We start from the raw sequence: 57,671 nt of genomic DNA, 5'->3' as shown, positions 1-57,671 counted from the left end.
CTACTGATGTCCGCTATACTAGGAGACCCCCGCCCCACTAGAATTCGCTATCCTGAAGAAAATTTACTCGTGGGATAATTAGGAAGAGGAAGTAAGGATCGGCAAGTGGAGAGAAGAATAATTCTTGAAAACTGACTAATGACTAACAACTAAACTGATAAAATATACATTGGATGGCAAAAAATAAAATTTTTAATTAAAGCTGTATGAGCGTTTTTTGCCCTAAATACAGGGAGCCATAATAAGGATAACAACGGTGAATCTGTCATCATTAAGTTTTTTTCGCAGTTTACGTAAAGATAACCAGCAATTTGCTGTAATTGGGTTAGGTCGCTTTGGTCGATCTGTCTGTTTTACACTGCACAATTTTGGTTATCAAGTACTGGCAACAGATATTGATGAAAAACGAGTTTCAGAAGCATTGACTGAGGGAATAGTTGATCATGCTTTGCAACTAGACTCTACAGAACCAGCCGCACTCAAAGAAGCAGGAATTTTTGAATTTGATACTGTAATTGTAGCGATTGGCAACTACGTTCAGGAAAGCATTATAACCACCCTAAATGTGAAAGAGGCTGGTGTACCCCACGTAGTTGCCAAAGCTTCTAGTGAAGTTCATAGTAAACTGTTGCGGCGAGTCGGAGCAGATCATGTGGTTTTTCCGGAGTATGAAGCGGGTTGCGCCCTAGCACGTACCCTTACCAAACCTGCAATTCTAGATCGGTTTGACCTAGACCCAGATAACAGTATTGTAGAGGTGATTGTGCCTGATGAATTTCACGGCAAAACAATCACTGAGCTTCAACTTCGTAACCGCTATGGTTTAAATTTGTTAGCAGTGAGCCAGGATGGGAAATTTCAAATTAATCCTGATTCCACCAAACGTTTAGAGCGTGGTTCGGCAATGGTAGTTATTGGCTGCAACAAAGATATCAATCGTTTACCGATTTAAAAAAGTTAGGAGTTATTAACTATCAATAAAAATAAAAGCGCCAGTCGCTAGAATTTATGCTGAATTCTGACGACTGGCGGATGAGTAGAAAGTTTAATACCTCCGCCTCTACTGGCGTTCTACATTGAGGTAGCTGTGTAAAACTCTATTTCAACAATTTTGAGTCATGAATTCTGACTTCTAATTTCTTCTTTTATTCCTAACTGTGATTTTTTATTGTCCGGGACTCGTTGAAGTAGGCTGTGATTCAAATATTATAGGCACATCACCAGGGTTCGCGGGCGTTTTTGTAGAAGTTTCTGGTTGATTTGGTGTTTGTAATACATTCTTTGTAGAATCTGGAGTTTGGGCAGGAGTAGCTGTTTGACTGGCTTGAGGTTGCTGTTGCCCAGCTTTTTGAGCAATTTGCTGCATTAGCTGTTCAATTTTCTCGGTTTGCTCAATGTTCCCTTGCTCGCGATATTCGTTATGGGCACGTTTCAGTACTCCACTGGCTTTCTTGATGTCGCCCTGATTATATAAAGTTATTCCCAAGTTATAGTAAGCTGAGGCATTTTTAGGATTTAGGCGAATAGCTTGCCGATAAACAGAAATAGCTTCAGAACTTTGACCATGAATTGCTAGCAAATTTGCCATATTGTTGTAAGCTGTGGCATTTTTAGGATCTAGCTGCAAGACTTGGCGATAACTAGCGATCGCAGGTTCTATTTGACCTTGTTGTTGCAAGGCGATCGCTAAGTTAAAATAAGCATTGGTATTGCTGCTATCGAGATTAATTGCTTGCTGGTATGCTGCGATCGCTTCCTGTAGCTGTCCTTGTTCGTACAGCGCCAAACCCAGATTATACAGCGCTGTTACCCTTGTGGAATCTATCACAAGGCTCTGGCGATAAGCCGTAATCGCTCCATTTTTATCTCCTTGTCGGTGCAAGGCTAATCCTAAGTTGTAATAAGCTTCACTAAAATTGGGATTAATTTTTATCGCCTCTGTATATTCTTGTAAAGCTAGATCCAGGCGATTTTGCTCCATGAATATATTACCCAGATAATTCCGTGCTGCTCCAAGATTAGGATCTCGCTGCAAAGCTTGGCGAAAGGCATATTCTGCCCCCTGTAAGTCTTTGCGGTTATAGCGTGTGACTCCCTGCTGGAAAAAGCTCGCTGCTTCAAGATTTTGAGAAATTGCCGTTTCTGCCAGCAGTTTGCTTCCTGGGAAATTAGTAATTGTCGGTGCAGCCAAAACTAAAAACGCAGAGCAAGCAAACAGAAGTCCGAGCAGTGGCTCTTGCTGAACGGGGCTTCGGTGAAATGTCACCTTAAATAACCAATGCAACCACTGATGAGGTTGAGATTTTTTAGACATGAGTGGCATAGCTGTACTTGTTTATATGTTTATTAAGTAAGAGTACCCACCACAGCATAAAAAATTACAAATCAAAAAATTAAGAATTCCTCATTCCCAAAGCATCCCACTTTTGTAAAAACACCCCTGTCATTGTTCGCTTGGTCTGCGTACCTAAATTAGTGCGATATTCTAAAAATTACTCGGATTCGATATTGCAATTCTCTAAAAAAAGTAAAATTTGCTGCTGTTCGGCAAATTTAAACTAACTCAATTAGAATATACCCAAATCGGTAATCTCCTCATTTTCCTTGTTTCTCAAAGTTTATAGCTTTTCATGACAGTTCAAACTCCAGGAACATTTTTATAAAACCCACAAATAATTGCAGTAGACGGATTAAAACTTCAGTGGACTTTTATGGCTTCCGGCAAAATTAGCATGGCATCGCCGAATGAATAAAAACGATATCCAAAAGCGATCGCTTCGTTGTATATATTCAATAACCGTTGTCTGCCAATTAGCGCACTTACCAACATCAGCAAACTGGAACGTGGCAGGTGGAAATTGGTAATCAAACCATCCACCACCCGCCATTGGTAGCCGGGATAAATAAACAAGTCTGTTTTGCCACAAAATGCTTGTAAATTCCCAGATTGAGCCGCCCCTTCTAGAGCACGTACTGCCGTTGTTCCCACAGCAATAATCCGACCGCCAGCTGCTTTAGTGGCGCGGATTTGCTCGACTGTGGCGGCGGGAACTTCAATCCATTCTTCGTGCATCTGGTGGGTAGTTACGTCTTCCACTTCCACAGGGCGAAATGTACCTACACCTACGTGTAGCGTTACAAAAGCTTGATTGATTTGGCGATCGCGCAACTTTTGTAATAGTTCTGGGGTAAAATGCAATCCTGCCGTAGGAGCTGCGATCGCTCCTGGCTGTTTAGCATAAACTGTCTGATACTGCTCATCAGCAGCTTCTGAGGTAGTGATGTACGGTGGTAGCGGTACTTCACCAAATACCTCTAACAATTGCACCAAAGACTTTCCTTCTGGCATATCAAATTGCAACAAACGCCCCCCGGTTGCTGCGTCTGTTTCTAGAACCGTAGCGGTGAGATAAAGACTCTTTACTGGATAGGAATCTTCTCCATCTTTAATGCCCAATTGCCTTGCTTCAAAAACAATCTTCGATCCCGGTTTGAAGCGTTTTCCTGGCTTAACTAAAGCTAACCAACAGTTATATTGCCGTTCTTCCAACAGCAATACCTCGATTTCGGCACCAGTGGATTTATGGCCATAAAGCCGCGCTGGAATAACTTTTGTATTGTTCATAACTAATAAATCACCAGAGCGCAGTAATGCAGGCAAATCATGAAAAATCTGGTGCAGGGGCGCTATTTCGGTGCCTGTGGTGGGAGAATTAACCACGAGTAACCGCGAACTATCTCTGGGAACTGCTGGGTTTTGGGCAATGAGTTCTGGAGGTAGTTTGTAGTCATAGCCAGCTACCGAGCAATCTAATTCAAAATCTTTTTCTTGTGGGCGAGAGGTATCTTTCAAATTGGCTTGTCTAGTTTTTGCTTTATTTAGTATTTATACTCACCTTAAAAAGCTGCTTTGAGCTTTTCCTTCTAAAGGAACTTTAAGGCATCTTCGCTCAATTTTCTCGCTAGGCTATAAGATTGTTACTATTAAGTAACACGGAAAAATTAACATAAAAATTGGGTAAACCTCCCCATCTAAAAACGGGGGCTTCTACCCTACCGGGAACAGGCACTGATTGACGAATATAGATATGTAGGATTGGCTTTGATCCCAAGCACCAACAAACATGGAATACTTGTACTATCTGGCAAATGCCAGTCTAACCCTGAGGGTCGTTCAACACCTGCACGCTAGACCCCAGACACCAGTTTCGTTCGTCACCGTAATTCATCAAATTGATGGCTGGGTGGTTAGGATCAAACTCAGAGGTCAAGTTTCGCCTCAAGAAGATGGCGACTTTCGGGCTTTTCTAAATGAATTAGGAATTAGCTATGAGCCGCCAATGAGGGTGCAAATGGCACTTTGGAGTTTGGAAGCGGGACAGTGCCCTGTGGACGTGATGCGCCGCTATCAGGTTGCGATCGTCTCTCATGGTAGCCCAGAGAGAGACGAAATTGAAGCATTCCGGCAACAGTTTGTCCGGGGCTTAGGCTATTGTCCAGAAACTTTGGCGTGACACTATTTGGTTGTAACGCCACTACAAAATTATTGGTTATTGGTAATCAAGATATTTTATCTATTACCGATTAACCATTATCAATGTAAGAGTCGAAAGCTGCGGGAATATATTCTTGCAGCTTAAATTTGTGTCCGGCGGCTGATGAAGTAGCTAGAGCTTCCTGGGTTGCTGTAACCCCAGTGATAATTTTTGATATCCTTTGACAGTAGACAATAGCAACATCAAATCGACAAGAATAATCTGCCTTCTCAGGGCACTGAGCTAAGAATATTCCAGCCGTCCGCCAGATTTTTGCTTGTTTTTGTGGGGTAATTGCGCTTCTTCCCCCTGCATCCCAGCTGCCTGAACTGCGGGTTTTGACTTCCACAAATGCTAGTAATGAATGCTGAGTGCTGTTAGCGGTGGGGCCTTGAGCCAGTGAGAAATTCTTCCCCTGCTCCTTTGCTTCCCCAGATTCTCCACCATGTTGGGCGATGATATCGATTTCTCCCCAGCGGCTAGTAAAGCGACGATGGAGAATTATCCAACCAGTAGCTTGCAACCATTGGGCTACTAGGTCTTCTCCTAATTCACCAATATCTTGATAATGCATATAAACTTTAGTATTATCGGTTATTTAATTCAACAGGAAAATAATAGTTTCTAGCAGTTACCCGAAATCATCCTCCCATGATGTGCTTATTCTTCACTGGCTGGCGTAGCATTCCCAACAGTCAAATTGAAGTAAACATAATTGGGGTAAATATCCATAATTTGGCCATGTTCGACATATATGCCACCACCGCATTCCAGAAAGTTGATGAAAGGCTCATAAGGATCAGGAAGACCATTCGCCGGAACTGCACCAAATTCCCGTAGACGACACCAAAATAAATAATTACATACCCCTTGCACAACATGGACACTACCACGCCTAGTTGGTATCCGGTCGCTGTTGTATAACTCTTCCAGCCATTGCATTAGGGGAGACGGGAGTTCAATGTCAGGGCGAATCTGGAGAGCAAGATTTTGAAAAATATCCTTCTGTTCGCTGTGCAAAAACTTTACCCATTGTCTGACCCGCGACAGAAATTCTAACATCAGTTCTGTAAGTCTTTCGTCTTTCTCCCCCATTCCCAGCGTATCCCACTGAATAGCCTGAAGTCGTGCGAAGGCAATGTTCAAATCATCGTATGAATTTGAATTAGTATTCATAAAAATATTTTTAAAGGATTTTTGCGCTAACATCTCCGACTCAAGGATAATCAGATAGAGGAGGGTTCGCCATTGGCTAAAAATCGTATGAATTCTAAGTTAAGCGCCCGAATTTGGGCAACCATACTCAGCTTATTGCTGTGGGGAATAGTTGGTATCACCGCAACCGTGGGTTTTGCTCCAACAGCTTTGGCACTTGAATATAATAAAGAAATTTTGGTCGAAGCTGATTTCTCAGGGCGTGATTTAACAGATTCCAGCTTTACCAAAGCTAATCTTCGCCAGAGCAACTTCAGCCACGCTAATTTGCAGGGTGTCAGTTTCTTTGCAGCAAATTTGGAATCTGTGAATTTGGAGGGAGCTGACTTGAGAAATGCCACTTTAGACTCAGCTCGTTTAGTTAGAGCAAATTTGACAAATGCACTCTTGGAGGGTGCTTTTGCCGCTAACGCCAGATTTGATGCTGCAATCATTGATGGGGCAGATTTTACTGATACCCTGCTGCGTTCCGATGAGCAAAAAAAATTGTGCAAGCTTGCCAAAGGAACTAATCCCATTACAGGACGAGATACGCGTGACACGTTGTTTTGTCCTTAATAAGTAGAAGGCAGGAGGCCTCCTGCCTTCTTAATGAACGCCTACCAACCACGGGCACCAATCTTTTGACAAACAATTTTCATTCCTTTGCCTGGTGAAGAACTTGCTACAAAAGGGATTTCTCCTTTCTCTTCATCCTCTTCAAGTAGCTGTCCTTCTGGCCCGTAAATGGCAATGCGATTGCGAAAAAGCCGCGATTCTGTGCACGATGCATTGAAGGTAGTCTCGAAGATGCCATCTCCATACATCCCATAAAGCTTGTATGTTGTGCCCTTAATGGTTTCCGTATCCAAAGCTACACTGTTTCCCAATTTATCATGCCCTACAGTAATATATCTTTCTGCATCTTGGGCGAATACACTGCCACTGCTCAATAAAATAGCGATCGCTCCCACCATCCCGCCTATCTTAAAACACATACGCTTTAAAAATATAAGATTTCATATATTTTTATCCGCAATCAAATCGGTTCTAGCAGGGTAAAAGTACTGAAAATAAAAAATTGCACGGTATTGTACTAGTTAGACCGAGCAAGCAGAACAAAAAGCTATTTCTACACCTGAAGGTTCTCTTGAAAGAATAATCAGGCTCATTCTTGCCTGAAGTCCAACTACAGTCCCGTGTATCACTGTGCCGTCCTGAGCAATGTACCATCAACTGCATACACGGCATCAAAACCAATTCTTTCTCCCCAAAGTGCTGCATCGGTTTGCTTGGATCGTAATCGAAGACTCGTTTCGACTAAATCATCACCGATTTCGTAATCTCCTGTTTCAACATTAATCGAGATAATTTTGCCAATGTTCTCTTGTGTCTCAACTTTGGCACGGATACTTTTTTGATAGAGTTCTTTTCCACGTCGGGCGACCTTAGCTATTGAGCGTAGAGTGGGACATAAATAAATCCCTTGTTTACAGCTGCTCAATTCTTCACTTCATTGTAGAGCAGAAGATACAGAGGTTAGAGAGCAATGCTTGGTTTTGTAGGAGTTAGGAGAGCGATCGCCTCAAAGCAGCAGAGGAAAAAAATGCTTTGAAAAACTCTAAAGTAAGAAACTACCGCACAAAATTTCTTACTTTATTTAGCATAGACAAGCTATATCAATGGTTTTGAGCGCCATTCTCTAGCACAGCACCCTTCTTGCGCGGTCGAGGTTTATTAAATTTCTTAATGTACAATTTTCCCAATTCCGCACAGTGACACCTTACACAAAATTGTGGGAATTATAAGTTTGAAATACAAATTGTATTCATCCACAAAAACTTGCATTCCAAAAAAAGAGAATATTTATGGAGTATAAAGAGTATGAATCGTTCAATCTTGAGCAACTGAGAAAAAAAGATACTCACTTTTGCCCGAAGCCTCCCTTTCAGCATCAAGTCGAGGCGTTTAAAAAACTCAGTAGTACATTTAAGCTTGACAGTAAAGAACCGAGGAGTGGACTATTAGTACTTCCAACAGGTGCGGGCAAAACATTTACAGATGTTAAGTGGTCGTGTGACCATGTAATCCCTAAAAATATTAAAATACTTTGGTTAGCTCCTTCGTTTTATCTACTGGATCAAGCATTCTCTACTTTTTGTGAAAATGCCAGAGATATTTCACATTCTAAAAAAACATTGAATATTAGGCGCGTTTCCAGCAATCCTTCTCATGCCAACGCATCATCTATCAAAATAACCGATGATATTGTCATTATGACAATACAAACAGCTATCAGTAATTTACACCCTGATGCTCTAGACGGTTTGGGTAATAAAGCTAAGACAGCTTTTAGAAAATTTATTGAGGATTCTAAAGAAACAGGACTTTTTGTAATAGTTGATGAAGCTCACCATTCACCGGCTTATGGTTGCAGAAATTTATTGATTGGTGAAAAAGGACTTCGAGAGCTAGTACCCAATTCAAATATACTTGGTTTAACAGCTACACCAACTTATACAGATAAGTCTAAAAGAGGTTGGCTACGGAAAATATTTCAAAATGAAGATAATGGAGTTATTTATCAAGCTGATAAAGAAACTTTAATAGCACAAGGTATTTTAGCTAGACCTAATTACATTCAAGTGTCAACTGGCACGGAGATGGAAGTTGATGATAGATTATATGACCGATTAGTTAAACAACATAAAGACCTTCCTGAATCAATTATCGAAATTCTTGCAAAAGATAAACATAGAAACAATTTCATAGTAAATAGTTATGTATCTAAAAAAGATACTTATGGTAAAACTATTATCTTTGCTGACCGTTGGTTTCAATGTGAATATATAAAGAATAAACTTGTTGATGAAGGCATTAAAGCAGATGCAATTTATTCGCGTATAGATGCTGATCCAGATTCGGCAGATGCAAGAAATAAACGTAAAGAAGATGACAATAAAAGAATTTTAGATGATTTCAAAAGTGATAAACTTGATGTTTTAATCAATGTAAGAATGTTAACAGAAGGGGTTGATGTTCCCAATGTTAAAACTGTATTTATTACTCGCCAAACAACAAGCTCAATTCTAATGACTCAAATGATTGGTAGAGCTTTACGTGGGAAAAAAGCAGGAGGGAGCAGCAGTGAGGCAAATGTTATTTTATTCTTCGATGACTGGAAACGTTTAATTGATTGGGTTAACCCAGAAGATGGCGATACTAAACTTGATGATGAAAAGCCTGATAAAGGAGAATATTATCCACTTGAATATATATCAATTCGTCTAATCGAAGAATTATCGAAGTCAATTGTGAATAATGAAGTTCATCCAATAGAATACAAGAAAATATTTCCTATTGGATGGTATAAAACTGAAATTGTATATGCTAACTCTGATAATGACAATGACTCAATGGAGCCATTTACCGAATTTGTCATGGTCTATGAACATACACAATCCAAGTTTGAGGCTTTTATTAGCTCTATTACTGACCCAAAGCTACTAGATGAATGGTCTAAAGAGTATCTTGATGATAAATGGATGCAGCCTCAAGTTGAAGAATGGATAGATAACTATTTTGACGATGAAACTGATGACATTGGCAGAAGACTTAATTCAGATTTAATTAAGATCGTTCGTCACATCGCTCAAGATGATCTACATTCTAAACCCCCGTATCATTCCTTTGAAGAAAGAGAAATCTATGACTTAGATAAAATTGCTCATGAGCTAATTAATTTTTCAAATCCAGAACTAAACAACTATGTCAAGCAAGAGTTTTCAAAAGCTGGAATGTTGTGGGAAACTTTCTATAAAACACCAAATCGTCTTCTAACAGCCCTTCAGTTGGTTATCAATAAAATAATGACTGATGGAGATGGTAGTAAAGCACCTACATCTACATCTAAGCGTACACCTCAACCACCGAGGGAACTCACGGAAGAAGAAAAAGAACAAGTAAAAGAGCGAGACGGTTATGCTTGCCTATGTTGTGGAGTCAAGGCAGAAGGTAAATTACAAATCGACCATATTAAACCGTTTTCTATGGGTGGAGAAACATCTATAAAAAACTCACAAACTCTGTGTGTTATTTGCAATAGATGTAAAGGCAGGAATGAAATTGATTTTCAGTGCAAGACAACAAAATTGAGTATTGCCAAAAAACTGGATTTATCATTTAGAACAGAAAGTCAATATTCTGTGAGGACTCTAACAAGAGTAATTAATTTATTTTACCATTGCAAAGCAGTTGACAAAATAGAATGGGACAGATCCACTCGCGGCTACAGTATATATTTACACCCAGGCAATAATTGTAAATGGTTACTTAAACATAAAGTGGAACTTCTCAAATATGTTCAAGATAAGCTTGGTCGTCAGGCTTACAACATTGAAGTTACTACAAAGAAATAAATGTAGCGAAAGGAGCGATCGCACTCCACCAAATACAATGAGGAACTAGTTGTACCTCCAAATTTATCTCACGCTCCTAAACCACTCAGTAATTCCCTGAGCGATCGCATTTGCCGTTTTTTTCTGTTCCTCTGGGTTAACTATCTGCTCAAATTCATCGGGATTGCTCATAAAACCCAATTCCAGCAACACTGATGGTGCAGCAGTTGGACGTGTCAGCGCCAGGTTATCCCAAAACACACCGTATGAAGGTTTGCCAATTTTTTTGACTACATACTTTTGTAAATACATTGCCAGGTTATGGGCTTGGGGTTGATACCAAAAAGCGGCGAATCCTTTGGTTTTTTCGGCATCGCCATCATCGGGTAAGGAGTTGTGGTGTATGGAAATAGCGATCGCAGGTTCTTCTTGACTGATAATTGCCTGACGTTCTACTAGAGAAAGTTCGCGATCGTCCTCCCGCGTCATCACTACCGTTGCTCCTCGCTTCACCAACTCATCCCGCAGCAACTTGGATACCACCAAATTCACATCTTTTTCTAAATATCCAGTTGGGCCACTGGCACCAGTTTCTTTACCTCCATGCCCAGGATCTAGTACAATCTTGAGATTAGCTAAAGGCTTGCGTCTTGTGTTCCCGATCTTAGGCGGATGACGCAAAGCCAAAACCAGGGTTGTACCGTCGTATCTCAGCTTATATCCCCACTGTTGAGCTTTTTTGAGGTTAAAGGTGTATTTTACTTGTTCTGGAGCCTCTTGTTGCCAATCTAGGCGAGAAATTAGGGGGTCATCATCCAGGCGAATAATGTCCGTTTGGGCAGTGGTATTGTAGAGAGTGAGAGCGAAAGCACCCTCACTTTGTTGCACGCTCACAGGTACGGGGACTTGTAAGGGGAAAATTATCTCTGTAGCACCAGGGAGTTGACGGTATCCGACACTGCGAATTATTGTCTGTGGCGGAATTGCACCAGGGAGAATGCGGGTTTCTTTACTATTAATCCAAGCGCCATAGTCTAGACGCAACCATTCACCTTCCCTACCTGTTACTGTTGCGCGTGTGCCTTTGGGCAGTGGTGTAAGTCGAGAATAATCGGTGCTTGGGCCAGTGCGAGCCACGCCTGACTCTACTGTAACCTCAGAAACTGGCAACTCTGCTCTTGAAAGGATTTGAATTTTACCAGCCCCTGGTTGAGTTATCGTCTTGCCATTGAGCGTCAGTTGAAACTGAGGTTGTCCCAGATCGGCGGCTGTTGTCAGTGTGGTGCAACCTTTATAATTGCCTACGCTAGACTGGGCATAAGGCTGATTTTGCCCTGTCAGAGCTGCCAAATTACTTGGTAGTTGTGCCTGTTGAGGTTGGAGTGGAAGGGCAATAGTTTGATTAGCCAACTTGACAGATACGCTAGCGTTAGGGGGTGCGATCGCACTAAAACAAATTAGCTCTCCCGGTAGTCTGGCAATGTCAACTGCGGGAACCAGGGAATCTTTAGCAAAGGCTAACCCCTGTGGTAGCTCAGGATCGGTGGGAAGCCTTGTCACTTTAATCTGGAGTTCTTGATTGTCGTGACGCACAGTAAAAAGATTTTCCCCCAACTGCAAGGGGAAACTAGGCGAAAAATGACCAGCTTTGCTGCGGGTAATTGGCTTACTATTGATCAAAACCTGACCATCTGGTGGTGCAGTCCCCAGAAAGAAGATTTTTTGGGAACTCGTCTGGTAGCTTGTTTTGGGAAAAACGACTATAAGAGATGGCTCTGCCAATGCTACGGAGGAAGTAAGAATACAGCCTAATATTACTAATCCTAAAAGATTTTTCACAAGCTCGATCGCAGAAGATTACACCACAACAACTGTGGCACAATGACGGGATGTATTTTTAGAAGTTGTTAGAAATTCAAACTAGTATGACTAAGTTTATTTTTGTAACTGGGGGCGTAGTTTCCAGTATTGGTAAGGGCATTGTAGCAGCAAGTCTAGGGCGTTTGCTCAAGTCGCGCGAATATTCCGTGTCGATTCTCAAACTTGACCCTTATATCAATATCGATCCTGGCACAATGAGTCCCTTTCAGCATGGGGAAGTATTCGTTACCCAGGATGGTGCGGAGACAGATTTGGACTTGGGGCATTACGAACGCTTTACCGATACCTCAATGTCGCGTTTGAATTGTGTAACGACTGGCTCGATTTACCAAGCAGTTATCAATAAAGAGCGACGCGGAGACTACAATGGCGGCACAGTGCAAGTCATTCCTCATATTACCAATGAAATTAAAGAACGGATTCTGCGAGTTGCTAAAAGTACAAATCCATCTGTAGTAATTACAGAAATCGGCGGTACGGTGGGAGATATTGAATCACTACCGTTTTTGGAAGCAATTCGCCAGTTCCGCAAAGAGGTGGGACGGCAGAATGTGCTGTATATGCACGTAACGCTGGTACCGTGGATTGCCTCTGCGGGTGAGATGAAAACTAAGCCAACACAGCATTCAGTTAAGGAACTGAGATCCATTGGCATTCAACCAGATATTTTAGTTTGTCGGAGCGATCGCCCCTTACCCAAGGGATTAAAACAGAAATTGTCTGGATCTTGCGATGTGCCCGAAGAATGCGTCATCACTTCTCAAGATGCCAAAAGTATCTATGAAGTACCCCTGAATCTGGAACGGGAAGGAATGGCAGAACAAGTGCTGAACTTGCTGCAAATGGAACAACGCAAACCAGATTTGACGCAGTGGCAAACCTTGGTACAACGGTTACATACTCCCAAGCACGAGCTAGAAATTGCCATTGTCGGTAAATATGTGCAGTTAAGTGATGCTTATCTATCTGTAGTAGAAGCATTAAACCATGCGGCAATTTCCACTTATGGCAAACTGCGCCTGCGTTGGGTGAACTCAGAAGATTTGGAAACTGAACTGCCCGAAACTTATCTTGAGGGTGTCGATGGCATAGTTGTGCCAGGAGGTTTTGGGGTTCGGGGGGTGGATGGCAAAATTGCCGCCATTAAATACGCCCGCGATCGCCAAATTCCCTTTTTGGGTTTATGCCTGGGAATGCAATGTTCTGTGATTGAATGGGCTAGGCACGTAGGGGGATTAACAGACGCTAATAGTGCCGAATTTGACCCTCATACATCCGATCCGGTAATTAATTTATTGCCAGGACAGCAGGAAGTAGTCGATTTAGGGGGTACAATGCGCTTGGGACTATATCCTTGTCGTGTTCTCCCTGATACTTTGGCTTTCAAGCTTTATCAAGAAGATGTAATTTATGAAAGACATCGACATCGATATGAGTTCAACAATGCTTACCGCGATTTGTTATTAAAGTCTGGTTATGCGATCAGTGGTACTTCTCCCGATGGACGCTTAGTTGAAATTGTGGAATTACCCAAGCACCCATTCTTCCTGGCTTGTCAATTTCATCCAGAATTTCAATCGCGCCCCAGTACCCCTCATCCCTTATTCAAAGGGTTTATTCAAGCAGCGATCGCTCTTTCTCTCTCGACAACTGGTAAACCAACATCATTGGAGGTGTCAGAACAATTCATAATTCAAAATTAATTTTTGAGATTTTGAATTGGCGCACAGCAACATTAACTTAAGGTTTCAGCAGATTTGGATATACAGGGTGCATCATTCGTAAATTTCAGACTTGAGGAGATGTTGTGACGTACTGGGTGAAAATCCTTTACGAGAGGAAAGAATATGTAGTGAATTTTGAGAGTGTCCATGCTTTTTGTTATGAACTGAATGGCAGGGTTACTTTTTGGTTACCAGATAGTGCCATTCCAATAGTAATTAACCCGCAAAGTAACTTGGAAGATTATCAAAAGATTGCCGATTATTTAGAATGTGTGACAGGATTAGAATTAGATCGTGCCCACTGGGTGAAAATTCTTTACGAAAAAAATGAATATGTAATTAATCTCAACTACATCAGTTCTTTTTGTCATGAACCGAACGGCAGGATAACTTTTTGGTTGCCAGATGGCACTATCCCCATTATCATCAATCCTGTGAGTAATCCTGAATCTTATGAAAAAGTTTTGAAATACGTTAAGAAAGCAACAGGATATTCTTTTTCTTGAAATTACTGCATAGCAGAACAAGGTCACAGGAAAGTTAAAAAATAGATTTACTGTTTTCCCAATCTTAAAAAATAGTTTTTGGAAATTTTTGCTGAATTAGCCTAGCTATTGAATCATCTTTTTTGTAGAGTTCTCTAAAAAGAAAATTGTAATTTTAGCAGTAAGGTAGTGATTTTAAAATTGCATATAGTTCACTGCCATTCGTCAAAAATTTGTTTTATCCGCTCAATTGCCGTGTCTGCTGCTTCCTCTGGAGATATGCTATTGACAACTATTCGGTTGAGGGCCTTACCCCAAATATTCTCTTCTAAAACTAGGCTGTAAGCGGGGTTTTGAACAATATAAAATGGGCGAGTTAGACCTTTAGTCAGTGTTTGAGTTGCAGTGGAAAGATGAGGATCTGCTGGATTTGTCCAAAAGGGGTCTTTCCAAACAGGCTTTATTACTGGTAGATACCGACCTCCGGTAGCTTTAAGATAGTTTCCTATTATCTCTGGTTTAATTAAATACGCGAGAAAGTCCTTGGCTACCTTCTGGTTTTTAGACTCGGCAAACAAAACTATTTCATTAACCGAGACTAAGTAGCGCATCGGTTTACCATTGGGTTTGTTCGGAAATTCTAGGATACCAAGCTTATTACGATAGGTGTCAGAATCTTGGCGGACAGCAGCAGGAATCGAGAGCGAGGAGTTAGGCGTCATAACCACGCCACGATTGAGCAAGCTGCGATTATTGTCTGGATTTAACCAGTTCACTGCGTCTGGTGGTACATAGCCCTGCTGGAAAAATTTTGCATACCACTCTAAACTCTCAACAATACCTTGACGCATCTTAGGATCGTTGAGTAAAAGTTGACCCTTGGAGTCTAAAATTTGGACATTGTATGCCTCTAAAATCTGCTCAAACAAGTAATAGGTATCTGTAGATCCAATCGAGAAAGGAAACCCTAACCCGTAAATATTCTGTTTTTGCTGTGCCCGCAGTTCATCCTGCACTTGTTTCCAAAACTCCCAAAAGGCATCCCACTCTTTGGGGATATCGCTTTGAGTTCGACCTACTTGTTCTAGCAGGTCTCGCCAGTAGAAGACATGAATCGTTAATTGATCGATTGGGACTGCATAATAGCCCCGCTTTTTATCGACGTTATTATATAAACGAACGGCTTCCAGTATACCTTCAGAATAAAGACTTTTGACTGGCTCAATTACATCAGAGACATCTGCCAGTTTGCCTTCCCAAGCAAGACGCGGATACAGCTCCCTCTCAGCGCTACTATTTATGACGATATCGGGCGGATTACCAGCCTGAAGTGCCCTTTGAGTCTTTTGTGGCAACTCATCGTTAGTATAGAAAGAAAGCTTAATTTTGTTGCCGCTTTTTTGTTCCCAGTTGCTAACAAGCTGCTGGAGGGCTTCATCCTCTTCCAGAGTATAACCTTTATCCGACCAAATCTTCAGGACTTTACTGTTAATAGGAGACTCGGTGACTGAAGATTGGTTAGATTTTAAAATGTTAATGCAGGCAAGAATTATCAAGCTGAGTATCAATGCCACCAGTACGTAGCGATGGCTAGCTCTTATTAGTACTAGGGTAAAAATTTTCTTGACTCTTTGCTGATTCTTAAAGGCTTTAGCCATTGGACTGGCTTTGTTTGTGAATAACATACTCATTTTCTATGATTTTTGCCAGTAAAATATCTTTACCGCTTCTTCTGACATCAGATAGTGTTTATTCATGTTTATATAGTTGCTTTTCAGTCACTTTTCACCATCAGTCAGAATTGCTAAGTAAGTAGGCAAAAATAAATTAAACTATGTTACCCAATGTAAAATTAATTAAATTGTCTCATCGTAAGGGCTGAAGCTCTTATCTTTTGGGTGACGCTTGAACGCAAGAGTGTATTGCAGAGAAAACTCGCTCTAAGCGTTGGCGCAGCCTATTGTAGAGAAGAGAAGACAGTAAGTTGGTGTCTGCAAAAACCTCTAAACCAAATTTTTCTTCTAATTCGTAAAGACAGATGTCTCTAGCTGTGATTGTTTGAACTATAATCTAAAATCCTGAATAGCGTTGCCATGCCAATTTTGCTGCACCTACTATCCCTGCAAAATTACCTAACTCCGCTGGCAATATTTGCAAACCCGCTCGTGATAAAGGCTGAACTCGCTTCTCAATTTCTGCCTTCACTGCTGGTAAGAAAAACTCAAAGCTGCCACTTATACCGCCACCAATGACGATCGCTTGCGGTGTTAGTACATAAATCAAACTAGTCAAACCAATTCCCAGATTCTTACCATATTCTTCCCAAAAAGTCAATGCTGCGGGATCTCCTTGTTGGGCAAGAACACCCAATTCGATGGGTTCTTTGAGAGTGCGGCGGCGAATTGCATTAACACAGGCATATTGTTCCAAAGAGCCTTGATTGCCACTATTACAAATTGGGCCATCTGGGTTGAATGAAATTAAACCCAATTCTCCTGCGGCTCCTTGATGTCCAACAAATAGTTTGCCATCTAGGATAATTGCGCCACCAACCCCGGTTCCTAAAGTTAGCAGAATCAGATTTTGAAAGTGGCGACCGGCTCCCAACCAAGCTTCTCCCAAAAGAGCGCAGTTAGCATCGTTAGCGATCGCAGTAGGTTTGTCAGTTTTGGCTTCTAACCAATCTGCTAAAGGCACATCGCGCCATCCAGGTAAGTTAATGGCGATTTTGGCAATGCGTCCCTTTGCATCAGATGGGCCAGGAGTCCCAACACCAATAGCAACAGTTTGATTATCTGGATCGATTTGAGCGATCGCATCTACGATCGCCGCCAGCACAGCCTCTGGTGTTGTCGGTTGGGGAACTGCCACAATCAAAGATTGCAGACAAGTACCATCAAGTGTAAAACGCCCCAGCTTAATTGCTGTTCCCCCCACATCAATGCCAATTACTTGAGAACTCACCACTTTAAAATCCTCACACCAAGCAGCAAATTTTCGGCTTAAAAAGCATTGTAGCCAAGAAATAGCCACGGACTAAACTTCTGTCTCCAGGAGCATTTCAATTTTAAAGCTCAATTCCCCAGAGTTTCAGGCAAATCTGTACTTAGTGTTTTAGCATTTTGGCACGAAAAAATGATAAATTTTCTGTTTTATTGGGTGCCAGTCGTTTTCATCCCCGATCTGTTGGCGCAGCGTCTTCCCTTGGCAGAAAATGCGCCGCTTTCAACTCCGATTTCTGTAAATTAGCAAAAGTCGTAGTGCGGAAACTCGATTGCTCCTGCCAAGCTGTAACTGGAGCGCCTCTTAAGATGCCAGCAAGGGCAACGGAAAGGATAAACCCGCCAGTAGCAGCGGCAATTAACGTTAGATTATCTTTCATACAAATCTCTCTATTATTTATTTGTCATTAGTCCTTTGTCCAAAACTAATGACCAATGACTACTTTCGGATTCTATTTTCTCTCCGTAATCGGGGATTGACAAATTCATTTAACCCTTCACCAAGTAGTGATAACCCTACTACCATAAATGTCATTGCTAAACCAGGGAAAAGCGTAGTCCACCAAATCCCGATGGATAGTTCTGGTAAAGCCTGTTTTAAATCATGTCCCCATTCTGACACTTCTTCTGGAAGTCCTAGCCCCAAAAAGCCCAAACCGCCCAACACCAAAATCGCATCAGCGGCGTTGAGTGTAAATAGGACAGGTACGCTTTGAATTACGTTGAAGAATAGATATCGAGAAAGTACAACCCAAGTAGAAGCGCCCATTGCTTGAGCAGCTTCGATGAACACTTCAGTTTTCACGCTCACCGTGTGGTTACGGACAACGCGGTAATATTGGGGGATGTAGGCAATGCTAATAGCGATCGCTGCATTTAATATCCCACGCCCCACCACAAACGCCAGCGTCACAGACAGCAGTAGCCCTGGTAAAGTGTAGATGCTATCCATAATAAACAGCAAGACTTTATCTAATTTACCGCCGAGATAACCACTGAGCATCCCCAAAGGCACACCGATAATCATACTCAGCGCCGTTGCCAAAATCACCACTTGCAAAGCAGCTTGAGCGCCGAACAAAGTCCGCGAGAATACATCATAGCCCAGACCACTAGTTCCAAACCAATGTTGTGCTGATGGTGGGTTCTGAGGTTGGTTAGAGAGAAATTCCTTCGGGTTTTGCAGCCATCCCCAAGCTTGGAATACGGGAGAGAAGAATGCTAGGAAGATGAAAAATAGGGTAATGGCTAACCCAATGAGCATGAGTTTTTGCGAAAGATTGAGACCGTCGCCAAACTGTAAAAATGCCGGTAGCCGCCGTTTTGTAATGGCCATAAAGCGATCGCCTGGAGCAAAGCTTGATACGCTGACCATTTTACATATCAGATAGGGTATTGCGTAAACATCGTGAATAAAAGTCCGACTGCTTCGCCGTGGATACAGAGCTAGACTGAGCTAGAGGTGAGATTATCCCTAATCGCAATCAAAATCCCCCAATTTATCGGGGGATTTTGAGGGATCTAAAACTTTTGATACCCACAAGAGGACTTTGCAAACATCCTCTATGCGATGTAGGAGGATGAGTATTGGGCATTGGGCACTGGTTATTTCTCCCTTATCCCTATACCCCATTCTCTTACAGATTACTTTCAATCAACTGGCGGTATTCGCTCTTTTGCTTCACACCTTTGACTTCCTTCACCAGTTCTTTGTTTTTGAACAATTGAACTGTTGGCGTTCCTGTCACACCAGCATTTTCAGCAATATCTCGGTCTTTGTCGATGTCAATTTCCACAAAGTGAATTTTGCTATCAAATTCATCCACCACTTTATTTAAAATTGGCTTCAGAGTATGGCAAGGGCCACAACCAGGAGAGACGTACTTAACAAGGAGTAAGCGATCGCTTTCGTGGAACAATTTCCGTAAAGCATAACCTCCCTCATGGCGCGTGCTATCCAATTTAAATCCAGCTTCTTCCTCGGCTTCAGTCTTTTTAGCTGGCTGATGTTCTAATTCATTAACGGCTGTTTCTGGCTGTTGATGGAATTCTTGAATCAAGCCACTAGAAGACAACCAACGTTCTGCTAACATCGCCGCCATACAGCCAGTACCCGCAGCCGTAATTGCTTGGCGAAACTCACGATCTTGCACGTCGCCAGCAGCAAAAACGCCTTCTACACTGGTTTCTACAGAACCGGGCTTCGTGACAACGTAACCTACCTCATCCAGTTCTAATTGACCTTTAAATAGAGAGGTGTTGGGACTGTGACCAACGGCGTAGAATAAACCCTTAGCGTGCAGTTGGCTCTCTTCACCAGTTTTGGTATTGCGGACTTTCACCCCTTCCATGTGACCGTTACCGAAGATATCCACGGCTTCTGTGTTCCAATGCACTTGGATTTTCGGGTTGTTCAAAACGCGGTCTTGCATGGCTTTAGAAGCCCGCATCTTATCGGTGCGTACCAACATATTTACCTTGGAACCATACTTGGTGAGGTAAATAGACTCTTCCGCCGCCGAGTCGCCAGCACCAATCACAGCCAATTCTGCGCCATGAAAAATCGGTGTCGCACCATCGCAAATAGCACAAGCGGAAATACCCCGACTCCAAAATTCATGTTCGCTGGGTAAACCCAAACGCTTTGCAGTTGCACCCGTAGCAATGACGATGCTGTTGGTTTTTATTTCCCTCTCTTGCGATCGCACTGTAAATGGACGCTGACTCAAATCAACTGATATAACATCTTCAGTATATAGTTCAGCCCCCCAGCGCTCTGCCTGCGCCTTCATCCGATCCATCAGTTCCGGCCCGGTAATCCCTTGGGGAAACCCTGGAAAGTTCTCAACTTCCGTGGTTGTCATTAGTTGCCCACCAGGTAACCCCCCGGCTTGGAAACCTTCAAATACAACGGGTTTCAGGTTAGCGCGTCCGGCATAGATAGCAGATGTGTACCCTGCTGGCCCAGAACCGATAATTACCAAGTTTTCTACTGTAGGGTTAGTCATGCAAATATACGAACTCATAACGACTACGTTTAATATAACATAACAAACTGTGATTGGCTACGCCCCGCAAAAAGCGATCGCAAGTTAGAAAAATCGGGAATACAGAGACAGCGCTCATAGGTTGCCGCTTGATGTGTGAGGAGTATTTATGATAGCTATAAGAGTATTTGCTGTCGTGTTATGTCTTTTACTATTACAGACTTAGAGCAGCTACAAACCGAGCATCCAGAATGGCAGATGGAGTTGGTAGAAGGGAAAATCGTAGTTATGGGGCCATCAGACTACGAGTCAGAGGAAATTGGTACTCGGTTGAGTACCTTCTTGAATATTTGGGTAATGTCGCGCAAGCTTGGGCGAGTGACTGGCTCTAGCGCAGGCTTCATATTACCTAGAATAGAAGAGGATGACTCGGAAAAAAGAAACTTGCGTGCCCCTGACGTGTCTTTTGTTCGGGCTGACCGGCTGAAGAAGACCAAGCGCGACTTTGTAGAGTTGGTTCCAGACTTGATGGTTGAGATTAAATCTAAAAGTGACAGAATCAAACCACTTGAAGAGAAGATTGAGCTATTTTTGCAACTTGGGTCTACAGTCGGTATATTGATTGACCCTGACAAATTGACAGTAACGGTTTATCGAATCAACCAAACTCCAGTGGTATTGGGGAATGGCAACACGCTCATATTGCCAGACTTGCTGCCAGGTTGGGAACTGGCAATATCAGAACTGTGGCCACCTGAGTTTGAATAAGACACTTCCACAATCGAAATTGAGAATCTAGCCCTTGGTCAACACCAGGGGCTTAATTATGTTTGTAACATTTGGCATACAAGGATTCTGGATTGTGTAACCCCATTTACCCAAAGTTTTTTTCTGAAGATGATAGGAAAGCGATCGCAGGTGGGTAAGTTACATCTACAACACACAAGCACTTCCTACCCCCAGGAAAACACTTATGAAAACCGAATTAAAAGCCAAGTTTCTCCAACACATCCTCAACAAAAAGAACGAAAATGAGGGTTTTACACTCATTGAATTACTAGTAGTAATTATTATCATCGGTATTTTGTCTGCGATCGCCCTACCTTCTTTCTTGAATCAAGCTAACAAAGCCAAGCAGTCAGAATCTAAAACCTACATAGGTTCAATGAACCGCGCCCAACAAGCATTTTACTTAGAAAAAAATGCATTTGCGTCTCAAGCTGATTTTGGTAGTTTAGGTCTTGGTATTGCAACACAAACCACAAACTACAAGTATGTAATTAATGGTGGTGGTGCTGGTGCTAGCATAGTAACCAACCAAGCACAAACAGTAGTTGCTACCGCGCCTCTCAAGACTTATGTCGGCGGTGTGGGTGTGGCAGTTCAATCTGGTACCAGTGAAGCTACTACTGTAGCTATTTTATGTGAAGCCGACAAAGCAAGAGTTAACACTGGTGCAGATGGTACAGCTGCGGTCACTGATCCCACTAGTTGCCCCGCTAACTACACCAGCTTATCTAAGTAGACATGTGAGTTAGTAGATCAAAATTACTCACCGACAACATTTGATATAAAGCTTAAGTTGTTATCACGACTTTTATTCAGTTAAATTACGTATTTTATCAAGTGGGTAGATTCTTCTATCCACTTGATTTCAATTTTGTGATTTATTCACAATTAGATTGCCCATAGCTTTTTCTCTGAGAATAACAATGATTACTGATATATATAATTGGCAAGCTCAAGCTGAACAATACTTCATTCAAGAGAACTATTTGCAAGCAGCAAATTTATACGAGCAAGCAATAGCGATAGAACCAAATACTATCTCCTATTATTGGCGTTTAGGACTACTATTGCTATTACAAGGGCAAGAAGCAGAAGCTCAAATGACTTGGATGCTGCCAATGACAGAGGCAGACGAAGAAGAGTTACAAATTTGGACAAATGAACTATTTCAAATTTTACAAATAGAAGCTGAAAGGCGTGAAACACTGGCAGAATATTCTCTAGCTTGGTTAATTCGCCAGCACATGCGGGAAATTAATCCTGGTTATATAAATAATTTGCTTCAAATTTTTCTACTTTGTATCAAGTTGCAAAAATTTGAAGAGATTGATGATTTGAATGAATGGGGATTAATTGAAAGCTTAAAAGCAAAAGAAGATATAGAAATCGATATCGAATTATTAATCCAATTATTAAAAGAAGTTTTAAATACTATCCCCTTACATCCAATTAATCTGAATTTAATAGAAGCTAGTCTGCCTTATTTCTCCGATCCTCATCAATGCTTCTCTATACTGCTTCCTGCTGCTCTGCAAATTGGCCATACTTTGCGGCGGCCTTTACTTGCAGCATCTCTACTAGAATTGCATTTACGATTAGAGCCAGATAATGTAGAAGTTTTGCGGCACTTAGCAACTTTTTATCAAGACGATCGTAATTATTCTCAAGGCATAGAGACAGCTAGGTTGTGTTATTCCTTATCAGAAGGCTTGGCTGATAAAATTTTTGCACTCCATTTACTGTTAAGGGGTCTAATGTCAGCAGGGGGATATTGGCAAGAGATATGTACAACTTATCAAGAATTGAAAACTGTATTTCAACAGTTTATTAAAGCTGAACGAATTCCTTTAGAAGAAGGAAGAATATTACGGTTACTTTCGCCATCTTTTGCGATACCTCACATTAAAGATGCTCCTGCTGAATTTCGAGCTATTCATAATCAGGTAGCTGAGATTTTTAATAATTATATTAAAAATCTTGCTGAATCAGAAGGAAAAAACTATGCTCGTCAAATTATTAATAATCAATCTTTAATACACCATACTAAAAAATTAAAAATTGGTTATATATCTTACGCTTTCAGGAGTCATTCTGTTGGGTGGCTAGCTCGCTGGTTATTTCAACATCACGACCGAGATAAATTTGATATTCATACTTATTTTGTTAACTACAAATTAGTAAACGATTATCTTCAAGAATGGTATCTAAGTCAGGCAGGAAAAGCTCGTAAATTAGGTATGAATGGTCTAGAGATTGCTGACCAGATTTATCAAGATGAAATTGATATTTTAATTGACCTTGATAGCGTCACTCTAGATATTACTTGTGAAGTGATGGCACTCAAGCCAGCCCCTATTCAAGTTACTTGGCTGGGGTGGGATGCATCAGGCATACCTGCAATTGATTACTTTATCGCAGATCCTTATGTACTGCCAGATGATGCACAAAATTACTATACAGAGAAAATCTGGCGATTACCTCAAACTTACATAGCAGTAGATGGTTTTGAAGTTGGTGTGCCAACTCTCCGCCGCGATGACTTGGATATTCCTATGGATGCCGTTGTATATCTCAGCGCCCAAAGAGGATATAAACGCCATCCAGAAACCACAAAGTGGCAAATGCAAATTCTCAAACAAGTACCTAACAGCTACTTTTTGATTAAGGGACTTGGTGAGCAAGAAACAATTAAACGCTTCTTTTACCAAATTGCCGAAGAAGAAGGTGTAGATTGTTCTCGGTTACGATTTTTACCAATAGTTCATTCAGAGTCAGTTCATCGTGCTAATTTAGGCATTGCTGATATTGTATTAGATACATTTCCCTACAACGGAGCGACAACAACCCTAGAAACATTGTGGATGGGTATCCCCTTGGTGACGCGAGTCGGCGAACAGTTTGCAGCGCGTAACAGCTACACCATGATGATGAATGCGGGTATCACAGAAGGCATTGCCTGGACTGATGAAGAGTATATAGAATGGGGTGTGCGCTTGGGGAAGGATGAAGTTTTACGCCAGCAAGTTGCTTTGAAGCTGAAAACATCGCGGCAAACAGCACCGTTGTGGAATGGTAAACAGTTTACCCGTGAAATGGAAAAGGCTTATGAGCAGATGTGGGAGAGGTATATTGAGAAAAAATAAGCTCGTAGTCAAGGTTTAAACCCTCAAACTAAATATTAATAAGGGCTAGTACTTTGTCAAGCTAGTAATGAAAAGTTTGTAGTAAGGACTTCAGTGCTTAGAAAACAAGGACTAAAGTCCTTACTACGAACATTAAAAATTATCCCAATCTTTACCATAATCTTGCACTGGATATTGAGTCCAACAATCACGCAGCCATTGCCGTCCAAAAGTTTGTAAATACCAGCGAACACTACTTTCAACCCAGTCGTAAGGAGATTTCACTAAACCATGTTTAACTGGGTTGTAATGAATATAGTTAACAGTTGTATAATAATGTCTTTCCGAGCGAATAGCGCGATCGCTCCAACGATACCAAATTTTTCTCTTAGTAATATTGTCCTCTATATTCCACTGTCGAGAAAGCGCACCATGTATTTTGCGAAATAATTCACCTAATACATCAAAATTTTCAACATAAACCAGTAGATGATAGTGATTAGGCAAAACAACCCAAGCACAAATTCTTAAGTTCGTAGTGAGCGCTGAAGCGCTCCTATCTTCATTTCCACTCCCACCAAACCTATCAAAAATCATATCTAGCAATTGCTGACGACGCGATTCAGTGTGTATATGACACTGATGCTCATAACAAGCTGCCGTTAAGAGATAAAATTGCTTATCTTGTACAGGATGTGGTGGAGAGTGGGGTGGATAACCCTGGCTTAGGCGATATTCAACTAGTTCAGCTTTTTGTTCTGTTGTAAGCTTGCGATATTCATACATATATTTTTGAGCACTAAAGTGCCTACTACAAACAATTCAAAAGTTCGTAGTGAGGACTTTAGTCCTCCTCCTGTATAATTACAAATTTAAGCACTAAAGTGCTTACTACAAACTTGTTTATAGAAGGCTTCTAAACCTTGAACACAAGCTTTATCATCAAAGAGACGATCGTGATTTTGGCTCATTCTTTCCGAAATAGTGCCTCGCCAAGCTGGGTCTAATCCTAACTTGACAGCAATTTCGATATATTGTGCTTCGTTTTCAGATATAGTATCTGTCACTCCTAGCATTTTCAGGAAGCTGTCAGAGTGACGACCCCGCATAAATTCTCCCGGACAGGTAACAATGGGGAGATTACAAGCGATCGCTTCTAAGGTAGTATTACCACCAGACCAGGTGAATGTATCTAGATAAACATCTGAAAGTAAGTTAATCATTAGATAGTCTAGTCGCTCTGGAATACTGAGAAATAGACAATAATCGTCGCTGTTCAAACCGATAGCAGCAAAAGCAAGCTTCAGGCGTGCCTGAAGTAAAGTACCACGCAAAAACACAAATTTAGCTTGCGGAACGCGATGAGCAATTTCTGCAAAAATAAAATCATATTGCGGTAGGTATTTAAAAGGAGCTTGGCAGCATAAATAGATGACTGCATCATCTGGTAGCTGAAAATCTGAGCGGGTTTTGATAACTGGTGGAATATATGGTTTAGGATAAGAAACGCCAATGTTAGGTAAGCGAATTAATTTTTCCGAATAATGCTCTTGGGCATTTTCAGGTTCCATTAACTCACTAGATAAAAAGTAATCAATTGTGGGTAAGCCAGTTGTTACCGGATGTCCCCAAGCCGTACATTGCACAGGCGCAAGCCGCAGACCTGCCATTTGCATAGTTTGCGGATTCATGCCAATTTCAGGAAAAACTAAAATGTGCAGCTTATCAGCAATTATCTGTTCGCAGGCTGCTGATAAATTATGAGGAATATGGTGAAAAACATCACTATATTCTTGAAATTGTTGGGTAATTTGATCTGGCTCATTTCCTGTGTAATAACAGTAGATTTCAAAGTTTTCATGATTGCTATGACGCAACCAACCTGTTAACCAAAGTGTTCCACTATAAGAATGCAGGTAATGGGAAACGTAACCAATACGAATTTTGTTATTAGGCTGAAGTTTAGGCATAGATAAAGGAACGACCCATTGTGGATAGTTAACAGCCATAATTTCATGCACTAAGTTCCCATATTGGCATTGTAAATCTATATCATTTTGTGCTTGATATGATAAATAAAAATTTGTGAGGCGACCTATACCTGCTAAAGCACTATGTTGTTCTTCTCTAGTTTTAAGAGACGTTTGCTGAATTAAATTTTGCAGTCCTTGGGTGTAGCGCTGGCGAAAAAAGTTAATTTCCGCCTGATTCTCATATGTTGATGGAACTGTTAAATATTTGAGGAGTTGAAAAGTATAATCATCAGGGAAGCATTTGGCAGCATTATCTGCACTTAAAATTGCTTCTTGAATACGTCCATTCTGTCGCAAATCGATGATTAATGAAAAATGTAGTCTTTCATCTCTAGGGTAAAGTTTAATTCCTTGCTGAAGAGTACTAAAATATTCATCTAGCAGATTTAGCCGTCTATAGCAATGGCTTAAGTTCCAATAAATATCTACATCACCTGATTGGATCTCTAGGAGTTTTTGATATTGTGCGATCGCTTCTTGCCATCTTCCTTCACTGAAAAATTTATTGCTCAAGCAAAAAAAAACCGTTCAGTTTGTACTTGGCTAAAGTCTTCTATTTCGTAAGATGTCAGAGTTTCTGCTTTTGCTTCCTTCAGTGCGCTTGTATCTTCGCATTCTAAAACAATTCTCGCATAGACGTGAGGTAGCAAGGCTTTCCATTGAATCTCAGCCAAATTTCCAACTAGAGAAATTTCTAATCCTTCAGTAACATCTAAATCTTCTTCCACTAAAAGATTCATAACCACACTAGATAAAAACAGTTCTGCATCTTCGGTAGTACTGTTACCAGTAACGACAAGTAGGGTCGTTTTTTCACTACTAGGATGAGTTGATACCATCCTCATCACTTGTTGCAATTCTAAACCAATTAATTCTTCTGGTTGCGACCAATCTGGAAAAATAATTAAATTAATTTCCTTAAGTTTTAAAGACAAGAAAGTAGCATCAATCAGTGCAGAACTTATGGTTCGTGCCATGTTTGACCATGAGAATTTTTTCGCCTGTGCCAAACCCGCAGTAATTAATGAGTTCCTAATACTAGGCTTTTGCACATCGCAAAGTGCATTTGCCAATTCATCTACATCATCATCATTCACATATATTGCTGCGTCTCCTACTACTTCTGGAATGGAGGCATTAGGACAGGTGATAACAGGACAGCCACAAGCCATAGCTTCTAATACAGGCATTCCAAAACCTTCATATTTAGAAGGATAAACTAAAGCCACAGCACCAGAATAAGCTAAAGCTAATTCTTCATCACTCAATTGGAGAAGATGTATAGTACTACCTAATGCATACGCTCTTAATTCTGCTGCTAACACTCCGCCGATACCTGTACAAATAATATCAAATCCGTATCTACTAGCTAGTTTTGAGAAAGCTTGGAAGAATAAAATACCATTCTTGTAACCAGTTCCAGTACCAACCAATAGAAAGTATGGTTTATCAATACCATATTTATATTTAAAACCTTTAATTTCATCTAAAGAAGCTGAATAAAAGAGAGAGTCTACTCCACAATGAGCCACTGTAATTGATTCTAATGGTATGTCAGAGAAACATTTACTTAAGTCTTTAGCTGTATTTTTAGAAATAGCAATAAAAGCGGATGCATGTTTAATGCCGTTGTGCTTTTCTTGCCACATAGGATCATTTAAGTTTCCTCCTAATACTTCAGGAATCATGTCATAAGCCATAAATACGGAAGGGGTATTAATGGGGGTAGTATAGTAGGAAGATATAAATAATTCCGCTACTTCATCATCACAAATTTGTTGAAGCATCTGTTTATCAAGTTCGGTGTTGTTATAGTCGTAGGCGGCAATTGTGCGATAACGAATACCATTAATTTTGGGTGCAGTATTGGCTCTATCTAAGACTAGGATATTATTAGCGAAATCACTCTTTGACCATTCTTCTAGCAGACTTCGCCAAACTCTAGCAATTCCTGTTTTATATAGTTGGAAAAATACCCCATCAATTAAAATATTACGAATAGGTAAATTTTTGTTTTTTTCTTTAGCTAACTCGTAAATTTTGATAGTTTCTCGAACATATTTATCCCAACTAAATTTCTGAGCCTGTTGAAGAGATTTATTTGATAAATTTTCTCTATATTCGGGTTCACAATATAGCTTAAACATGGCATTACAAAGCCCTATTACATCATTAGGATCAAGCATAATTCCGGCGTCTTCAACCACTTCAGGTAAGGAAGAAGTATTAGAAGTTATGACTGGAGTTCCACATTGCATGGCTTCTAATGGTGGTAAGCCAAAACCTTCATATAAAGATACATACATGAATGCTAATGCACCTGAATACAGAGGAGCTAAATCTTCATCAGGAAGATAACCTGTAATAATAATTCGGTTTTCTAATTCTTTAAATCTATCTATTTCTGCAAAAATTTCTTCATATTGCCATCCTTTTGTACCTATCAATACTAGATTAAGATCATCAATATGCTGATTTTTGATTAATGTCAAAAAACAACGGATAACATGAGCTATATTTTTCCTTGGCTCTAGAGTTGATAAACTTAAGAGATAAGGTTGGTCTGGTATTTTATATTTTTGTTTTGTTTTGGTAATTAATTCATGATTATCGCAAGGATAAAACTTTTCTTGATCAGCAGCTAAATGTGTAACAAATACTTGTTTTACATTAAGATTTTCTTGATATTTACAAATATCTTGTTTTGTTGATTCGGAAATACAGCACACAAAATCATTCTTATCTATTTGATCTATACTATTTTTAACCATATTCTCTGAATTATGGTTAAAATACTCTGGAAAAAGAATAGGAATTAAATCACAAACTGTGACAATTCTTGTAGCAAAGTAAATACTTTTTGGTAAAGGATAATAAGTAGAGTGATAAATATCTATATTTTGATATTTTAGTTCTGACAAGTTAAATAAAGTAAGATTTTTATATTCAAAATTTTGATTTATATAAATTTGACAAGCATTAAATAAATTAGGAATGCTCGTACATAAATAGATATGACAATGAGGAGTTTTTATTAGCCCTTTTAAAAGATATTCTGTTACTCTAAAAACTCCTGTTTTTGCAGTTTCAAGTATAGTTCCTAAACCTAGCACAGAAATATCTAAGGCTATTTTTATTTGCCCTGCGTTATTTACAACTGATAAATCATTTTGTTTATTAAAAGATTCATATATTGTGGTTGATTTTCCAGAATTAGGCGTAATTAATCTTCCCGATTGTGTATCTATTTTATCTTGACTACTTAATTGTATTATTTGCTCTGATATTTGTTTTTCAAGCAATCTATAATTTATATATTCATCTAAAACATTAATAGGAAAAGAGAAATATTTTGCTAATTCACCTGACTCCTCACATATATAATAATCATTAATTCCATCAAAGAAAACTTGTTGATAACCTTTTGCAATTAAAAAACTAAGAATATTATTTTTACAACGAACATTCGTACCTGGTAAAGTAGTTTCTATTACTAATATTGTTGGCCTAAATATCTCCCAATTGCCCCCTAAAATAACTTTTTCTTCTAATCCTTCAACATCGATTTTAAGAAAATCAATTTTTTGATTGACATATTCTTTACATACTTCCGCTAGAGTTTTAACCAAAATGGTATGTTGAGAAATATCTAAACCTTTTTTATTAGCAATTTCATAAGCTATTTCTTTATTTAAAGTAGAGTTACCAGGTTGTCCTACTACTTGAAAAAAATCTAGATAGCCTTCTGAATCACTTAGAGCAATATTCAGATTAATATCTCTCGGACGCTCTAGCTCAAATAAGTTATAGCATTCTTTTATTGGTTCTATATTTATTCCTGACCATCCAATATCATAAAAAGCTTTAGTTACTGAATCAACAGTTGGATGTAAGGCTCCTACATCAATATAAAGCCCTTTTGTTTTATTTTTAAATATTCTATTGAGTAAAACATCTTCAAAATTCTGGGCATATGAAATAAATGTCATTTTTACTAACTTAGCTCCTATGAGTGTTAACAATTTAATCTAGTGAGGATAATTTTGGCTAGATTGTATAATTAGACATACCAATTAAGTTTTTTTGGGCTATTTGTCTAGCGGGCGCTGTTACTCTATTAATTATATTGGGAAGCAATAGTGTTGATATTTTCATGAATTTTCAACGCTAATGCCTTATCCCCTATAATTTCTCTCCTCTGTGCTTCTGCTTGTAGAACTTCTACGAGTTCTGCTATCCACATATCAATTTTTTCAGCTTTACCCTCTGCAATTCCAATAAACCAAGCTGTATGTGCTTCTACTTCCTGATCTTGAAGCAATAGTAATAATCCTAAGTACCAATAATTAGCCTTTACGTTAGGTTCAAGCTCTATTGCTTTTTCGTAAATGCTTGCTGCTTGTTCATATTCTCCCAATAGCAAATATTGGTATGCCTGCTTTAGTAAATCTTTTTGTATGGAAAAATTTTTATATTTATAACTACTGCTGTACGCACGAATTTTTTCAATTATAGGTAAAGAAGCTAGCAATTCTCCTTGCTCTTGCTTTACCAATCCTGGAACATAAGCTAAACTCTCGATAATGTTATCAGCAAAATTGTATTTTTCGTCTTTGCCGTATTGGAAAGTCAGATATGTTAAAAGTTCTAAAGCATAGTCAGGAAAATCCAAAACATCAGCAATACAAGCTAGTTTAAAAAGTTTCTCAGGTGTTTTAATATCTATACTCAAATCTTCGCGGAGCAAATCACGAAAGTAAAAAGCATCTGCCCAAATTAATGCTCCTGGGTGTTTGGATGATATTATTGGCATTTTGCGAATATCACGATTCATATTATGAATATCAAATAAAGTAAAACCTCGCATTCTAAGATAAAGGTCTAGATCGCTAAATAAAGGCTGTCCTGCGTACAGTTCTGTAAATTCAACTTCGCTAACAATTCCCAAGGTTCCGCTCTTTAAAATCCAATCTGCTCCTTCTAATGCTGGAAGCTCTGCACCTTGAATGTCAAGTTGAATAAAATCTATTTCAGTAATTTTTTCTGACTGGCAGAAAATATCTAAAGTTGTTGTTTCGACTTCATGAATATCAGTTAATTCTATTAGCTTTGAGTTGCCTACAAAATATTCTATGTAATATTTACTGGGGGGATATAATGAACTACAGGCAGGGTTTTTGGTTACATAAAGTTTAGATTTTCCTTCACACTTCCAAAGAGCTAGAGGTATATGCTTTTCATTCCAATTAATTTGTCTAGTTTTAAGTTCAGCATTTGCCTTTTCACAAGCTTCTACATCGGCATCAAAGCCATAAATAGTAAGATTAGGTGCAAATATTTGCCAACCTTGACTGGCATAGTCATCTTGTATTGCTATCTTTCGAGATCCGACTACAGCTACTGTTATATGAATTTGCTCTAAATGACCACTTTTTTTTAAGCTGGGTAGAAATAATGCCATAATATATAATCCAAATTATTGTCAACAAATTCGTTCTACTGATTGCTCTTAGTTTGTTGTTTCTTAATCTGCTCTAAAAGAACTTTGTAATTTGACCTGTCAGGGCGTAACTTCACTAACTTTTCTAAAGGTGCAATAACACTCTGAGTATCTTTCAACTTTAGCCGCACATTTACCAATCCCTCCAGCGCTGTTAGGTTTTCTGGTTCCCGTTTTAAAACCAACTCGTAGCCTTGTGCCTGTTGTTGTAATAATGACTCAGGAGAAGCAGATGCAGTTGCTGGCTTAGGTTGACTAGCCTGTTGTATTGCCGGAATTATTGCAAACACCGTAGAACCAAAAAACGAGAACATCGACACTATCGTTACAATTTTTCGTCGCCGCTCAATCTGCTTTTTGCGGGCAATTAAATATTCTTCCCCTGAGCTAGGCATGTATAAATTATTGCTGTAATAAATAGCTAGGTGTCAGCAACCCTCCCGTTCTGAGGATACCCATCTGCCCAACAGAAACTAACATCTTCGCTAGAAAATTTTTACACAAAATTCAAATGCTGACTCTGAATCCGAGGGAACTTTATGGTAAACCAAGGTTGCACCAACATTTTTGCCAGGCGATCGCTCCTATGTTTCAAAGCAAAACCCTCTTCTGCGCTTAAACAAGACAACCCTCCAAATCTTAATTTCTCTAGGGAAAATATTAAAATTATATAAAGATTTGCAATTAATTTGCCTAATGCTAGATGTTTGCGATATTGTAAATAACATTTAAATAAACAGAAATAGTAGACATTTCTACTCAATTGCAAATTTCCCGATCTCTCAAAAACTTTCAAAGTAGCCCGTATCCTATGGCTTCCTCTATAAGCAAACATATTTTGCGTGATTCAAACAAATAGAATTTTCCCAGTCATCCACAGTCACACTAGTTAGTGCAACTTTCCAAAGGACTAATTATTCTGCTCGGCGTCCACAATATATCTCTTACAAAAGGTACTGTTGCACTCTTGTGAAGAAAGGTTAAAGGTTAAGAGGAAAAAGAAAACGGGGAAAGGTTAAAGGGAAATGGGGAAACATAAATCCTTTACCCCTTCATCCCTTAACCCTTCCCCCGGAACCTTTGTTTGCCTTCTGCAAAAAGTTTAAGGACTACTTGGTGAAATTGGAGTTTTGTGGTGGTAATTACCGTACAAAACCGAATTTACCAGTAACTTAGTAGAGTTTGTTATGGTATAGTTAAAAAGTTAAGACTAGCTTTGCCAAATTACACCACTCTACGGGCCGGCAACAATTGCAGAATGGGAAGCAGTTTTAATTAAGCATTTACCAACAAAATCTGAATTCAATCGAGGTTATGACTCAGCAAGTGATTCACCCAATGGTGAAATTGCAGCGCAACGTGCAATCACTCATAGAATCGAATATTATCAAGCCAAGCGATAGCATCTGGAAAATCGCTTTGCTTTACGGTAATGAATGGCAGCACTGGAAACAGGAACTGCTGGACTTTGGCTTTAGTATGCAAGACCCAGTTAGTGAATTGCTAGCTGTAGAAACTTGGGATGAAGAGTAGGGAATAGGGGTTAGGGGATGGGAATTTTTAATATTCACCACTCGATAGACGCGATTAATCGCGTCTCTACACACTCCCTACTCTCTAAACTTTACAAGCAGCTAAGGCCGCAGCTAATTCCTTTGCAGTTTGATAGCGATCGCGTGGCAATGGTTCTGTAACGCGATCGATCGCATCTCTTAACTGGGAACTAATGGTGGGAACCTTTGCCACATCAAACCTAAAGTTTCGCCCTCGTTGGCGGTAATACTTGAACGGGTTTTCCCCTGTGAGCAAAAAAATCAGCGTTGGCCCAATTGCATACAAATCAGATTGAGTCAAAGGTTGTCCTCGTTCTTGTTCGGGAGCACAGTAACCTTCTGCACCAATTCGAGTACCGGGGGCTGTGCCAATTTCCTTAACTGCGCCAAAATCCAGCACTACAATGCGATTTCCTGAACTTCGCACCATTAAATTGGCGGGTTTAATATCGCGGTGAATTAGTGGAGGCTCTTGGCTATGAAGATAGTCTAAGATATCGCAGGTTTGGATCATCCAAGCGATCGCTTGGCTTGGCGTCACTGGGCCAGTGGTATAGACACGTTTCTCTAAATCTTGTCCGTGGATTAGTTCCATTGCCAGGTATTTTTTTCCACCTTCTACAAAGAAGTCATAATACTTGGGAATTCCAGGATGGTTAAGGGATTTAAGAGTATACGCCTCTCGCTCAAATAATTCTTGAGCTTTGGCAATTTTTACCATATCAGCATTCATTTGCTTCAACACCAGCAGTTGTGGGATACCCGCAATCTGACCAGTCGTATCCCAAGCGAGATAAGTAGTACCCATACCTCCTTGTCCGAGAGTTCGCAACACCTGATAATGGCGAATTTTCTGTTGCACTGAGAGAGGTTGACCGCAGTGGATACAAAACAGATTGTTTGGGGAGTTGCCTTCGTGCGTGCAAGTGGAGGATGAAATTGCTCTACCTTGGGCTGAGTAGACTGTTGCGGCAGCGTTTTCTTCAGTCCCTGGTTGTTGCGATCGCAAACCAGTTTCTAATACTGTTGCCTCCTGAATTTGGAATTGCAGTATTGGGCCTCCCTGTGCCAATTGCAAAAGAGAATTATCTGGTAAAGGACCCTGAATCACAAGGATACCGTTGAGGAAAGTCCCATTTGTACCCTTACTAATCACCTGCCAACCACCGCCATTTTGGGCAGAATCGACTTGTCTGAGTTCTAGATGATGCCGCGAAACTAAACTATCACTTAAAACAACGTGATTATCTGCCGCTCGACCAATCCGAATTATGGAAGAGTTCTCAAAGCACCACTGCTGGAGGGGCGTTTTCTGTTGCGGTTCTAACAGGGTCAGACTAACCACAATACAACCTATAAGGTAAGAGGATCGGGGGTTGGGAATTAGGGATTGGGAATCAGAAGTATTTTACAGTACCCCATACTCAGTACCTAGTCCCCAGTCCCATTTATTTTTAACTTTCTAGATTTGGGCGTACTTTTGCCCGAATAAGTATACCAGTAATGTTGTCGTGACCATTGTGTTGGTTCGCCAAATCAATTAAGCCTGTAACGCCCCGTTCTAAGTTAACGCCAGAACTAAGTAAGGGTTCTAAGTGACTCTGCCAATGGGTTTCTAGTAAATCATTGTCTGATAGACCGTCTGATGCCAACAGCAAAAGAGTATCTTCATTGATTTCAAAAAAGCCGACATCGGGATTAATCGAGTTTTCGTCACGGGGCCCCAAGGCTTGGGTGAGTTGGTAGGCATCAGGACGGGCGTAAGCTATGCTTGCTTCCACCCCTCGGGTAATTTCCCGTTGCCCAACTTCGTGATCTACTGTGATTTGTTCTAGTCCCCGCTTGCGCGTCACGCGATAGAGACGGCTATCTCCCACATGAGCAACAGCTGCTTGAGTATCTTGAATTAAAAGCATTACCAGAGTTGTACCCATACGCCCAACTCCAGAACGGGCATCTTGTTGATTGAGCTTGTAAATCGCCTCATTAGCTAAATACACTGCCTCACGAATGCTATCTTCTGTTGGCAGTTGGTTGGCAATCCAGTGTTCTTGAAAGTATTCCCTTAGGGTGTTGACTGCTAACTCACTGGCTATCTCGCCGCCAGCGTGTCCACCCATACCATCACAGAGAATATACAAACCGTGCGCTTGCAGGACTCGACTTTTGGGCAACTCCAGCTTGTGAATTTTGGTTTCAATGCCAAAGTAGTCTTCGTTATGATGACGTTGACGCCCCACATCTGTGCGTCCTGCATCTTCTAGGCTACTTAACTGCATCGCCAGCACAACAGTTGGCATATCATCAGCTTTACTAATGATATCTTCTGGCTCATCTGATTCCGGGATAGTGGGCACAGCAGTATTTTTCTCCTTTATTGGGGGCAAAGTTGCGGTTCCTAGTGCTTCCAGTTCAACAGAGATTTTTTCCAAACGCGATCGCAACTGTGCAAGCGTCTCAATTTTACCTAGTTCTAAATCCCCCAACATCTGAACTACAGAGCCAAATTGAGTGCGTTGAGACTGTCTAAATAGCGCTTGCCAAACCCGCCCCAAAGCTTGAATTGTTAATACTTGCTCTGGAATAGCAGATGTTTGGGCTTCGGCATCTTCTGAAGACTCGGTGGCAGGCTGAGAATTCGATGATTCCACATACAACCTTTGTAGCGCCAGCGTTTGGTCTTCATCCAATCGCAAATTCGACAAATCTAAAAGGCTTTGACGACAATTTACTGGTTCCAATAATGCCCAAAGTTGGGTCATTTCATAACACCAGTGTAAAATTTTTAACGAACTCGTTGTTTCTTCTTGCCACAGGTCGAGTAAAGGCTGCCAATGCGAGCGGTCTTCGATGATTACTACCTGCATATCACCCTGCTGCCATGCATCATGAATCGGCGGTATCCCCCGCCGATCTTGGGATTGTAAGGCAATATAAAGTTTAGCAAGGCGAGGAATTCCACTTGCTTCCACTGATGGGGTTATCAAATCTGATTCCTGACTTGCTAGTATTGCCTCAATGGGTGATATTTGATACGGCTGGCAGTCTAGAACTCTCACACCTACATCCGTAATAGTGGCAGTTTCCGTTTGTGCAGGTAGTATATCCAACAATTGATAGCGCTCTTGGGAGTCTAAATAGGAGCCTAATGCAATCTGAGAACTAGGGGATAGAGGAGACGAACAGGATATTGCTCCCTCATCTCCCTCTACTCCCATATCTCCTTCATCCCGCTGTACTCCCAAACCTTCCCCAGTCGTTTCCTTAGCAATAATTGCCCAAAACACTGTTCCACATTCCGTGCCACAGTTATGACAACGTAGTGCATTCACAGGTACATCATCGGTACTGCATTCAGGACAGACCTTGTGAGTCAGGGACGTGCCACAGCTTTGGCAGAATTTGTTGCTATTGGGGTTTTCAAATTTACACTGAGGGCAAATCAGCATAGTGGAAGTTCCTTTATTCCCGTTCCAAGGTGCTTCTAGCCACTAAGATCCAAGGTGCCACAATTGGCTGTCCCTGACTACAGTAGACCTACAAGAGATTGTAGTTTATCAATGAATTTTGGTGGCAGTATTAATTGTGACGCATATTAGATAAATATTTAATATATTAGTAGCCAATTCCTTATAAATGGGGAGTGGGAAGAAGCAGAGGAGCAGGAGGCAAGGGGGAGAATACAAAATTACCTCTTTCCCGTCTGCTCTCTACTCCCTACTTTTGCCTCTTCCCAATGCCCTATAACCAAGAGTCTGGCAATTGTAGAGGTTCGGCATTAAACCATTTTTGATAAATTTGCTCGTAAGTGCCATTGGATAACAAAGTCGCTATACCTTTGTTAATTGCATCCAGATGAGGAGAGTCTTTGGGTGTAGCAATGCCGTAGTATTCTTGGGTAAGCAAATCGGCAACAACTCTGATGCCTTTGAGTTTGCCATTTTTAATGGCATACAAAGTAGCGAAAGCATCGCTAACCACAGCATCAACATTGCCATTGAGCAAGTCTTGGAAAAATTCTGGCCCAGAATTAAAAGTACTAATTTTGGCATTGGGGATGGTTTTGGCAAAATCTGCCCCAGTAGAAGCAATTTGTACAGCAATTTTTTTACCTTGGAGACTTTTGAAGTCTTTAATATTTTGGTTGTCTTCGCGTACAGCGATCGCTAGTCCGGCTTTAAAATAAGGTCTGGAAAAAGCAATTGTTTTGAGGCGTTCAGCGGTAATCGTAATCCCGCTAATTGCTGCATCGACTCTTTTGGCTTGCAAAGTTGAGATCGTGCCATCAAAGGGCAGACTTTCAAACTGGACTGCATAACCTGCTACTTTAGCGATCGCATTCATCAAATCAATATCAAAACCTTCCAAGTTGCCGCTAGCCGTTTGAAATTCAAAGGGAATAAAGGTCGGGTCTGTCGCCACTTTGAGAGATTGAACACCTGGATTTATTATAGTTGGATAAGAATTGTTACAGGCTATAAGCAGTAGCAAACAGCTTAAGCTCAGAATTAGCTGCCGCCATTTCAAGTTAATCAATTTAACTATAGTCATGAGTCAACAATCATTAATCATTAGTTATTAGCCGAGTACCTAATTTCTGGTTTCATCTCGTGCTTGAGTAGAAGTCAAGCGAGGCTCATTGGGGCCTGCGAGTCCAAAATAAGCGTGGGGGACTGGGAACTGGGGAAGAAGAACTATTGATTATTGCTCAATGCCTCATACTCAATTCTTTCCATATCAAGTGTGCCTCTTGATTTTTCTAGCTAGGTGTGAGATGTTCTTACTCAGCAAGTACTACGTTAAGTTGGTCGGATTACCGTTATTTTAATGGCTTTAGGGAGATTTCCAGCTTCTAAACCCCAGAATAAAGGTAGTACATTATGGTGGAAATCAACATACCAGTAAAAAAAATCTTAAAAGACTTAAAAAGTTTTTGAATTTTACTTTTACCCACACCTGTTAAACATATATTTTTTGAGTTACCACATTGCTCTGTATAAATTTTGGATTTTAATTGCCGCAGGGGTTGATTAATGTAACTTATGTCAAGTTTGCAGCGATTGCTATATACATATTTACTATTTGCACTGATAGTTTTTGTGTTAGTGGCTTGTAGTACAATGATTTTCAGATGAATGCATTTGTTATAGAACTATTTTTTTATCTCACACATAGTAACCAGTGCGTTGTGCGGTTTAAGAGCGTTGTAGCAACGCCAGGTGCTACTCCAAGCGCAGAGAGAAAGCCCATTTTATAATATTTTTTTATATATTATAATTAATGAATAATATTCAGAAAAAGATTCCAATTATTCAATAAAATCAAACTTACAAATTTTCTGTGTCGGTAAAAGGTGTAGTTTGTCAGGAACCAAAAGTTATTTTATTGAAAAATGAGTGCGATGAATGGGAGCTACCGGAAGGGAAGTTGGAACTAGGCGAAGATCCAGAATGTTGCTGTATCATAGAAATTAAAGAATAATTGGGCTTAAATGTCAAGGCAGAACTTATTTTAAATAGTTGGGTGGATCGTATTTATGAAAATATTAATATTTTAATTATTACAAATGCTTGTTATCCAGAAGCTTTTTTAGAGATTACTCATAATTCGGAGCATAAAGATGTGGGAATTTTACTTTTGAAGAAGTCAAAATATTGAAAATGCCAGAAGGTTAAAAATGCTCAATTCAAAAATGGTTTGAAATTTTTGTTGGTTGAGATATCCTCTGAGACATTAGCCAAACTTGACTTAGAAAACACGGTAGAATTATTCGGATTTAGAATAAAGCTGACTATCAGTATTTTTTCCCGAAAATGCTGATATATTCATAAACCTAGAAGACAACTTGCGCTCTATGGCTCCTACTACTTCTGCTTACCAAATTGCTGATTTGTTCGCCGAAAGAGCTAGAAACCTCACACCACCAACTTACGGCACTGAGTTAACCAAAATTATTACTGTTAGCTTTGCCTACGGTTTAGCTGACCCAATTCTCTTTCCCCACGCCGACTTGGCTGCTGCAAGTGCTAATGTGCTCTTAGAAGAGGCTCCGATCGCCCTCAATTACGGGCCACCTTCAGATCAACTATACGAGCAAATTATCCTCCGCTTGCAGGCTAAAGGAATCGCTGCCGATCGCGATCGCCTGATCGTTGGCTACGGTTCTGGTCAGATTCTGGGCTTACTACCAGATGTGTTTGTCGAACCTGGTGATGTGGTAATTGTGGAAGGGCCAACCTTCTTGGGAGTAGTTAGTAGATTTATCCACGCTGGTGCACGCCTAATTACTATTCCTGTGGATGAGTTGGGGATGGATGTAGATGCCTTAGAAGTAACATTGAACGACTTGAAGAAACAGGGCATCCGACCCCGGTTTATTTATACTATCCCGACCTTTCACAATCCCACAGGCGCTACTATGCCGTTATTTCGCCGCCAAAAACTGGTAGCGTTAGCCGCTGAGTATGGCGTCGTAGTGGTGGAAGACGATGCTTACAGCGATTTGCGCTTCCGAGGAGAAGCTGTGCCCTCCCTGGCAAGTCTCGACCAGGAAGGGTGGGTGTTATATGTGAGTACCTTCTCGAAAATTATTGCACCTGGTATCCGCCTGGGCTGGGCTTGTGGCGATCCAGCGATTATTGAGCGGCTGGCAATGTTCAAAAGTGAGGGGCCTGTGGGGCCTTTTGTTAGCCATGTGGTTGCCCGCTACTGTGCCACAGGCAAACTAGATAATCACATTCAGGAGCTAATCGCCTGCTACAAGCATAAGTGTAATTTGTTGTTAGAAGCGATCGCTCAAGAGTTTCCCAGTGATATAGTTGCCTTACGACCAGATGGTGGCTTTTTCGTTTGGTGTAAATTGCCGTCATACATCAGCGCCAAAGCGCTTCTAATGGCTGCCAGCGAACATGGCATCAGTTTTCTGCCAGGGACTCGCTGCTACGCCAATGGGCAGGGGGATGATGCCATCAGGTTAGCTTTTAGCTTTCAGCCAACACAGAAGATTGTCGAAGGAATTGCCACCTTGGGAGCAGTGTTGCGCGGATGGCGGTAATGACCAGGAATTCGTAATTTGTACTTCGTTCCCAGCCTCCGGCTGGGAATGCCCTTTGGAAGGCTTGCGTCTTCCATCTCAACGGCAGAACCGCAGCGAAAAATATTTCCTTCTGAGACTAGGAAACGAGATTTAAGCAAATTTGAAATTTTGTAAATCTTTAAAAAATTTGTTCCAAGCGTTGAAAATCGCGCTGCACTTCATACCAGAGACTTTTATTATGGGGGTCTGTTTTCAGAGCTTTTTTGAGATAGATTCTGGCTTTGAGCGGCTGGTTTTCAGAAATTAACGCTCGTCCCCAAATTTGATAAACGATCGCTAGCCATTGACGGACTTCTGCATCTGTTGACAAACGATCTGCTAAAGCTTCCGCCAGGGCGATCGCTTGCGGAAATCGTCTTTCTTGCAAAAATCGCTGTAATTGCTCATAAGTCTTCCACTTCAGCCGCTTTTCTATTTCCAATAGATTAGGCGGCTTTGGTTTCGGTGGTTGTTGGGTTGTCACCGTTGTTACTGGTGTTTTCTGCCGATGCATTGCATTGGTGTCATCATACCCAGTTGACACCTGGCTTGAATGTCCGACTGTTTCCTCTGGCAGTACTACCGTCAGCAGGAGTTTATAAGCCTCTGTCAAGGCAATAAACTTATCTTTGGCTTTGTTGTCATCTGGGTTAATATCGGGATGATATTGCTGCGCCAGTCGTCGGTAAGACGCTTTGATGTCAGCAAAAGAGGCTCCCGATCTTAAACCCAATAAACGGTAGCAATCTCCAAGATCCATCTTGAGCTATGAGCTATCGAATATGCAGCTATAGGCTATCAGCTATCTGCTTCACGCCTGAACTATTAATAATAAGGGCTAATTTGCTATTTTAAAGTTCAATGTTGACAGTTTGTTTAGGGAAGGGAGCGGGGAGTTAGAAGTTAGGAGTTATTTCTCCCTCATCTCCCTCATCTCCCTATTCCCTACTCCCCAGTTATTACCGAGGTTCGTTCTTCAATCACACGGTCAATTAAACCGTATTGTTTTGCTTCTTCGGCAGACATGAAAAAGTCACGATCCATATCTTTTTCAATTTTTGCTATGGTCTGACCAGTTTTATCTGCATAAATTCCATTGAGCTGGTGACGAATCCGCAGAATCTCTCTAGCTTCAATTTCGATATCGGTTGCTTGTCCGCGGGTGCCACCTGAAGGTTGGTGAATCATAATCCGTGAGTGAGGCAATGCTAGGCGTTTGCCTTTGGTGCCAGCTGCTAGCAGGAAAGACCCCATTGAAGCAGCTAAACCCACGCATATAGTCACCACATCTGATTTGATATGTTGCATGGTGTCAAAAATCGCCATGCCAGATGTAACCATCCCACCGGGGGAATTGATGTATAAATAAATATCTTTACCTGGATCGTCTGAATCCAGATACAGCATTACAGCGATAATTTGATTGGCAATTTCATCATCAATATCTCGCCCCAAGAATATAATCCGTTCCCGGTAAAGGCGATCGTAGATGCTAATCCAATCTGTATATTGTCCACCGGGCATCCGGTAAGGAACTTTAGGAACGCCTATAGGCATGATTTACTCCGTTTTTAATTAGTCATAGTCATTGGTCATTAGTCATTGGTCATTAGTCATTGGTCATTAATAATTTTTGGTTATTAACAAAGGACGAATGACAAAGGACAAATTAAAGAATACTGGCAGGCAGTGGGGGATTGGCGAGTTCTTCTTTCTCAAAAACTCGGTCAATCAGCCCGTATTCTTTCGCTTCGTAGGGTGTTAAATATAACAACCGATCCATATCTTTAGTAATTTTTTCTGGAGGTTGTCCAGTGGTGCGATGTAAGATATCAACTAACGCCCCTTTATTTACCAAAACTTCCCTGGCGCGAATTTGAATATCCGTTGCTTGGCCTTGGGCGTAGCTTTTGGGCTGATGCAGGATAATCGAGGAGTGAGGCAAACTAGCGCGGCAACCTTTTGTACCAGCACTGAGAAGCATCGCTGCCATACCCATCGCGGAACCGACGCAGATGGTGTGGATAGGAGGTTTGATATATTTCATGGTGTCAAAGATGGCGAAGGCTTCGGTTTCAAAGCCAATGGGTTCGCCACTGTAACCGGAAGTACCGGTGGAGTTGATATAGATTTTAATCGGTTTGTCGGGGTCGTCGGATTGCAAAAACAGCAATTCGGCTACGATTAATTCCGTAACAGCAGGCACCAGTGGCATCCCAATATAGACGATTCGCTCCTTCAATAAAAGGGAAGGTAAATCTGGCGGTGGTGTCCGGTAAAAGTTATCGCCGTAATATGGGGCTTGAACAGCCTTAATTGGGGAAATGTCCATAGCAACTGATCGCCTGAAACTATGCCGTTAACTGTAATACATCCTAGCGCGATGCCACCCTTCCTCAAGGTGCGGATTTCTCCCTAATGCTGAAGGTGGCTTCGCATCTGCCAATGCTTGGCTTCTAAGATATTCTGATTATATTAGTGTATTTGTGTTGGATAGGTTTTCCGTAGAGCTAAAGTGGTGCTTTGAAGTTATTTTTTAATATGTATATCCTGAATAGGGACTCTGAGTTATGAAGGTTAATTTGCAGCCTGCCTTGAATGATGGTAATTTGGACGCAAATCAACTGAACAGTCAACGTCAGTTGGGAATTTCGATTTCGGCGATCGCAGAGACTCAAGACCGCCATGTACCTTTGAATTTATGCTTAATTCTCGATCATAGTGGTTCGATGAACGGGCGATCGCTAGAAACTGTCAAAAAAGCAGCGAATCGTCTGGTAGATAGACTCAACCCTGGCGATCGCCTCAGTGTGGTAGTTTTCGATCACCGTGCCAAAGTCTTAGTATCTAGTCAAAGTGTCGAAAATCCAGAGAAAATCAAACAGCAAATTAACCGCCTAGCCGCCGATGGTGGAACTGCGATTGATGAAGGACTGCGGTTGGGGATTGAGGAGTTGGCGAAGGGCAAAAAAGATACCGTTTCCCAAGCCTTCTTATTAACCGACGGGGAAAATGAACACGGTGATAACAACCGCTGTTTGAAATTCGCCCAATTAGCTGCTAGCTATAATTTGACTTTGAATACTTTGGGATTTGGTGATAACTGGAACCAAGATGTTTTAGAAAAAATCGCCGATGCTGGCTTAGGTACTTTATCTTATATTCAAAAACCCGAACAGGCAGAGGAAGAGTTTAATCGCCTGTTCAGCCGTATTCAAACGGTGGGATTGACTAACGCTTATCTGTTATTCTCCCTGATGCCCCATGTCCGGCTAGCAGAACTCAAACCTATCGCCCAAGTTTCCCCAGACACAATCGAGTTACCACTGCAACAAGAAGCTGATGGACGTTTCGGTGTGCGGTTGGGAGATTTAATGAAAGATGCGGAACGGGTAATCTTAGCTAATATTTATTTGGGACAATTGCCAACAGGTGAACAAGCGATCGCTAATGTGCAAGTCCGCTACGACGATCCAGCCGCCAACAAGGTAGGTTTAGTTACACCAAATATCCCAGTTTATGCCCATGTAGTGAAAAATTACCAAGCAGACCCGAATCCCCAAGTGCAACAGTCTATTTTAGCATTAGCTAAGTATCGCCAAACCCAGTTAGCCGAGACGAAATTACAACAGGGCGATCGCAGTGGTGCAGCGACGATGTTACAAACGGCTGCGAAAACTGCTTTGCAAATGGGAGATACTGGGGCGGCGACGGTGTTGCAAACTTCTGCCACCCAGCTACAATCTGGTGGAGATTTATCTGAAAGCGATCGCAAGAAAACCAGAATTGTCTCCAAAACAGTTTTGCAAGATACTCCTCCGCAATGAAAGTTAAATTGCTCTCGGCGTTAAATGACAATAATGTTGATGTGGCTCAAACAAGTAGCCAACGTCAACTAGCAATGACGATTTCGGCTATCGCTGGTGAGTCCGATCGAAATCTACCACTCAATCTCTGCTTGATTTTGGATAGAAGTGGTTCCATGCATGGACACCCAATTAAAACGGTGATCCAGGCTGTGGAAGGATTAATCGATCGGTTGAAAGTAGGCGATCGCATTTCAGTTGTGGCTTTTTCCGGTACTGCGGAAGTCATTATCCCTAACCAAGCGATTGAAGACCCCGAAAGCATCAAATCTCAAATAAAAAGCAAACTGACTGCTAGCGGCGGCACTGCGATCGCTGAGGGTTTGGAACTGGGAATTACAGAACTGATGAAGGGCACAAGAGGCGCTGTTTCTCAAGCGTTTCTGCTCACAGATGGGCATGGTGAAAGCGGTTTGCGGATTTGGAAATGGGATATTGGGCGAGATGACAACAAACGCTGTCTGAAACTGGCGCAAAAAGCTGCCAAGCTGAACCTAACTATCAACACTTTCGGATTTGGCAATAGCTGGAATCAGGATTTGCTAGAAAAAATTGCTGATGTCGGTGGTGGGACTTTAGCGCATATTGAACATCCTGAACAAGCTGTAGAGCAATTTAGCCGTCTGTTTGGAAGGATTCAGTCGATTGGGCTAACTAATGCCTACTTACTCTTATCTCTAGTGCCCAATGTCCGGCTAGCAGAATTAAAACCCATTGCCCAAGTTGCCCCAGACACAATCGAGTTACCAGTGGAACCCGAAGCGGATGGTAGCTTTGCTGTGCGTTTGGGAGATTTGATGCAGGATGTAGAACGGGTAGTTTTGGCAAACATTTATCTGGGACAATTGCCAGAAGGTAAACAAGCGATCGCTCATCTACAAATCCGTTATGATGATCCGTTGGTTAACGAAGAAGGCTTACTTTCGCCCTTGATGCCAGTGTATGCAGATGTAGTTCGGGCGTATCAACCGACATCTAATCCCCAGGTGCAACAGTCTATTTTGGCATTAGCGAAGTATCGGCAAACTCAGTTAGCTGAGGCGAAATTGCAACAAGGCGATCGCACTGGTGCAGCCACGATGCTGCAAACAGCAGCCAAAACCGCTTTACAAATTGGAGATAAAGGAGCGGCGACAGTATTGCAAACTTCTGCCACTCGCTTGCAAGCTGGAGAAGAACTTTCGGAAGCAGACCTCAAGAAAACTAGGATTGTATCAAAGACTGTTTTACAGGAATAGTAAAAATTTAGCGTTGCTGATTAACGGTGAGCGTGTACAGTATTTTCAATTTAAAAATGGGTATATTAAACTCTAGTGGATATCCAGAAAAAATCCGTTTAATAACTAGTTACCTAGCAATGTCAAGCAGGTCAGCGCATGAAGTTGTACGACAGAGACTACAGGATACTCACATCTGACGAAGAGGCAGAATTCCGCTTGCTCAAAGAGCAGGAGGTTGTCAAGGAGGTTGGTAGCATCAAAATTAGAGAGTCGCTTTTTCATAAGTACCCTAAAGCTGTGCGCCACTACATCAGTCTGTTTCCAAACAACTACATGGACATTTTAGAGCTTCAAGATCGTGAGGAACTCAACAATAAACTTGCTTGCTTCCAACAATTGCTTAATTCAAAAGATGTCAATGAACGCAGTATTTTAAAATTCATTAACGAACATCGAGCCTACTTTATCATTGCCTCACTTCTGAGTAAGTATTTTGATTTTGGTCACCACGCAACTTATCTTTTCCCTGAGTTTCAGATCGGCAATTCTTATCGAGCGGACTACTTAATTATTGGCCGGAGTTCAGGCGGTCATGAGTTTGTCTTTGTTGAAATTGAAGCCCCCAAAGGCAGGATCACGATTGCTGAGGGCGACCTTGGAGAAGTGTTTCGCAAAGGTATAAAGCAATTACGTGACTGGAAACATTGGCTGGATCGTAATTATTCTTCACTCAAAGAGACATTTGATAAATCAAAACGGGCTGACGTTGCACTTCCTGATGAATTCGTCACGATGGATAGCTCAAGATTCCATTTCGTCGTCATTGCTGGCAAACGTAGTGACTTCACCAACGATATTTACGAAATTCGACGCGAAGAACGCAAGGACAAAAATATCTTGCTGTTACATTACGACAACCTTATTGACACTGCTGCTGATGTAATCGGTAGAAAAACCTACTGAATGCTGGCTAACAAGTCGATAAAGCGGATAGCTGAAACACTATCCGAAAAGTTAGACATCAGAAAACAACGGTAAACGACGGATACGAATACGGCTTGGCTCAACCGTAACGGCTGCTCCTTGCTCCAAATCCTCTTCACACTCAGCGATTACCGTCAGCAACAGATTCGCTAATGCTTCGCCACGTAACCTTTCAATACGAATACGAATGACTGAAGGAGTAGTTGCTTGCGTTAGCGCTAGCAATGTATGAAAATCTGCATCGAGTGTAGCAACAACACGTTTCTCTTCTCTAGCTCTCTGGATGATTTCTGCATCTTCAGCTTCAGACATCCCAATTTCACCCACATGGATGGTGTCGATCCCTGCATCACGTAGCAATGCTGTTGCAGAGAGTGGTAATCCCTGACGGGGCAACAGTTTCATAGCGGTTAGGTAGTTCAATGATGCGATGCACTTTGCTAAAGCCTTAGTCTTGCAAAAACTAGCAAAACTCTGCTAAAAGTGCTAAAGGTAAATGATTAGTAGCTTGAGAAATTAAAATGAAAACTACTGGTATTCATCATGTAGCTATTATTTGTTCTGACTACGATCGCTCTAAAACTTTTTATGTAGAAGTTTTAGGCTTTTTGATTATTCAAGAGACTTTTCGCGCTGAAAGAAATTCTTATAAATTAGATTTAAAAGTTACAGAAAATACCCAAATAGAGCTATTCTCTTTCCCAAATACTCCAAAACGGGCTAGTAAACCAGAGGCTTGTGGTTTAAGACATCTTGCTTTTCAAGTTGATGATGTAGAGGAAACTGTTTTTTATTTAAAATCAAAAGGGTTAGAGGTAGAAAATATCAGAGTTGATGAAATTACAGGCAAGAAATATACTTTCTTTAAAGACCCAGATAATTTACCATTAGAGATTTATGAAAATTAGAATATATAGATGTTTGGATTAAATAATTTTAGATAAAATAGCAAATAAACGAGGTATTTGATAACAGTCTCGTGATTCTAATCAATAAATAATCGGTGCAGTCAACCTGCACCGATTACTACATGTAACTCGAATTGAACATCCCATTGTTTCACGCCAATGCGGAAGCTTGGGGTTTGGCAAAAATCATTCTTCCTGCTGTAGTTTGCAAAGCGCTAGTGACTACTACTCGCAGTTCACCACCTACATAACTGCTACCTTCTTCAACAACTACCATTGTGCCGTCATCTAGGTAGCCAATGCCTTGGCTTGGTTCTTTGCCTTCCTTGAGAATTTTTAAATCCAAGTTATCGCCAGGTAAATAGCTGGGACGGACGGCATTTACCAAATCATTCACATTCAAAACAGGTACTTTCTGAACGCTAGCGACTTTAGACAAGTTGTAGTCGTTAGTTAGCAATGTACCGCTGATTTCTTGGGCGAAACGTACTAACTTGGCATCCACTGTGGGAATATCGTCGTAGTCAATTGTATTAATCACGATGCGATCGGGATATTCTTCTTTAATGCGGTTGAGAATTTCTAGTCCTCGCCTTCCCCGCACTCGCTTTTGGTCTTTGCTAGCATCCGCTACTTGTTGAAGTTCTTGCAAGACAAACTGCGGTACGAGAATTTGCCCTTCTAAAAACCCTGTTTCTAGTAAGGCTTCAATGCGACCATCAATAATGCAGCTAGTATCTAAAACTTTGGTATTGGCGGGTTTTAGCGTTCCTTCCACTACCATCGATTCGACGGTGTTGGGATTAATGAACCGCAATAAACCTCGCCCGTGGGTATCTGCCAAATTCATACCAGTCACGGAGAGGATAATACTGCCAACAACTGCCACCAGTGGCTTAATAAATCCAAAATCCGCTGGGATAGGTAGCAAAAATAGTGGGGCTAGCATGAGGTTAGCTAGCAATAGCCCAATCACTAAGCCAATGGCACGAGTTAAGATCACTTCCAGAGGCATTTCTTTGATTTGTGATTCTAGGCGACGATATGTCGTCTGGAAACTCAGCCCGATCGCACCACCAATAATAGCGGCAAAGACGGCAACAACTAAGCGTAAAGCTTCAAGATTTGTTACTTGATCTAGTGTGCCATTGGGTAGTAGTTCAATACTATAGAACCCTATTCCCGACGCTGCTAGGATAAATGAGAAAATAATAATGGCGTCAAGCATGGTTGTCTTGTTTTCCTGTAACTGTGTTCACCGAGAAAGTTAAGTATTTTTTATTTCATCGGTAAGAGAAACTAATCAATATTGACTTACACTAAGGGTTTAGTAGCGCAATATCTGCAATTATTATAACCAAAGGCTTTTATCTTCATATTTTTCATTGTTTCGTTGTAAAACGACAAAAATTTGTAAAGAAACTACTTATTTTCATTGTCTCTAATTCGCAGTTGGCTTAACTTCATCTTTTCTCAAAATGAGTCAAAAATTTAGTATTTCTGGAATTGTGAGTTCTGCTTATGTGCATATTCCCTTTTGCAGACGGCGGTGTTTTTATTGTGATTTCCCGGTGTCTGTTGTGGGCGATCGCTTGCGGGGCGAAACATCTGGTACTATCTCCCAATATGTTGAAGTGCTATGTCAAGAAATTGCCATTACACCAGCATTTGGTCAACCCCTGAAGACAATTTTCTTCGGTGGTGGGACTCCTTCGCTGCTATCAACAGAGCAGTTACAACGGATAGTAACAGAGCTAGAGAAGCATTTTGGTATTGCTTCCGGGGCAGAAATTTCTATGGAAATTGACCCAGGCACCTTTGATTTAGCCCATATAGCGGGCTATCGCGGTGCAGGCGTAAACCGGGTAAGTTTAGGCGTACAAGCCTTTCAATCAGAATTATTGCAGAGGGCGGGGCGATCGCACTCAGTTGAAGATATTTTTGCAGCTGTGGAACTAGTCCACCAAGTCGAGATTCCCGAATTTAGCTTAGACCTAATTTCCGGGTTGCCGCATCAGTCTTTGGATCGATGGCAAGATTCTCTCTTAAAAGCGGTGGCGATCGTACCCACTCACATTTCCATCTACGATCTTACCATCGAACCAGGTACAGCCTTTGGTCGTTACTACAAACCTGGCGATACTCCAATGCCTACGGATGAAGCCACAGTCAAAATGTACCAGATGGGGCAGCAGGTTTTGACTAGTGCAGGTTATGAGCATTATGAAATTTCCAATTATGCTCAACCTGGTCATCAGTGTCGGCATAACCGAGTGTATTGGGAAAACCGCCCTTATTATGGCTTTGGTATGGGTGCGGCGAGTTATGTTGACGGGAAACGCTTCACTCGTCCGCGTAAAACTAGGGAGTATTACCAGTGGGTGGAAGCTGGTGGTGTGATTGATTGTGATGTGACTCCCCCAAAGGAAGTATTGTTAGAAACGTTAATGTTGGGGTTACGTTTGGCAGAAGGTTTGAGTTTAACCGCGTTGGCGCAGGCATTTGGGGAAGATAAAGTGGAGGAAATTTGCAGGTGTTTGCAAGGGTATTTTGAGAAAGGTTGGGTAGAAGTTGCAGAGGGAAGGTTGCGTTTGATCGATCCCCAAGGCTTTTTGTTTTCTAATGTGGTGTTGGCGGAGTTGTTTGAAAAGTTGGGGTGATGAACTGCTTATGCAAAAAAATAAAGTTAGAAAAGCTGTGATTCCAGTAGCTGGTTTCGGCACTCGTTTGTTTCCAGCTACCAAGGTTGTGAAAAAAGAACTTTTCCCGATTATCGATCGAGATGGTAGGGCAAAACCTGTGATTTTAGCAATTATTGAAGAGGCAATTAGTGCTGGAATTTCAGAAGTAGGGATTGTGGTGCAGCCGGATGACCAAGAAGTGTTTGAAGATTTCTTGAAAAAACCACCCAAAAAAGAACTTTTAGAGAAACTTTCACCGCAAAATCAAGAATATAGTCGATATCTCGAAGATTTAGGTAGCAAAATTACTATCTTATTGCAAGAGGAGCAATTAGGCTATGGTCATGCGGTATTTTGTGCCAAAGATTGGGTGAAAAATGAGCCATTTTTGCTAATGTTGGGCGACCACATTTATACATCTGACATTGAAAAATCTTGTGCGCGTCAAGTTTTAGATGTTTACGAACAAGTTAATAAAAGCGTTGTTGGCTTAACTACAATGCCAGCAGAAATCCTTAATACAGCTGGATGTGTAACAGGAGTTTGGCAAGAGTTAAACTCGATTTTAGAAGTTAGACAACTCTATGAAAAACCTACCATTGAGTATGCACAACAGCATTTGCATGTAGAGGGAATGGCAGCAAATGAGTTTTTATGTATATTTGGTTTGTATTTACTAACGCCGAAAATTTTTGACTTTTTAGCAGAACATATCAACCAAAATTTTCGAGAAAGAGGCGAATTTCAGTTAACATCTTGTCTTGATGGATTGCGTCAGGAAGAGGGAATGACAGGATATGTTGTTAAAGGGAAGTGTTTTGATACGGGTTTGCCAGATGCTTATCGTCAGACAATGATTGATTTTAGAAATATATAGATTAATCTTACTTCAATTGGTTTGTCTGAGGCTTGTTATGCCGAGTTACTTAATTTAATGCTTTGGAATTAGAGGATGAATCAGTATTTTGCAACGGTTGCTCGTGGATTAGAAACCCTCGCGGCTCAGGAGTTAGAGCAACTGGGTGCTCATTCAGTGGAGCCAGGGTTTTGCGGTGTAGCCTTTGAAGGCGATCGCACCCTACTTTATCGCGTCAACCTCTGGGCTAGGCTGCCGTTCCGCATCTTGGTGAATATCCATGAGTTCCCTTGCCAAGATACCAACGATCTCTATCGCGGTATCCAGACTATCGATTGGGTAAACTATCTGACGCCAGACATGACGCTGGCGGTGAATGTCACGGGCAAAAACGATCGCCTCAACCACAGCCACTTCACATCTCTCCAGGTCAAAAATGCGATCGTTGACCAGCAGCAAGAAAATCTCGGCGAGCGGTCAAATGTAGAGCTTCATGAACCAGATGTGCGGGTTAATGTTCATATTGAACGCGACAGTTGTACTGTTAAACTCGACAGTTCTGGAAATAGTTTGCATCGCCGAGGCTACCGTCCTGCGGTTGGAGCAGCCCCTCTAAAGGAATCTCTGGCTGCTGCCCTGATTCAACTTTCAGGTTGGCAGCCAGACCAGATGTTCTACGACCCTCTGTGTGGCTCTGGCACCTTACCCTTGGAAGCTAGCTTAAAGGCACTTAACATAGCACCAGGGTTGTTTCGTGAATCCTTTGGATTTGAAAATTGGCTCGATTTTGATTTATCCCTTTTAGAAAAGCTGCTCCAAGAAGCTAAGGACAGCCAACTAGATACCCTTCCCGCACCAATTTGGGGAAGCGATCGCGATGAAAATATAATTGAGCAAGCGATTAACAATGCTCAAAACTGCGGCGTTGATAACCATGTATGGTTTTCTCAAATGGAACTTGCTGATGTTGTCGCCCCCGCAGACAGTGGGATTTTATTCTGCAATCCACCTTATGGCGAACGCCTGGGGCGAGATAGCGATTTAGGAGCATTTTATAAACTTTTGGGCGATGTACTGAAACAACGCTTCAAAGGCTGGACTGCATTTGTGCTGAGTGGCAACAAGGAACTGTCTCAATCGATTGGACTAAAATCATCTCGGCGAATTGCGGTGTATAACGGAGCGCTGCCTTGTCAGTTAATGAAATATGAGTTGTATTAAGACAAAGACGCGATGAATCGCCGTCTCTACAAAAGACCGATTATTGTAGAGACGGCGATTCATCGCGTCTTACGTATGATATTTTTAATACTTTTTAACAAATTTAAATTTAGCAAAAAAAAGCTTGAAACCACGTATTAGTCTCTATTATGGCAGTTATGATGACAACGTTAAAAAAAAGTGGCAGTATAATTCGTGACTGACAACCTGCAATTTATTTATAGCTAAGGGGCCATTTATGTCAGACCAATTCACCTTTACCGTTACCAATAAAACTGAATTGGCAATTACAGAGTTGTGGGTATCTGTTGATGATGAAGAGTGGGCTTCATTTAACTTGGGTGAGTCAGGGATTCCATCAGGTGAAACCGCAACAATTGCTTGGGCTGAATATACGAATGGTTCGCCCTGTGAATGGTACATCTCTGCTGTATTTGAAGATGAATCAAAAACTGAGTCAGCCCTATTTAACTTCTGTAAAGAACCAGCTTTAACAATTGGATAAATTCTGCACTGCGATCGCCTACGGCGGGCGTGTACATGGCTACACAGACTATCAAACCCTGTCGCAACTCCATTGAGTGGCATAACAGCGCTCATGCGAGTTGTGTTGCAAAAACTTTTTAATGCTTAACAGTGTCTATGTCGGTGATAATTTCCAAGTCGCCGTTGAAGACTTCGTATTATGATGCCTACGGCGTTAAACTACGCAATTGTTCAAAATACTTAAAGCCACCGCCTCCGCCACCTTAATCCCATCGATACCAGCCGAGAGGATTCCCCCAGCGTATCCCGCGCCTTCACCAGCCGGATAAAGACCGACTGTATTTAAACTCTGATAATCTTCTTTGCGTTTAATCCGAATTGGTGATGAGGTGCGGGTTTCCACCCCAGTCAACACGGCATCATCCATTGCAAATCCTTTAATTTGTTTGTCAAAAGCGGGAAGTGCTTCGCGAATGGCTGCGATCGCATAATCTGGTAAACTCTCACTCAGATCGCCCAAATGTACCCCCGGTGTATAAGACGGCTTAACTGTGCCCAATGCTGTAGAAGGGCGATGGTTGAGAAAGTCTCCCACCAACTGCCCCGGAGCTTCATAAGTTCCACCGCCCAACTCAAATGCCTTTTCTTCCAAGCGCCGTTGAAAGTCAATTCCCGCCAAGGCGTTGCCTGGATAATCTTCGGGTGTGATCCCCACAACGATCGCACTATTGGCATTGCGCTCATTGCGAGAGTATTGGCTCATCCCATTGGTGACAAGTCGCCCCGGTTCTGATGCGGCTGCAACCACCAAGCCCCCCGGACACATACAGAAACTATAAACGGAACGACCATTTTGGCAGTGGTGAACCAGTTTATAATCGGCAGCACCTAAAAGCTTATGACCAGCTTGAGCGCCAAAACGACATTTATCGATGAGAGTCTGGGGATGTTCGACCCGAAAGCCGATGGAAAAAGGTTTCGGCTCTATGTAAACTCCACGATCGTATAGCATTTGGAATGTATCACGGGCGCTGTGCCCTACTGCCAAAACTACATAATCGCTGGCGATATATTCCCCACTGGCGAGGGTAACTCCCCGCACCTGGCCATTTTCGATGTTGATATCTTCCACCCGACTTTCAAAGCGAATTTCACCGCCGAGAGATTCGATTTTGGCACGCATACTTTGGACGATTCCCACCAGTTTGAAGGTGCCGATATGCGGTTTATTGATATAGAGAATTTCTGGTGAGGCTCCCGCATTGACAAGTTCGGTTAGCACCTTGCGCCCATAATGCTGAGGATCTTTAACTTGACTGTAGAGTTTGCCGTCAGAAAATGTACCCGCGCCACCTTCGCCAAACTGGGCATTGGATTCGGGGTTGAAGTCTGATTTTTTCTTCCAAAAGCCAAAAGTATCAGCAGTGCGATCGCGAACTTTTTTTCCACGTTCTAAAATGATGGGACGGAACCCCATTTGCGCCAGCATCAAACCCGCAAACAAGCCACAAGGCCCAGTACCAATCACGATAGGGCGAATCGCCAAATTGCTCGGTGCTTGTGCTACTGGGCGATAGCTCATGTCTGGCGTGGCAATCACATGAGGATCTTTTTTCAGGCGCTTGAGTAGATGAGTTTCCTGAGTCGTTTCTACATCCAGAATATAAACAAGGGTAATCTCTCCTTTCTTACGGGCATCGTAGCTACGCTTGAAGATGGAATAGCCGATCAAATCTTCGTCCGTGATTTGCAGCTTTTTTAGGATCGCAGTCTCGATCTCATCTTCGGGATGATCGAGCGGGAGCTTTACTTCTGTTAGTCGTAACATAGCAAGGAGAAATGCATACTGTCTATCAAAATCTTAATCAAAATCACTGTGGCACGGCTGATTTTTGTGGCTCAAACAAAACTAACAGCTGCCTCTAACATTCGTATTATCCCAAGTTCAGCATCTATTTCCACTTCTACACCGATTGGCAAGGTAAATTTATCCTTAATATGACCAATCATTGAACCGTACCAAGCAGGAATACCTAAAGGAAGTATGTGTTGTTGCAATAGTTGCATTAAGGTAAATGACGGTTCATCTCCAAGACTACATTTAGTGCATTGCCCAAAGATAAAGCCAGCAATTTGATTAAGTATTCCAGCAGTTTTTAACTGTGTCAGCATCCTATCTATACGATAAACATCCTCGCCAACTTCTTCCACAAATAGAATGCTTTTGTTCCAAGAAGGTAGGTAAGGTGAACCTACCATCGCTGATAGCACTGATAAGTTTCCACCCATAAGTTTACCCCTCGCCTTTCCTGGTGCTATTATCTCCACCCGCACTTCGCTAGGGTTGAGATTTTGCATAGTCACAGCTTCACCATTAAATAGGATGCGCTTGAAGTAATCCACTGTAAATTGATTCCAGGTAGACGTAGCAACTGGCCCATGAAAAGTAATCATCTGACTACGGGCATTAATTGCTAATAACAGCGTCGTAATATCGCTGTACCCGATGATAATTTTCGGATGGGAGCGGATTAGCGAGTAGTTGAGTAGGGGTAAAATGCGATTGCAGCCCCAACCACCACGCATGGGAATAATTGCTTTTATGGTGCGATCGCTAAACATCAAGTTTACATCCTGGGCGCGATCGGCATCTTTACCTGCTAAATACCCGTAACGGTCTAAAATATGCTTCCCCAGCTTGACTTTTAACCCTAACTGTGAAACGGACTTCCGCGCTGCTTCAATATCTTTAGCGTCAACGATACCCGCAGGGGCGATTAATCCTACGGTATCGCCCACTTGCAGGCGGGGCGGCTTGCCGATCGTGTTTGGGGCTAGCTTACCTTGGGCAGTAAATGATCGTATCTGGGTAGCTAAGGTAGCTAGCCCACAGGTTGTGAGAAATTCCCTACGTTTGAGAGTCATAACCATTAAGTTGGGGACTGTTTTTCTAATACCTAATACCCAATTTTGTACAGAGTAATTATAGGAAGCATAAATCATTCATCAACAACAAAATTCCTGACTTATTAAAAAGAAGCTAGGAATCTAAGCCTTTATATTTTCACAAATCAAATAGCATTGCTACATGTAAACTTTTGTTGACTAATTTTTCTTGTGAATTATGCAGCGAAGAATCTAATAAACGATACAAGTGGCGACAATATTTTGAATTGTGAATCTTTTTAATCAACCGCTGAAAAAATTGGCGTCTAATTGCTGATAAAATTCAACCAAAATATCTTATAATTGATTTACTAAGTAATAAAATGCCTCTAATAAAATAGCAATTAAAGGTAGTGTTGCGAGGATGGCTGATGGTTGCACGTCGATAAGCATAAGCTACAGAAAAAATATCTAGTAATTCATCTAGACGGCGAATCATTCGTGATTGCAATTGCTTAAAATCTGCTTCAAAAGCATCATAATAATTAATAATTATTGTGATGCTTTTTCTGTGATATGCTCACCAAACTCTCTACCAATTTGCTGAAGTTCCTGATTTAAGCGTTGCAACCCTTGTGCCTTCAAAGTCTCAATTTATTATTGGGGCTGACTATCTAAATTACGTCGTACACCCTGATAATGTTTTTCAACTTAATACAACGTGAGTTCGACGGAACTAAAAAATGGCAGGAGGTAGTGCAGGCAAATCTTTTGGGTAAATATCAATCGAAGGTTTTTTAGGCAAATAAGTATAAGCAACTAAACCAGCCATCAAATTAACCAAAAAGTTAAATGGACTACGATGACGAGAGTGTTCTATTTGGCACATATTTTTGAGATGGTCATTGACCGACTCAATCACCGCCCGTTTGCGTAAAAGAATTTTATCAATGAGTTTCACCAAACGGTTTTTCATCTTCTTCTTGGATTTAGTGATTAACTCCAAACCTCGCTCATATAACTCCTCAAATAATTTTTGTGAAATATATCCTCGGTCTCCAAACAGTTTACCAATTAAATCCTTAGTCATATCTGGAACTGGTTTGCGGTCATCAACATTTGCAGGAGTTAATTTAAATGCCAGCAATTCTCCTTGGTCATTAATTATCAAATGAAGTTTAAATCCGAAATGCCAGCCTACGGAATTCTTGCCCCATTTCACCAAACCTTTAAATACTTTATGTGCATGAGCGCGGCAATTATGGCAAACATTGATTGGAGTCGAATCAATAAAACTAATTCCCGTAATTTCTCCCGTTCTTGTATGCAAAAAACAACACAACAGCATCAAACACCAAGGCATAAGTTCCACAAATCTGGTATAGCTCACCAAGTTGGGAAACGCTCTACGCCAGCTTTGTAGTACGTGCAACGTGTAGAACTCCTTGAAAGTCTTATAACCACTACCGTGAAATGCGATCGCAATTGTCATCACCTCTGATAAATGCATTTTTGATTTGCTGCGGCGCTCTCCCTTTGTGGATGGTAACTGTGGCACTTGTTGCCACAAGTTCTCCCACTGGCTGCAAAAATCATCTACGTCACAGAAGATTTGTACGATATCGAGGCGAGATACAATGGTAGACATAGCCGAGACCCTCATTTTTCTTAGATATTTTTAGTCTCGGCGTTTTTTTGTGCCTTTTTTGCTCATTCTCAATTAATCTTAGCGATCGCACTTCGCCTGCCCAGTTAAGCAAATTCCTATCTAGCAAGCTTTTTGGGCTTTTCTATCCGTCGAACTCACGTTAATACAAACATCTTCCAAATCATTAGCAAGATTTTTAAATAATTGTGGACGCTTTTCTTGTGTAAAATAGCGAGTAATAGCTGTATGAAATTCCTCAGTAGCACTATAAAACTCTTGCATAAATATTTTTTGGTATAATTAAAGGTTATTTTTTCTCACTTTGAGGAAACTTAAATACTAGCGACTTAGCAAATTTTTCTGATTAAATCTTGGTGGAGAATACAAGCCCAAAAAGTTGGCATCTCCCCAAAACATACCCTAAACAGATGATTTGACCACTTTTTTTGGCAGACTATCTACCTGCCTTTTTAAAGTATCCTCTCCTTATTTGCCGCTGAAAAATTTCTTTTGACCTTTAAATCCCACTGTTGTTTTAGGAGTAAATTCAGTAAAAACAAAAAGCCCCTAGCGATGATGTGAGCAAGGGGCTTTGAGTGATAATAAAACCTGGCATCGAGCTATTTTTGCGTAGGGCT

50 protein-coding genes (1 of these 50 running past the window's edge) are annotated in these 57,671 nt (G+C 41.2%); 21 read left to right on the top strand and 29 right to left on the bottom strand.

Features of this window, described 5'->3' with window-relative positions; translation table 11 throughout:
• Together V7L01_RS12325 and V7L01_RS12320 are read left to right on the top strand one after the other, a co-directional pair.
• On the top strand, window positions 1–78 hold the 3' portion of the coding sequence (locus V7L01_RS12325; protein ID WP_335035070.1) for a TrkH family potassium uptake protein. 1,260 nt of this gene lie to the left of the window's left edge; the window shows 78 of its 1,338 coding nt (coding positions 1,261–1,338); the start codon falls outside the window, past its left edge; it ends in the stop codon at window positions 76–78.
• Window positions 79–256: 178 nt separating this feature from the next.
• Window positions 257–952 carry a potassium channel family protein gene (locus V7L01_RS12320; RefSeq protein WP_335035068.1) on the top strand — a complete coding sequence of 232 codons (696 nt, stop codon included), beginning with the start codon at window positions 257–259 and terminating at the stop codon, window positions 950–952.
• Between the two features lie 213 nt (window positions 953–1,165).
• Here V7L01_RS12320 and V7L01_RS12315 read toward each other — a convergent pair whose 3' ends face one another.
• Window positions 1,166–2,314 (bottom strand): tetratricopeptide repeat protein, encoded by a 1,149-nt coding sequence (locus tag V7L01_RS12315; RefSeq protein WP_335035066.1) that lies wholly within the window; start codon window positions 2,312–2,314, stop codon window positions 1,166–1,168.
• A gap of 384 nt (window positions 2,315–2,698) precedes the next feature.
• Complete coding sequence (queA, locus tag V7L01_RS12310; RefSeq protein WP_335035064.1) at window positions 2,699–3,853, bottom strand: tRNA preQ1(34) S-adenosylmethionine ribosyltransferase-isomerase QueA; 1,155 nt, start codon at window positions 3,851–3,853, stop codon at window positions 2,699–2,701.
• Between the two features lie 271 nt (window positions 3,854–4,124).
• Here queA and V7L01_RS12305 point away from each other — a divergent pair, with 271 nt between their 5' ends.
• On the top strand, window positions 4,125–4,514 hold the full coding sequence (locus V7L01_RS12305) for a hypothetical protein (RefSeq protein ID WP_069068139.1): 390 nt from the start codon (window positions 4,125–4,127) through the stop codon (window positions 4,512–4,514).
• Between the two features lie 70 nt (window positions 4,515–4,584).
• Here V7L01_RS12305 and V7L01_RS12300 read toward each other — a convergent pair whose 3' ends face one another.
• Both V7L01_RS12300 and V7L01_RS12295 read right to left on the bottom strand, forming a co-directional pair.
• Complete coding sequence (locus V7L01_RS12300; RefSeq protein WP_335035062.1) at window positions 4,585–5,109, bottom strand: YraN family protein; 525 nt, start codon at window positions 5,107–5,109, stop codon at window positions 4,585–4,587.
• 86 nt (window positions 5,110–5,195) lie between these two features.
• A complete protein-coding gene (locus V7L01_RS12295) occupies window positions 5,196–5,711 on the bottom strand; it encodes a hypothetical protein (RefSeq protein WP_335035060.1) in 516 nt (171 codons plus the stop codon).
• Between the two features lie 87 nt (window positions 5,712–5,798).
• Here V7L01_RS12295 and V7L01_RS12290 point away from each other — a divergent pair, with 87 nt between their 5' ends.
• Window positions 5,799–6,308, top strand: a complete 510-nt coding sequence (locus V7L01_RS12290; protein WP_335035235.1) for a pentapeptide repeat-containing protein — start codon at window positions 5,799–5,801, stop codon at window positions 6,306–6,308.
• 41 nt (window positions 6,309–6,349) lie between these two features.
• Here the strand turns inward: V7L01_RS12290 and V7L01_RS12285 are convergent, their stop codons facing one another.
• Together V7L01_RS12285 and V7L01_RS12280 are read right to left on the bottom strand one after the other, a co-directional pair.
• Window positions 6,350–6,727, bottom strand: a complete 378-nt coding sequence (locus tag V7L01_RS12285) for a hypothetical protein (protein ID WP_335035058.1) — start codon at window positions 6,725–6,727, stop codon at window positions 6,350–6,352.
• Between the two features lie 206 nt (window positions 6,728–6,933).
• Window positions 6,934–7,233, bottom strand: a complete 300-nt coding sequence (locus V7L01_RS12280) for a hypothetical protein (RefSeq protein ID WP_335035056.1) — start codon at window positions 7,231–7,233, stop codon at window positions 6,934–6,936.
• Window positions 7,234–7,597: 364 nt separating this feature from the next.
• Here V7L01_RS12280 and V7L01_RS12275 point away from each other — a divergent pair, with 364 nt between their 5' ends.
• A complete protein-coding gene (locus tag V7L01_RS12275) occupies window positions 7,598–10,147 on the top strand; it encodes a DEAD/DEAH box helicase family protein (RefSeq protein WP_335035054.1) in 2,550 nt (849 codons plus the stop codon).
• A gap of 63 nt (window positions 10,148–10,210) precedes the next feature.
• On the opposite strand, the gene V7L01_RS12270 is transcribed toward V7L01_RS12275, so the two are convergent.
• A complete protein-coding gene (locus tag V7L01_RS12270; protein WP_335035052.1) occupies window positions 10,211–11,965 on the bottom strand; it encodes an N-acetylmuramoyl-L-alanine amidase in 1,755 nt (584 codons plus the stop codon).
• 86 nt (window positions 11,966–12,051) lie between these two features.
• Between V7L01_RS12270 and V7L01_RS12265 the strand changes: the two genes are divergently transcribed.
• Together V7L01_RS12265 and V7L01_RS12260 are read left to right on the top strand one after the other, a co-directional pair.
• The gene (locus V7L01_RS12265) at window positions 12,052–13,710 is read left to right on the top strand and encodes a CTP synthase (RefSeq protein ID WP_335035051.1); all 1,659 of its coding nucleotides are present in this window, start codon (window positions 12,052–12,054) and stop codon (window positions 13,708–13,710) included.
• Window positions 13,711–13,814: 104 nt separating this feature from the next.
• On the top strand, window positions 13,815–14,237 hold the full coding sequence (locus V7L01_RS12260) for a hypothetical protein (protein ID WP_335035049.1): 423 nt from the start codon (window positions 13,815–13,817) through the stop codon (window positions 14,235–14,237).
• Window positions 14,238–14,428: 191 nt separating this feature from the next.
• On the opposite strand, the gene V7L01_RS12255 is transcribed toward V7L01_RS12260, so the two are convergent.
• The 5 genes from V7L01_RS12255 to trxB all read right to left on the bottom strand — a co-directional run bounded on the left by V7L01_RS12255 (window position 14,429) and on the right by trxB (window position 20,226).
• Window positions 14,429–15,901, bottom strand: coding sequence for a sugar ABC transporter substrate-binding protein (locus V7L01_RS12255; RefSeq protein ID WP_335035047.1), 1,473 nt, complete (start codon window positions 15,899–15,901; stop codon window positions 14,429–14,431).
• Window positions 15,902–16,286: 385 nt separating this feature from the next.
• Window positions 16,287–17,183: an ROK family protein gene (locus tag V7L01_RS12250; RefSeq protein WP_335035045.1), complete on the bottom strand. Its 897-nt coding sequence runs from the start codon at window positions 17,181–17,183 to the stop codon at window positions 16,287–16,289.
• A 205-nt stretch (window positions 17,184–17,388) separates the two neighbouring features.
• A complete protein-coding gene (locus V7L01_RS12245) occupies window positions 17,389–17,598 on the bottom strand; it encodes a hypothetical protein (protein WP_335035043.1) in 210 nt (69 codons plus the stop codon).
• A 59-nt stretch (window positions 17,599–17,657) separates the two neighbouring features.
• Window positions 17,658–18,554: an ABC transporter permease gene (locus V7L01_RS12240; protein ID WP_335035233.1), complete on the bottom strand. Its 897-nt coding sequence runs from the start codon at window positions 18,552–18,554 to the stop codon at window positions 17,658–17,660.
• Between the two features lie 301 nt (window positions 18,555–18,855).
• Complete coding sequence (trxB, locus tag V7L01_RS12235) at window positions 18,856–20,226, bottom strand: thioredoxin-disulfide reductase (RefSeq protein WP_335035041.1); 1,371 nt, start codon at window positions 20,224–20,226, stop codon at window positions 18,856–18,858.
• Window positions 20,227–20,406: 180 nt separating this feature from the next.
• Between trxB and V7L01_RS12230 the strand changes: the two genes are divergently transcribed.
• From V7L01_RS12230 to V7L01_RS12220, 3 genes are all read left to right on the top strand, one after another.
• Window positions 20,407–20,973: a Uma2 family endonuclease gene (locus V7L01_RS12230; protein ID WP_335035040.1), complete on the top strand. Its 567-nt coding sequence runs from the start codon at window positions 20,407–20,409 to the stop codon at window positions 20,971–20,973.
• Between the two features lie 205 nt (window positions 20,974–21,178).
• The gene (locus V7L01_RS12225; RefSeq protein WP_335035038.1) at window positions 21,179–21,730 is read left to right on the top strand and encodes a type IV pilin-like G/H family protein; all 552 of its coding nucleotides are present in this window, start codon (window positions 21,179–21,181) and stop codon (window positions 21,728–21,730) included.
• Window positions 21,731–21,917: 187 nt separating this feature from the next.
• Entirely contained in the window at window positions 21,918–24,137 is a 2,220-nt protein-coding gene (locus V7L01_RS12220; protein WP_335035037.1) for an O-linked N-acetylglucosamine transferase, SPINDLY family protein, read from the top strand.
• A gap of 132 nt (window positions 24,138–24,269) precedes the next feature.
• Here the strand turns inward: V7L01_RS12220 and V7L01_RS12215 are convergent, their stop codons facing one another.
• The 5 genes from V7L01_RS12215 to V7L01_RS12195 all read right to left on the bottom strand — a co-directional run bounded on the left by V7L01_RS12215 (window position 24,270) and on the right by V7L01_RS12195 (window position 32,044).
• Window positions 24,270–24,902 carry a transposase gene (locus tag V7L01_RS12215; protein WP_335035035.1) on the bottom strand — a complete coding sequence of 211 codons (633 nt, stop codon included), beginning with the start codon at window positions 24,900–24,902 and terminating at the stop codon, window positions 24,270–24,272.
• An 86-nt stretch (window positions 24,903–24,988) separates the two neighbouring features.
• Window positions 24,989–26,662, bottom strand: a complete 1,674-nt coding sequence (locus V7L01_RS12210) for an O-linked N-acetylglucosamine transferase, SPINDLY family protein (protein WP_335035034.1) — start codon at window positions 26,660–26,662, stop codon at window positions 24,989–24,991.
• On the bottom strand, window positions 26,659–30,138 hold the full coding sequence (locus V7L01_RS12205; protein WP_335035032.1) for an FkbM family methyltransferase: 3,480 nt from the start codon (window positions 30,136–30,138) through the stop codon (window positions 26,659–26,661). The genes V7L01_RS12210 and V7L01_RS12205 overlap by 4 nt, the downstream gene beginning before the upstream one ends.
• Before the next feature lie 128 nt (window positions 30,139–30,266).
• Window positions 30,267–31,610 (bottom strand): FkbM family methyltransferase, encoded by a 1,344-nt coding sequence (locus tag V7L01_RS12200; protein WP_335035030.1) that lies wholly within the window; start codon window positions 31,608–31,610, stop codon window positions 30,267–30,269.
• A 35-nt stretch (window positions 31,611–31,645) separates the two neighbouring features.
• Entirely contained in the window at window positions 31,646–32,044 is a 399-nt protein-coding gene (locus V7L01_RS12195) for a tetratricopeptide repeat protein (RefSeq protein ID WP_335035029.1), read from the bottom strand.
• Window positions 32,045–32,963: 919 nt separating this feature from the next.
• Here V7L01_RS12195 and V7L01_RS12190 point away from each other — a divergent pair.
• Window positions 32,964–33,182, top strand: a complete 219-nt coding sequence (locus tag V7L01_RS12190; RefSeq protein ID WP_012407469.1) for a DUF4327 family protein — start codon at window positions 32,964–32,966, stop codon at window positions 33,180–33,182.
• Between the two features lie 84 nt (window positions 33,183–33,266).
• Here V7L01_RS12190 and V7L01_RS12185 read toward each other — a convergent pair whose 3' ends face one another.
• The 3 genes from V7L01_RS12185 to V7L01_RS12175 all read right to left on the bottom strand — a co-directional run bounded on the left by V7L01_RS12185 (window position 33,267) and on the right by V7L01_RS12175 (window position 37,753).
• Window positions 33,267–34,547: an FHA domain-containing serine/threonine-protein kinase gene (locus V7L01_RS12185; RefSeq protein ID WP_335035027.1), complete on the bottom strand. Its 1,281-nt coding sequence runs from the start codon at window positions 34,545–34,547 to the stop codon at window positions 33,267–33,269.
• Window positions 34,548–34,656: 109 nt separating this feature from the next.
• Window positions 34,657–36,651 carry a serine/threonine phosphatase gene (locus V7L01_RS12180; RefSeq protein ID WP_335035025.1) on the bottom strand — a complete coding sequence of 665 codons (1,995 nt, stop codon included), beginning with the start codon at window positions 36,649–36,651 and terminating at the stop codon, window positions 34,657–34,659.
• Window positions 36,652–36,943: 292 nt separating this feature from the next.
• Window positions 36,944–37,753 carry a basic amino acid ABC transporter substrate-binding protein gene (locus V7L01_RS12175; protein WP_335035023.1) on the bottom strand — a complete coding sequence of 270 codons (810 nt, stop codon included), beginning with the start codon at window positions 37,751–37,753 and terminating at the stop codon, window positions 36,944–36,946.
• A gap of 789 nt (window positions 37,754–38,542) precedes the next feature.
• Here V7L01_RS12175 and V7L01_RS12170 point away from each other — a divergent pair.
• Window positions 38,543–38,683 carry an NUDIX domain-containing protein gene (locus tag V7L01_RS12170; RefSeq protein WP_335035022.1) on the top strand — a complete coding sequence of 47 codons (141 nt, stop codon included), beginning with the start codon at window positions 38,543–38,545 and terminating at the stop codon, window positions 38,681–38,683.
• Window positions 38,684–39,056: 373 nt separating this feature from the next.
• Complete coding sequence (locus tag V7L01_RS12165) at window positions 39,057–40,256, top strand: aminotransferase-like domain-containing protein (RefSeq protein WP_335035020.1); 1,200 nt, start codon at window positions 39,057–39,059, stop codon at window positions 40,254–40,256.
• A gap of 160 nt (window positions 40,257–40,416) precedes the next feature.
• Here V7L01_RS12165 and V7L01_RS12160 read toward each other — a convergent pair whose 3' ends face one another.
• From V7L01_RS12160 to V7L01_RS12150, 3 genes are all read right to left on the bottom strand, one after another.
• Window positions 40,417–41,037 (bottom strand): J domain-containing protein, encoded by a 621-nt coding sequence (locus tag V7L01_RS12160; protein ID WP_335035018.1) that lies wholly within the window; start codon window positions 41,035–41,037, stop codon window positions 40,417–40,419.
• Window positions 41,038–41,222: 185 nt separating this feature from the next.
• Window positions 41,223–41,834 (bottom strand): ATP-dependent Clp protease proteolytic subunit, encoded by a 612-nt coding sequence (locus tag V7L01_RS12155; protein ID WP_335035016.1) that lies wholly within the window; start codon window positions 41,832–41,834, stop codon window positions 41,223–41,225.
• A gap of 112 nt (window positions 41,835–41,946) precedes the next feature.
• Window positions 41,947–42,609, bottom strand: coding sequence for an ATP-dependent Clp protease proteolytic subunit (locus V7L01_RS12150; protein WP_335035015.1), 663 nt, complete (start codon window positions 42,607–42,609; stop codon window positions 41,947–41,949).
• Window positions 42,610–42,847: 238 nt separating this feature from the next.
• Here V7L01_RS12150 and V7L01_RS12145 point away from each other — a divergent pair, with 238 nt between their 5' ends.
• From V7L01_RS12145 to V7L01_RS12135, 3 genes are all read left to right on the top strand, one after another.
• A complete protein-coding gene (locus V7L01_RS12145; RefSeq protein ID WP_335035013.1) occupies window positions 42,848–44,104 on the top strand; it encodes a vWA domain-containing protein in 1,257 nt (418 codons plus the stop codon).
• A complete protein-coding gene (locus V7L01_RS12140) occupies window positions 44,101–45,381 on the top strand; it encodes a vWA domain-containing protein (RefSeq protein WP_335035011.1) in 1,281 nt (426 codons plus the stop codon). The genes V7L01_RS12145 and V7L01_RS12140 overlap by 4 nt, the downstream gene beginning before the upstream one ends.
• Window positions 45,382–45,519: 138 nt before the next feature.
• Complete coding sequence (locus V7L01_RS12135) at window positions 45,520–46,326, top strand: Shedu anti-phage system protein SduA domain-containing protein (RefSeq protein WP_335035010.1); 807 nt, start codon at window positions 45,520–45,522, stop codon at window positions 46,324–46,326.
• A gap of 51 nt (window positions 46,327–46,377) precedes the next feature.
• Here the strand turns inward: V7L01_RS12135 and V7L01_RS12130 are convergent, their stop codons facing one another.
• Entirely contained in the window at window positions 46,378–46,752 is a 375-nt protein-coding gene (locus V7L01_RS12130) for a DUF5615 family PIN-like protein (protein ID WP_335035009.1), read from the bottom strand.
• Between the two features lie 116 nt (window positions 46,753–46,868).
• On the opposite strand from V7L01_RS12130, the gene gloA2 reads away from it, so the two are divergent.
• On the top strand, window positions 46,869–47,255 hold the full coding sequence (gloA2, locus tag V7L01_RS12125) for an SMU1112c/YaeR family gloxylase I-like metalloprotein (protein WP_335035007.1): 387 nt from the start codon (window positions 46,869–46,871) through the stop codon (window positions 47,253–47,255).
• Between the two features lie 151 nt (window positions 47,256–47,406).
• Here gloA2 and V7L01_RS12120 read toward each other — a convergent pair whose 3' ends face one another.
• Window positions 47,407–48,483: a PIN/TRAM domain-containing protein gene (locus V7L01_RS12120; protein ID WP_335035005.1), complete on the bottom strand. Its 1,077-nt coding sequence runs from the start codon at window positions 48,481–48,483 to the stop codon at window positions 47,407–47,409.
• Between the two features lie 250 nt (window positions 48,484–48,733).
• Between V7L01_RS12120 and hemW the strand changes: the two genes are divergently transcribed.
• From hemW to V7L01_RS12100, 4 genes are all read left to right on the top strand, one after another.
• Window positions 48,734–49,915: a radical SAM family heme chaperone HemW gene (gene hemW / locus V7L01_RS12115; RefSeq protein WP_335035003.1), complete on the top strand. Its 1,182-nt coding sequence runs from the start codon at window positions 48,734–48,736 to the stop codon at window positions 49,913–49,915.
• A gap of 10 nt (window positions 49,916–49,925) precedes the next feature.
• On the top strand, window positions 49,926–50,813 hold the full coding sequence (locus tag V7L01_RS12110) for a UTP--glucose-1-phosphate uridylyltransferase (protein ID WP_335035001.1): 888 nt from the start codon (window positions 49,926–49,928) through the stop codon (window positions 50,811–50,813).
• Window positions 50,814–50,888: 75 nt separating this feature from the next.
• On the top strand, window positions 50,889–52,013 hold the full coding sequence (locus V7L01_RS12105) for a THUMP domain-containing class I SAM-dependent RNA methyltransferase (protein ID WP_335034999.1): 1,125 nt from the start codon (window positions 50,889–50,891) through the stop codon (window positions 52,011–52,013).
• Between the two features lie 238 nt (window positions 52,014–52,251).
• The gene (locus V7L01_RS12100; protein WP_335034998.1) at window positions 52,252–52,518 is read left to right on the top strand and encodes a hypothetical protein; all 267 of its coding nucleotides are present in this window, start codon (window positions 52,252–52,254) and stop codon (window positions 52,516–52,518) included.
• Between the two features lie 195 nt (window positions 52,519–52,713).
• Here the strand turns inward: V7L01_RS12100 and V7L01_RS12095 are convergent, their stop codons facing one another.
• The 4 genes from V7L01_RS12095 to V7L01_RS12075 form a co-directional block, all read right to left on the bottom strand.
• Complete coding sequence (locus tag V7L01_RS12095) at window positions 52,714–54,327, bottom strand: NAD(P)/FAD-dependent oxidoreductase (RefSeq protein ID WP_335034996.1); 1,614 nt, start codon at window positions 54,325–54,327, stop codon at window positions 52,714–52,716.
• A gap of 71 nt (window positions 54,328–54,398) precedes the next feature.
• On the bottom strand, window positions 54,399–55,424 hold the full coding sequence (locus tag V7L01_RS12090; protein WP_335034994.1) for a S66 peptidase family protein: 1,026 nt from the start codon (window positions 55,422–55,424) through the stop codon (window positions 54,399–54,401).
• A gap of 697 nt (window positions 55,425–56,121) precedes the next feature.
• Entirely contained in the window at window positions 56,122–57,033 is a 912-nt protein-coding gene (locus V7L01_RS12080; RefSeq protein WP_335034992.1) for an IS982 family transposase, read from the bottom strand.
• A 120-nt stretch (window positions 57,034–57,153) separates the two neighbouring features.
• Window positions 57,154–57,315 carry a hypothetical protein gene (locus V7L01_RS12075; protein ID WP_335035243.1) on the bottom strand — a complete coding sequence of 54 codons (162 nt, stop codon included), beginning with the start codon at window positions 57,313–57,315 and terminating at the stop codon, window positions 57,154–57,156.
• Window positions 57,316–57,671 lie beyond the last annotated feature (356 nt).

Origin of the sequence: Nostoc sp. (genome assembly GCF_036917095.1) — a bacterium.
In the GTDB taxonomy this organism is placed as follows: Bacteria; Cyanobacteriota; Cyanobacteriia; order Cyanobacteriales; family Nostocaceae; genus Nostoc.
The sequence above is the reverse complement of the archived record's forward strand: the minus strand, read 5'-3'. Positions and strand labels throughout refer to the sequence as shown.

Coding starts and splice junctions, on each gene's coding strand:
- V7L01_RS12220 (WP_335035037.1), top strand. CDS start 21,918: ATGATTACTGATATATATAATTGGCAAGCTCAAGCTGAACAATACTTC.
- V7L01_RS12225 (WP_335035038.1), top strand. CDS start 21,179: ATGAAAACCGAATTAAAAGCCAAGTTTCTCCAACACATCCTCAACAAA.
- hemW (WP_335035003.1), top strand. CDS start 48,734: ATGAGTCAAAAATTTAGTATTTCTGGAATTGTGAGTTCTGCTTATGTG.
- V7L01_RS12090 (WP_335034994.1), bottom strand. CDS start 55,424: ATGACTCTCAAACGTAGGGAATTTCTCACAACCTGTGGGCTAGCTACC.
- V7L01_RS12135 (WP_335035010.1), top strand. CDS start 45,520: ATGAAGTTGTACGACAGAGACTACAGGATACTCACATCTGACGAAGAG.
- trxB (WP_335035041.1), bottom strand. CDS start 20,226: ATGACTAACCCTACAGTAGAAAACTTGGTAATTATCGGTTCTGGGCCA.
- V7L01_RS12080 (WP_335034992.1), bottom strand. CDS start 57,033: ATGTCTACCATTGTATCTCGCCTCGATATCGTACAAATCTTCTGTGAC.
- V7L01_RS12175 (WP_335035023.1), bottom strand. CDS start 37,753: ATGACTATAGTTAAATTGATTAACTTGAAATGGCGGCAGCTAATTCTG.
- V7L01_RS12255 (WP_335035047.1), bottom strand. CDS start 15,901: ATGTTATTCACAAACAAAGCCAGTCCAATGGCTAAAGCCTTTAAGAAT.
- V7L01_RS12195 (WP_335035029.1), bottom strand. CDS start 32,044: ATGCCTAGCTCAGGGGAAGAATATTTAATTGCCCGCAAAAAGCAGATT.
- V7L01_RS12110 (WP_335035001.1), top strand. CDS start 49,926: ATGCAAAAAAATAAAGTTAGAAAAGCTGTGATTCCAGTAGCTGGTTTC.
- V7L01_RS12295 (WP_335035060.1), bottom strand. CDS start 5,711: ATGAATACTAATTCAAATTCATACGATGATTTGAACATTGCCTTCGCA.
- V7L01_RS12075 (WP_335035243.1), bottom strand. CDS start 57,315: ATGCAAGAGTTTTATAGTGCTACTGAGGAATTTCATACAGCTATTACT.
- V7L01_RS12245 (WP_335035043.1), bottom strand. CDS start 17,598: ATGAAAGATAATCTAACGTTAATTGCCGCTGCTACTGGCGGGTTTATC.
- V7L01_RS12265 (WP_335035051.1), top strand. CDS start 12,052: ATGACTAAGTTTATTTTTGTAACTGGGGGCGTAGTTTCCAGTATTGGT.
- V7L01_RS12240 (WP_335035233.1), bottom strand. CDS start 18,554: ATGGCCATTACAAAACGGCGGCTACCGGCATTTTTACAGTTTGGCGAC.
- V7L01_RS12140 (WP_335035011.1), top strand. CDS start 44,101: ATGAAAGTTAAATTGCTCTCGGCGTTAAATGACAATAATGTTGATGTG.
- V7L01_RS12315 (WP_335035066.1), bottom strand. CDS start 2,314: ATGTCTAAAAAATCTCAACCTCATCAGTGGTTGCATTGGTTATTTAAG.
- V7L01_RS12275 (WP_335035054.1), top strand. CDS start 7,598: ATGGAGTATAAAGAGTATGAATCGTTCAATCTTGAGCAACTGAGAAAA.
- V7L01_RS12100 (WP_335034998.1), top strand. CDS start 52,252: ATGTCAGACCAATTCACCTTTACCGTTACCAATAAAACTGAATTGGCA.
- V7L01_RS12145 (WP_335035013.1), top strand. CDS start 42,848: ATGAAGGTTAATTTGCAGCCTGCCTTGAATGATGGTAATTTGGACGCA.
- V7L01_RS12155 (WP_335035016.1), bottom strand. CDS start 41,834: ATGCCTATAGGCGTTCCTAAAGTTCCTTACCGGATGCCCGGTGGACAA.
- V7L01_RS12230 (WP_335035040.1), top strand. CDS start 20,407: ATGTCTTTTACTATTACAGACTTAGAGCAGCTACAAACCGAGCATCCA.
- V7L01_RS12215 (WP_335035035.1), bottom strand. CDS start 24,902: ATGTATGAATATCGCAAGCTTACAACAGAACAAAAAGCTGAACTAGTT.
- V7L01_RS12095 (WP_335034996.1), bottom strand. CDS start 54,327: ATGTTACGACTAACAGAAGTAAAGCTCCCGCTCGATCATCCCGAAGAT.
- V7L01_RS12200 (WP_335035030.1), bottom strand. CDS start 31,610: ATGGCATTATTTCTACCCAGCTTAAAAAAAAGTGGTCATTTAGAGCAA.
- V7L01_RS12285 (WP_335035058.1), bottom strand. CDS start 6,727: ATGTGTTTTAAGATAGGCGGGATGGTGGGAGCGATCGCTATTTTATTG.
- V7L01_RS12290 (WP_335035235.1), top strand. CDS start 5,799: ATGAATTCTAAGTTAAGCGCCCGAATTTGGGCAACCATACTCAGCTTA.
- V7L01_RS12165 (WP_335035020.1), top strand. CDS start 39,057: ATGGCTCCTACTACTTCTGCTTACCAAATTGCTGATTTGTTCGCCGAA.
- V7L01_RS12190 (WP_012407469.1), top strand. CDS start 32,964: ATGACTCAGCAAGTGATTCACCCAATGGTGAAATTGCAGCGCAACGTG.
- V7L01_RS12160 (WP_335035018.1), bottom strand. CDS start 41,037: ATGGATCTTGGAGATTGCTACCGTTTATTGGGTTTAAGATCGGGAGCC.
- V7L01_RS12150 (WP_335035015.1), bottom strand. CDS start 42,609: ATGGACATTTCCCCAATTAAGGCTGTTCAAGCCCCATATTACGGCGAT.
- V7L01_RS12130 (WP_335035009.1), bottom strand. CDS start 46,752: ATGAAACTGTTGCCCCGTCAGGGATTACCACTCTCTGCAACAGCATTG.
- V7L01_RS12300 (WP_335035062.1), bottom strand. CDS start 5,109: ATGCATTATCAAGATATTGGTGAATTAGGAGAAGACCTAGTAGCCCAA.
- V7L01_RS12105 (WP_335034999.1), top strand. CDS start 50,889: ATGAATCAGTATTTTGCAACGGTTGCTCGTGGATTAGAAACCCTCGCG.
- V7L01_RS12205 (WP_335035032.1), bottom strand. CDS start 30,138: ATGACATTTATTTCATATGCCCAGAATTTTGAAGATGTTTTACTCAAT.
- V7L01_RS12180 (WP_335035025.1), bottom strand. CDS start 36,651: ATGCTGATTTGCCCTCAGTGTAAATTTGAAAACCCCAATAGCAACAAA.
- V7L01_RS12120 (WP_335035005.1), bottom strand. CDS start 48,483: ATGCTTGACGCCATTATTATTTTCTCATTTATCCTAGCAGCGTCGGGA.
- V7L01_RS12305 (WP_069068139.1), top strand. CDS start 4,125: ATGGAATACTTGTACTATCTGGCAAATGCCAGTCTAACCCTGAGGGTC.
- gloA2 (WP_335035007.1), top strand. CDS start 46,869: ATGAAAACTACTGGTATTCATCATGTAGCTATTATTTGTTCTGACTAC.